Annotated in this window: 44 protein-coding genes, 1 tRNA gene and 1 riboswitch (2 of these 46 only partly in view); of the genes, 16 read left to right on the top strand and 29 right to left on the bottom strand. The window is 73.5% G+C overall.

Annotated features, from left to right (window positions below; translation table 11 throughout):
- On the bottom strand, window positions 1–2,607 hold the 5' portion of the coding sequence (locus VKA29_RS11030; RefSeq protein WP_324785171.1) for a toll/interleukin-1 receptor domain-containing protein. It extends 216 nt beyond the left edge of the window; only the first 2,607 of its 2,823 coding nucleotides appear in the window; the start codon lies at window positions 2,605–2,607; its stop codon lies beyond the left edge, outside the window.
- 256 nt (window positions 2,608–2,863) lie between these two features.
- Between VKA29_RS11030 and VKA29_RS11025 the strand changes: the two genes are divergently transcribed.
- The 4 genes from VKA29_RS11025 to VKA29_RS11010 all read left to right on the top strand — a co-directional run bounded on the left by VKA29_RS11025 (window position 2,864) and on the right by VKA29_RS11010 (window position 8,234).
- Window positions 2,864–3,715, top strand: a complete 852-nt coding sequence (locus VKA29_RS11025; protein ID WP_324785170.1) for a hypothetical protein — start codon at window positions 2,864–2,866, stop codon at window positions 3,713–3,715.
- A 103-nt stretch (window positions 3,716–3,818) separates the two neighbouring features.
- Window positions 3,819–4,574 carry a hypothetical protein gene (locus VKA29_RS11020; RefSeq protein ID WP_324785169.1) on the top strand — a complete coding sequence of 252 codons (756 nt, stop codon included), beginning with the start codon at window positions 3,819–3,821 and terminating at the stop codon, window positions 4,572–4,574.
- A gap of 95 nt (window positions 4,575–4,669) precedes the next feature.
- Window positions 4,670–5,548: a hypothetical protein gene (locus tag VKA29_RS11015; protein ID WP_324785168.1), complete on the top strand. Its 879-nt coding sequence runs from the start codon at window positions 4,670–4,672 to the stop codon at window positions 5,546–5,548.
- Between the two features lie 67 nt (window positions 5,549–5,615).
- On the top strand, window positions 5,616–8,234 hold the full coding sequence (locus VKA29_RS11010) for an NACHT domain-containing protein (protein WP_324785167.1): 2,619 nt from the start codon (window positions 5,616–5,618) through the stop codon (window positions 8,232–8,234).
- Here VKA29_RS11010 and VKA29_RS11005 read toward each other — a convergent pair.
- From VKA29_RS11005 to VKA29_RS10950, 12 genes are all read right to left on the bottom strand, one after another.
- Window positions 8,223–10,481 carry a hypothetical protein gene (locus tag VKA29_RS11005; RefSeq protein WP_324785166.1) on the bottom strand — a complete coding sequence of 753 codons (2,259 nt, stop codon included), beginning with the start codon at window positions 10,479–10,481 and terminating at the stop codon, window positions 8,223–8,225. The two genes, VKA29_RS11010 and VKA29_RS11005, sit on opposite strands and share 12 nt — an antisense overlap.
- Before the next feature lie 3 nt (window positions 10,482–10,484).
- Window positions 10,485–12,002 carry a hypothetical protein gene (locus tag VKA29_RS11000; protein WP_324785165.1) on the bottom strand — a complete coding sequence of 506 codons (1,518 nt, stop codon included), beginning with the start codon at window positions 12,000–12,002 and terminating at the stop codon, window positions 10,485–10,487.
- 5 nt (window positions 12,003–12,007) lie between these two features.
- Window positions 12,008–13,099: a TRAFAC clade GTPase domain-containing protein gene (locus VKA29_RS10995; RefSeq protein WP_324785164.1), complete on the bottom strand. Its 1,092-nt coding sequence runs from the start codon at window positions 13,097–13,099 to the stop codon at window positions 12,008–12,010.
- 12 nt (window positions 13,100–13,111) lie between these two features.
- Window positions 13,112–15,739, bottom strand: coding sequence for a hypothetical protein (locus VKA29_RS10990; RefSeq protein ID WP_324785163.1), 2,628 nt, complete (start codon window positions 15,737–15,739; stop codon window positions 13,112–13,114).
- Window positions 15,740–15,807: 68 nt separating this feature from the next.
- Window positions 15,808–17,382, bottom strand: a complete 1,575-nt coding sequence (locus tag VKA29_RS10985) for an Hsp70 family protein (RefSeq protein WP_324785161.1) — start codon at window positions 17,380–17,382, stop codon at window positions 15,808–15,810.
- A 117-nt stretch (window positions 17,383–17,499) separates the two neighbouring features.
- On the bottom strand, window positions 17,500–17,955 hold the full coding sequence (locus tag VKA29_RS10980) for a nucleotide exchange factor GrpE (protein ID WP_324785160.1): 456 nt from the start codon (window positions 17,953–17,955) through the stop codon (window positions 17,500–17,502).
- A gap of 89 nt (window positions 17,956–18,044) precedes the next feature.
- Complete coding sequence (locus VKA29_RS10975) at window positions 18,045–18,428, bottom strand: hypothetical protein (RefSeq protein WP_324785159.1); 384 nt, start codon at window positions 18,426–18,428, stop codon at window positions 18,045–18,047.
- A gap of 114 nt (window positions 18,429–18,542) precedes the next feature.
- Window positions 18,543–19,730 (bottom strand): DUF2201 family putative metallopeptidase, encoded by a 1,188-nt coding sequence (locus VKA29_RS10970; RefSeq protein ID WP_324785158.1) that lies wholly within the window; start codon window positions 19,728–19,730, stop codon window positions 18,543–18,545.
- Between the two features lie 11 nt (window positions 19,731–19,741).
- Window positions 19,742–20,947, bottom strand: a complete 1,206-nt coding sequence (locus VKA29_RS10965; RefSeq protein WP_324785157.1) for a sigma 54-interacting transcriptional regulator — start codon at window positions 20,945–20,947, stop codon at window positions 19,742–19,744.
- Window positions 20,944–22,740, bottom strand: coding sequence for an ankyrin repeat domain-containing protein (locus VKA29_RS10960; protein ID WP_324785156.1), 1,797 nt, complete (start codon window positions 22,738–22,740; stop codon window positions 20,944–20,946). Before VKA29_RS10960 ends, VKA29_RS10965 begins: the two co-directional genes overlap by 4 nt.
- Window positions 22,737–23,870 carry a gala protein gene (locus VKA29_RS10955; protein WP_324785155.1) on the bottom strand — a complete coding sequence of 378 codons (1,134 nt, stop codon included), beginning with the start codon at window positions 23,868–23,870 and terminating at the stop codon, window positions 22,737–22,739. Before VKA29_RS10955 ends, VKA29_RS10960 begins: the two co-directional genes overlap by 4 nt.
- Before the next feature lie 109 nt (window positions 23,871–23,979).
- Window positions 23,980–24,052 (bottom strand) — tRNA-Arg (locus VKA29_RS10950).
- Between the two features lie 430 nt (window positions 24,053–24,482).
- Between VKA29_RS10950 and VKA29_RS10945 the strand changes: the two genes are divergently transcribed.
- Window positions 24,483–25,628 carry a GH12 family glycosyl hydrolase domain-containing protein gene (locus VKA29_RS10945; protein ID WP_324785154.1) on the top strand — a complete coding sequence of 382 codons (1,146 nt, stop codon included), beginning with the start codon at window positions 24,483–24,485 and terminating at the stop codon, window positions 25,626–25,628.
- 19 nt (window positions 25,629–25,647) lie between these two features.
- Here the strand turns inward: VKA29_RS10945 and VKA29_RS10940 are convergent, their stop codons facing one another.
- The 4 genes from VKA29_RS10940 to VKA29_RS10925 form a co-directional block, all read right to left on the bottom strand.
- Entirely contained in the window at window positions 25,648–26,295 is a 648-nt protein-coding gene (locus VKA29_RS10940; RefSeq protein ID WP_324785153.1) for a thymidine kinase, read from the bottom strand.
- Window positions 26,296–26,347: 52 nt separating this feature from the next.
- Window positions 26,348–27,565, bottom strand: coding sequence for an alkaline phosphatase family protein (locus tag VKA29_RS10935; protein WP_324785152.1), 1,218 nt, complete (start codon window positions 27,563–27,565; stop codon window positions 26,348–26,350).
- On the bottom strand, window positions 27,565–28,152 hold the full coding sequence (locus VKA29_RS10930) for a DUF5998 family protein (RefSeq protein ID WP_324785150.1): 588 nt from the start codon (window positions 28,150–28,152) through the stop codon (window positions 27,565–27,567). The genes VKA29_RS10935 and VKA29_RS10930 overlap by 1 nt, the downstream gene beginning before the upstream one ends.
- Window positions 28,153–28,242: 90 nt before the next feature.
- Window positions 28,243–31,116 carry a GNAT family N-acetyltransferase gene (locus VKA29_RS10925; protein ID WP_324785148.1) on the bottom strand — a complete coding sequence of 958 codons (2,874 nt, stop codon included), beginning with the start codon at window positions 31,114–31,116 and terminating at the stop codon, window positions 28,243–28,245.
- Between the two features lie 188 nt (window positions 31,117–31,304).
- Between VKA29_RS10925 and VKA29_RS10920 the strand changes: the two genes are divergently transcribed.
- On the top strand, window positions 31,305–31,586 hold the full coding sequence (locus tag VKA29_RS10920; RefSeq protein ID WP_324785147.1) for an HPr family phosphocarrier protein: 282 nt from the start codon (window positions 31,305–31,307) through the stop codon (window positions 31,584–31,586).
- Between the two features lie 557 nt (window positions 31,587–32,143).
- On the opposite strand, the gene VKA29_RS10915 is transcribed toward VKA29_RS10920, so the two are convergent.
- From VKA29_RS10915 to VKA29_RS10900, 4 genes are all read right to left on the bottom strand, one after another.
- Entirely contained in the window at window positions 32,144–32,839 is a 696-nt protein-coding gene (locus tag VKA29_RS10915) for a GntR family transcriptional regulator (protein WP_324785146.1), read from the bottom strand.
- 215 nt (window positions 32,840–33,054) lie between these two features.
- Window positions 33,055–33,819: a M23 family metallopeptidase gene (locus VKA29_RS10910; protein ID WP_324785145.1), complete on the bottom strand. Its 765-nt coding sequence runs from the start codon at window positions 33,817–33,819 to the stop codon at window positions 33,055–33,057.
- A gap of 13 nt (window positions 33,820–33,832) precedes the next feature.
- Window positions 33,833–33,992, bottom strand: a riboswitch (cyclic di-AMP (ydaO/yuaA leader).
- A gap of 191 nt (window positions 33,993–34,183) precedes the next feature.
- Window positions 34,184–35,572, bottom strand: a complete 1,389-nt coding sequence (locus tag VKA29_RS10905) for a pitrilysin family protein (protein WP_324785144.1) — start codon at window positions 35,570–35,572, stop codon at window positions 34,184–34,186.
- Window positions 35,569–36,957: a M16 family metallopeptidase gene (locus VKA29_RS10900; RefSeq protein WP_324785337.1), complete on the bottom strand. Its 1,389-nt coding sequence runs from the start codon at window positions 36,955–36,957 to the stop codon at window positions 35,569–35,571. The genes VKA29_RS10905 and VKA29_RS10900 overlap by 4 nt, the downstream gene beginning before the upstream one ends.
- A 330-nt stretch (window positions 36,958–37,287) precedes the next feature.
- Here VKA29_RS10900 and VKA29_RS10895 point away from each other — a divergent pair, with 330 nt between their 5' ends.
- Window positions 37,288–39,744 carry a DNA topoisomerase IV subunit A gene (locus VKA29_RS10895; protein ID WP_324785143.1) on the top strand — a complete coding sequence of 819 codons (2,457 nt, stop codon included), beginning with the start codon at window positions 37,288–37,290 and terminating at the stop codon, window positions 39,742–39,744.
- 114 nt (window positions 39,745–39,858) lie between these two features.
- On the opposite strand, the gene VKA29_RS10890 is transcribed toward VKA29_RS10895, so the two are convergent.
- Entirely contained in the window at window positions 39,859–41,034 is a 1,176-nt protein-coding gene (locus VKA29_RS10890; protein WP_324785142.1) for a GTP-binding protein, read from the bottom strand.
- A gap of 336 nt (window positions 41,035–41,370) precedes the next feature.
- Here VKA29_RS10890 and VKA29_RS10885 point away from each other — a divergent pair, with 336 nt between their 5' ends.
- The 7 genes from VKA29_RS10885 (at window position 41,371) to VKA29_RS10855 (ending at window position 47,741) form a co-directional block, all read left to right on the top strand.
- Entirely contained in the window at window positions 41,371–41,916 is a 546-nt protein-coding gene (locus tag VKA29_RS10885; RefSeq protein WP_324785141.1) for a DUF6082 family protein, read from the top strand.
- Between the two features lie 270 nt (window positions 41,917–42,186).
- A complete protein-coding gene (locus tag VKA29_RS10880) occupies window positions 42,187–42,426 on the top strand; it encodes a hypothetical protein (RefSeq protein ID WP_324785139.1) in 240 nt (79 codons plus the stop codon).
- An 81-nt stretch (window positions 42,427–42,507) separates the two neighbouring features.
- Complete coding sequence (locus VKA29_RS10875; protein WP_324785138.1) at window positions 42,508–42,747, top strand: hypothetical protein; 240 nt, start codon at window positions 42,508–42,510, stop codon at window positions 42,745–42,747.
- Window positions 42,748–42,835: 88 nt separating this feature from the next.
- Window positions 42,836–44,170, top strand: coding sequence for a citrate synthase (locus VKA29_RS10870; protein WP_324785137.1), 1,335 nt, complete (start codon window positions 42,836–42,838; stop codon window positions 44,168–44,170).
- A gap of 21 nt (window positions 44,171–44,191) precedes the next feature.
- On the top strand, window positions 44,192–45,166 hold the full coding sequence (locus VKA29_RS10865; RefSeq protein WP_324785136.1) for a sucrase ferredoxin: 975 nt from the start codon (window positions 44,192–44,194) through the stop codon (window positions 45,164–45,166).
- Window positions 45,167–45,360: 194 nt separating this feature from the next.
- Window positions 45,361–47,064 (top strand): sensor histidine kinase, encoded by a 1,704-nt coding sequence (locus VKA29_RS10860; protein WP_324785135.1) that lies wholly within the window; start codon window positions 45,361–45,363, stop codon window positions 47,062–47,064.
- The gene (locus VKA29_RS10855; RefSeq protein ID WP_324785134.1) at window positions 47,061–47,741 is read left to right on the top strand and encodes a response regulator; all 681 of its coding nucleotides are present in this window, start codon (window positions 47,061–47,063) and stop codon (window positions 47,739–47,741) included. Before VKA29_RS10860 ends, VKA29_RS10855 begins: the two co-directional genes overlap by 4 nt.
- A 53-nt stretch (window positions 47,742–47,794) precedes the next feature.
- On the opposite strand, the gene VKA29_RS10850 is transcribed toward VKA29_RS10855, so the two are convergent.
- The 3 genes from VKA29_RS10850 to VKA29_RS10840 form a co-directional block, all read right to left on the bottom strand.
- Window positions 47,795–48,856, bottom strand: a complete 1,062-nt coding sequence (locus VKA29_RS10850) for an ABC transporter substrate-binding protein (protein WP_324785133.1) — start codon at window positions 48,854–48,856, stop codon at window positions 47,795–47,797.
- Window positions 48,857–48,946: 90 nt separating this feature from the next.
- Window positions 48,947–49,813, bottom strand: coding sequence for an ABC transporter permease (locus VKA29_RS10845; RefSeq protein WP_324785132.1), 867 nt, complete (start codon window positions 49,811–49,813; stop codon window positions 48,947–48,949).
- Window positions 49,803–50,618: an ABC transporter ATP-binding protein gene (locus VKA29_RS10840; protein WP_324785131.1), complete on the bottom strand. Its 816-nt coding sequence runs from the start codon at window positions 50,616–50,618 to the stop codon at window positions 49,803–49,805. Before VKA29_RS10840 ends, VKA29_RS10845 begins: the two co-directional genes overlap by 11 nt.
- A gap of 167 nt (window positions 50,619–50,785) precedes the next feature.
- On the opposite strand from VKA29_RS10840, the gene VKA29_RS10835 reads away from it, so the two are divergent.
- Window positions 50,786–51,481 carry a response regulator gene (locus VKA29_RS10835; protein ID WP_324785130.1) on the top strand — a complete coding sequence of 232 codons (696 nt, stop codon included), beginning with the start codon at window positions 50,786–50,788 and terminating at the stop codon, window positions 51,479–51,481.
- A 162-nt stretch (window positions 51,482–51,643) separates the two neighbouring features.
- Here VKA29_RS10835 and VKA29_RS10830 read toward each other — a convergent pair whose 3' ends face one another.
- The 3 genes from VKA29_RS10830 to VKA29_RS10820 form a co-directional block, all read right to left on the bottom strand.
- Window positions 51,644–53,236 (bottom strand): cation acetate symporter, encoded by a 1,593-nt coding sequence (locus tag VKA29_RS10830; protein ID WP_324785129.1) that lies wholly within the window; start codon window positions 53,234–53,236, stop codon window positions 51,644–51,646.
- Window positions 53,233–53,808 carry a DUF485 domain-containing protein gene (locus VKA29_RS10825; protein ID WP_324785128.1) on the bottom strand — a complete coding sequence of 192 codons (576 nt, stop codon included), beginning with the start codon at window positions 53,806–53,808 and terminating at the stop codon, window positions 53,233–53,235. The genes VKA29_RS10830 and VKA29_RS10825 overlap by 4 nt, the downstream gene beginning before the upstream one ends.
- Before the next feature lie 176 nt (window positions 53,809–53,984).
- On the bottom strand, window positions 53,985–56,111 hold the full coding sequence (locus VKA29_RS10820; RefSeq protein WP_324785127.1) for a DNA gyrase/topoisomerase IV subunit B: 2,127 nt from the start codon (window positions 56,109–56,111) through the stop codon (window positions 53,985–53,987).
- Between the two features lie 462 nt (window positions 56,112–56,573).
- On the opposite strand from VKA29_RS10820, the gene VKA29_RS10815 reads away from it, so the two are divergent.
- Window positions 56,574–56,804, top strand: coding sequence for a DUF7455 domain-containing protein (locus tag VKA29_RS10815; RefSeq protein WP_030790025.1), 231 nt, complete (start codon window positions 56,574–56,576; stop codon window positions 56,802–56,804).
- A 114-nt stretch (window positions 56,805–56,918) separates the two neighbouring features.
- Here the strand turns inward: VKA29_RS10815 and VKA29_RS10810 are convergent, their stop codons facing one another.
- On the bottom strand, window positions 56,919–57,671 hold the 3' portion of the coding sequence (locus tag VKA29_RS10810) for a serine protease (protein ID WP_324785126.1). It continues 153 nt past the right edge of the window; 753 of the gene's 906 nt are visible here — the last part of the coding sequence; the start codon falls outside the window, past its right edge — the gene reads right to left on this strand; its stop codon occupies window positions 56,919–56,921.

Below are 57,671 nucleotides of genomic sequence, written 5' to 3'. Positions count from 1 at the left end.
CACCTCGACCGGGTGAGCCGGGGTGCTGAGGTCCCACAGGCGGATGCGGCCGTCCAGGCCGGCGGTGGCGGCGAGCTTTCCGCCCGGGTGGAGGGCGAGTCCGGTGATGGCACCGGTACGCCAGGCGGAGGCGCCCTTTCGCACCGGTCGGCCGGGATGTGAGACGTCCCACGTGGTGAGCCTCCCGGACTCGTCGCCGACGAGCAGAGTGCGGTGGCTCGGACCGAAGGCCAGCGCGGTGGCCTTCCCCCTTGCCACCGGGATGTCTCCCACAGGCGTGGGCCGGGCGTGCCGCGCGACCCGCCAGAGCCGTACGGCGCCCTCCCGGTTCGGTGCGGCGAGCAGCGCGCCGTCCGGGCTGAACGCCAGGGCCTGGCCCTTGCCGAGGGCATCGCCGAGTGTGCCGAGCAGTAGAGGCCGTTTCCTTGCGCCGATGTCCCACACTTGCACCGTCCCACCGGGTGCGGCCCGGGTGGCCATCAAGGGGAGGACCGGGTTCATGCTGAGAGCCTCCGCGCCGGCCGTGCGGATCGTCCCGGGGGCCAGGTCGCGCGGCTTCGCAGGATCGGTCAGGTCCCATGCCTTCACCGGCAGGCCCGAGACCAGGGTGCGCCCGGCAGCGCCGAAGGCCGCGGCCTGGCCGCCGGCGGCGTAGCTGTCCACAGTCGCCATGAGACGCGGCGGTCGTGTGCCATCGATCCGCCACAGGGTGGTGGGAGCGCCCCCGGCGGCCAGCAGGCGACCGTCCGGGCTGAACGCGGGCGGAAAGATGCCCGTGGTCGGCAGGGTGGCGAACGCGGAGGTCCGCTCGCTCCCCGACACGGCCCACAGCCGCAGGGTGCCGGGGTCGGTCCCGATGTCGGTGCTCTTCGTGACGCCGACAGCGGCCACGGTGCTTCCGTCCGGGCTGAAGGAGAGGCCGCCCACTGCCGTCGGGTGGCCACTCAGCCGGGCGCCGGAACGAGGGCGGAGGGGATCGGACACGTCCCAGAGCCCGACCGTGCCGTCGCTGTCCCCGGCGGCCAGGGTGGTCGCGTCCGGGGAGAAAGCCACGGCGAGTACGCCGAAGCGGGTCTGTGCGTACAGTTCCGGTCTGGCGACGGGACGGTCCGGGTCCGCGATGTCCCACAGACTCACCCTGCTGTCGTCGCCGGCGACGGCGAGGAGCCGGCCGTTCGGGCTGAACGCGATCTGCCGCGGCTCTCCGACGGCGCCACCGGGCAGTGCGGTGAAAGCGGCGACCGGGCGGAGCCGGGCGGAGCGGGAGAGGGTCCACAGACGCAGACGTTCTTCTCCCCGCACCCTGGTGGCGATCAGATCGCCCCTCGGGCTTGCCGCGACCGCGGCAGCAGGCAGGGAGCCGAGGAACTTCGGACGAGCGGGGTCCTGGACGTCGAGGACGAGACCACCCTTGTCCGTCATGGCGACCAGTCGCCCGCCAGAGGTGAGAACGAGGACCAGGACCTGCCCGCGACCGGGCACCGCGGACGGCACCGCCAGAGTCCTGGGACTGCGGGCGTCCGTCACGTCCAGCAGCCGCACCTCGCCGTGGGCGCCGCCGAGAGCCAGCAGCCTGCCGTCCGGGCTGAACGCGACCGCGGTCACCGGGTGCCGCACGGGGTCGACGGAGACCGGCGGTGTCCCGCGGGCGGGGTCGGACAGGCGGACGCCGTCGCCGGCCACGGCCAGCAGTCCCCGGCTGCTGTACGCGGCCGCGCGTACGGCGCCGGGCCCGTGCACGACCCGGGGCATCGCGTAACTGTCGATGAGCGCCCCGGCCGCTTCCGCCGTGGGCGCGAGTCGGTAGGCCTCCACCATCAACTGGCGGGCCAGGTCCGGCTGGGTGTCTCTGATCGACGAGGCCTCGGCGACGAGCTGCCGGGACTGCGCGACCAGGGTCTGGGCGCGGGCGTTGTCGCGCTGGTCGAGGGCGGTGATCCCACCGGCCACGGCGATGAGGAAGAGCATCGTGAGCACGGTGACGGTGGCCTGCACCCAGTGGCGGGTCCTGCGGCGCTGGCGCACATGGTCGCCGATCAGCTCGTCCTTCGACTTGCCGGTCAGGGGCGCGACGAACTCCGCCATGCTCTCGATCAGGCGCGGATCCGCACCGGCCTGCTCCGCACCGCGCAACCAGCGCAGGTCGATCCAGCGGGGCTCCTGGCCGAAGGCGCGGGCCATCTCCTCGTGCGGCAGGGCGTCGGTCCGCGACCAGTCGAACGACGCCCGGTCCGAGTCCCAGACCAGCGTGCCGTCCGTCCACCCGATGAGCAGGGTGTCCGCGGACCGGTGGGTGAGCCACCAGCGGATCTCCTGCCTCACCCACGGCGACGCCGCGGCCGGCGGGCTCGCCATCACCACCAGCCACCGGGACCGGGTCAGTCCCCTCTCGATTTCCCGCCAGAGATGAGGACTTGCCGCGAGATTGGTCTCGTCGCGGAACAGTTTCAGGCTTCTCGGCCGGTACCAGGGGCGGTCGAAGCCCTGCAGTGCGCTCTGGAAGGCCTTCGCGACGTCCTTGTCCCAGGCGTGGCTGTAGGAGACGAAGGCGTCGTAGGCGTACGCGTCTGCCCCGCCTTCCTGTCCCCGGCTTCCCGAACGACTCATCCGCTCGTCCAGACTCCCCCGCGCGTCCGCATCATGCGGCCTTCGGCCGCATGCCGTACGCCTTCCGGCTTGCTCGTCCAGGTCAAAGAACATAGCGCTCACGGTCACCGGGCGGAGCCGAAGCGAAGGAGTGCGCTCGGACGGGGCTGGAAGACGCCGTCGTCGGGGCGTGAACCCGCTGGTGGACGATTGCCTGACGTACGCTCTGCGGAGGCACCGGGGTATGTCCCTGAGGCGCGAGATCGGAGGGACGTACATGTCCGACGCACTGCCGGCCGGCTCCCTGAAGGGCGTGCGGATCGGTGTCTCGGTCGCGGGCAGTGCCGACCTGGACAGGCTGGGCCTGGCCGAGAGCGGGTTCCGCACCGTCCTCGGTGAACTCGCGCGGCTCGTCGTGACGGCGGGTGGCACGCTGGCCTACGGAGGAAACCTCCGCCAGGACGGCTACACCGTCTTCCTGGTCGAGCAGTTGCGGGCGTACGCGCCCTCGTCGCGCCCGTTGCTCAACTGCCTCGCGTGGACCGAGCACCGCAGCCTGTCGCTGTCCGAACTGGCCCTGCGCCGGGAACAGTTCGGCCGCCACGGTGAGATCGTCTGCCTGAGCGTCGACGGCGAACCGGTCGACCCCGCCGCCGGCCGGGGCGAGGACCCCGTGCCCGAGACCGACCCCGAGACCGGACAGCGCGCGCTCACCGGCATGCGTCGCCACCTCATGCGCCACGTCGACGCGCACCTGCTCCTCGGCGGCAGGCGAGGAGGGTTCCTCGGGGCCCTGCCCGGGCTCGTGGAAGAAGCACTGCTGGCCTTGGAAGCCGGGCCGGCCGTCTATCTCGCGGCGGGCTACGGCGGGGTCACCGCCGACATCGTCAGGGCGCTCGGCCTGGAGGGCGCGCCCGAGGTACCGCGTCCCTCGGACGCCACGCCGCCCGATCCCCGCTTCATCGACGGGCTGGAGCGGCTTCGGGCACTGGCCGACGCTCCCGGATGGGCGGGCCTGCGCAACGGCCTGACCGACGAGGAGAACCGGCAACTGGCCGGTTCCCGCCTGCCGCAGGAGATCGCCGCCCTGGCAAGCCGCGGGCTGGGGCGACTGCGCCGGGGCCGCTGACCCGATAGATTCTCCCGGCGGCACGGTGGAGCGTCCGTGCCCTGCGGCATCCGGGGGAAGGGACACTGAGGTGGCGGCACGTCAGCGATCGACCAGGGGATCCGTGTTACGCACGGCGGGGCGGGCGGTGCTGGCCGCGACGGCAGGGGCCGTCGTCGGCGTCGCGGCGTACTCCATCAGCCAGACGGGAGGCCAGTTGCTCTCCGTCACGGTCGGCGGTGTGGCCGGTGTCGCCCTCGTCCTCGGCGCCGATGTCTACCGCAGGTCGGTCCAGTTGACGGAGGTGCGGCTGGTACTCCCGGGCAGCGAGATGACCTTCAAGGCGAACACGGACATGCGGCAGGCCGCGCTGCGCCTGTTCTTCCAGGCCGCGACGCGTGTGGCGACCCGCCCGTTGGACGACGGGAGCGGCAATCTGCGCGAGGCTCTCACGTCCCTGAAGACACTGTTCGACATGTATCGCGAGCCTCTGGAGTCCGGCAGCGCTCCGCCTCCCCCCGCGGACGGCGACTCCGTCCACGAACTGGTCCTGGACATACTCAACTTCGAGCTCGCCCCCTTCCTGGCCACCTGGCATCCCCGGCTGCGCGCCTTCGAGGAGGCCAACCCCGGGCAGGACGAGTCGGCCTGGCCGGACAACGCGGAGTTCCGGCAGGCCCTGCGCGAACTCCAGCACAATCTGCGGCCCTACGTGATCGGTCTGGGTGAGATCGCGGGCATCCGCGACCCGGAGCGTCATCTGCGCAGGTCCGCCTGGCACGCGGCCCGCCACACGGGTGGCGTACCGGGGCAGGACACGCGGCGCTCCGCGCCTGCCTCGGACGGCGGACCCGATCGCGACAGCGGGTCGCGTCCCTGATCCCCCTGCCGGGCCCCGATCCCGTCGGTGCTCCCCCCTGACGGCCGCCGGTCAGCCCGAGGTGACCGGCGGTGCGCGGGGCTATGGTGACTGCCATGTGGTCAGGACGGCCGTACGGTGGCGGGCGGAACCCCGGCTCGGACGGCGGGTACCGGGCGAAGGCCGTCGCGGTCGCCGCGGCGGCGGCCGTGGTCGTGGCCGCGGGCGTCGCCGGCTCGCTGTTCCTGGGCGGCGGCAGGGGTGAGAGGGACGACGTCGGCGGCGGGAACGGGAAGGCGTCGGCGAGTGCGCCGCGCGGCGCGACGGCATCGGTGACGGCATCCGCGTCGGCGTCCGGCGGCGGGGCCGGGAAGCCGACCGTCCCGGGGTGGAAGGTCGTCGTCAACCCGGAGTTCGGCACGGCCTTCGACGTGCCGCCGGACTGGGACGTCGAGTCGCCGAGCCTGGTGATCGGCTTCCACGACAGCAAGGCCGACTACGGCGACCGCAAGAACTGGGGCAAGTTCCTCATCGCCATGAGCGGCACGGTGATCTTCCGGAACGACCTGTGCCTGTCCGACAGCGACCAGGACGGGCGCGTGGAGAGCACCGCGGTGGCGGTGGCGGGCAGCAAAGGCGCCGAGGGGGCCGAGGGCACCGGCGATGCCGCCCTGCGCCAGGCGCGCGCGTGGGTGTACGCCGGTTACACGCAGCCCGACAGGAAGAGCATCGTCTCCGACAGGGCGGCGAAGCCGTACACGACCAGGTCCGGCCTCAAGGGCAGCGTCGCCTGGGCCCGGTCCGTGAACACGCCGCAGAAGGACAGGTGCGCGACCGACGGCAAGGCCGTCGCCTTCGGTTTCAGGAACTCCGCGGGCGGCCTCGCCGCGTGGTGCCTGTTCGGCGCCACGGGTGTGAAGGGCGAGCTGCCGGACTCGACGATCAGGAAGATCCTCGGCACGGTGCGGCTGCACGGGAAGCCGACGGAATCCTGAGCCGGCACCGGTGACGGCTTGGTGACGATGAGTACAGTGGGAAGGGCGACGACGGGGGCGGACGTAGATGTCGAGGCAGACGGGGTCGGGCGGTGAGCGGCCGCAGATCACCAACACCGCGGTCGACTGCACCGCCGAGTACCTGATCCAGATCGGGATCCTCCAGGGCGACCTCAACGTCAGCCTGCGGGTGGACGCTCCCGATGACGACGCCCCGCTGGCGGCGGCCGAGCGGAGACTGGCGCGCAGCCTGCTGTACCGCTGGCGGGCCGAGGCCGACGCCTGGGACATGACCGACCCGCAGCCGCTGCCCGTGCGCTGGACACCCAGTCACCGGGTGGCGTCCGCCGGGGAGTACATCCCGGCGGGCTCCGGTACGGACACCATCGCCGGGGCGTTCCTGCGGCTCGGGCCCCGGCGGCGGCTGGTCGTGCTCGGCACCGCCGGGTCCGGCAAGACCGTCCTGTCCGTGCTGCTCACCCTCGAACTGCTCGCCCGCCGGCTCACCCAGGGCGAACGCGAGGTACCGATCCCGCTCGTGCTGTCGCTGGAGTCCTGGGACACCCGGCGGCAGTCGCTGACCGAGTGGCTGGTGGACCGGCTGCACCGGGACCACCCCGGCCTGCCGCCCGTGGACGGCGTGCACCCGGCCCGCCGGCTGGTCCTGGACCGGCGGGTGCTGCCCGTCCTCGACGGCCTCGACGAACTCCCCGGGCACCGCCGCGCCGAGGTCCTCGACGTCCTCAACTCCGGCCTCGGCGGCGACGGGGACGCCGTGCTCGTCTCCCGCACGGCCGAGTACGCCGACCTCGACGGGCAGGGCAAGGGCCTGCGGCACGCCACCGTCATCGAGTCGCTGCCGCTGCGCCCGGACGAGGTGGCGGACTACCTCCGCAGGGCCCGGCCGCGGGCCCGCGCCGCCGCCTGGGCCGGCCTGCTGGACACCCTCCGGGCGCAGCCCTCCGCACCGGTCTCGTGGGCCCTGACCAGCCCCCTGATGGTGTGGCTGGTGCGCCGCTCCTACGAGCAACCTCCTTCCGCGCCGGGCGAGTTGGCGGACCGGGCGCGCTTCCCCACCCGGGAGGCGGTCGAGGCGCACCTGCTCGACCGGATCGTGCCCGCCGCGTTTCCGGCACGGCCGCCGGAGCCCGGCCGGCTGCACCCGCCCCGCGCCTGGGACGCCGAACGGGCCGACGCCTGGCTGTCGTACCTGGCGCTGCTGCTCAGCCGCCGGGAGGAGTCCGAGCTCGCCTGGTGGCGGCTGTACGCGGCGCCGTTGCCCCGGCTGCTCGCGGTGCCCGCGCTGACGGCGGCCGGCATCCTGCTCTCGTTCGTCATCCGGGCGCCCATGTCCGGTTACGCGCGGACCTCCGGGCTGGGCGACATCAGTGTGACGAACGCCGTGATGTTCGGGGTGGTCCTGGCGGCGCTCGCCCGGTCCGTCACCGCGGGCTGGTTCGGGCAGCGGCTCGCCGAGCCCCGCCGCAGCGCCAACCCGCTGCTGTTCGTCCACGCCCTGCGCTCCGTCGACCGGCACGCGCGGGTCGGCCCGCAGGTCCGCCTCGCGGCGCTCACGGGCGGCCCCGCCCTGGTCGTCGTCCTCCTCGCGCTGTACGTCTTCCGGACGCCGGACCCGGCCCTGGTCATGCTCGCGATCGGTGCCGTGCTGCCGGTCCTGCTGATGATCGTGTACGCGGCACCCGCCGACACCGTGGACGCCGCCGGCCCCGGCGAGCTCCTGCGCGGCGAACAGACCACGCTCGTCACGACGGTGACGCTCGTGGCCCCCCTGATCGGGGCCGGCGCCGGTTCGTTCTTCTGGCTCGACGCGCGCGGATCGGGCAGTTGGTGGCCGGCGTTCGGCGCCTGGGCCGGTGCGTCCGCGATGTTCGTGCTGCTCAGTCCGTGGAGCCGCTGGATCCTCGCCAAGTGCTCGCTGGCGGCGACCGGACGGGTGCCCTGGGCGCTCATGTCCTTCCTCGGGGACGCGCGGACGGCGGGCCTGCTGCAGCTGTCGGGCGGCACCTACCGGTTCCGCAACCGCAGGCTCCAGGAGCACCTGGCGGGGCGGCGCGCCCGGGAGCGCGGCACGGCGGCCGTACCCGGGCCGCCGCGCGTCCCCGCGCTCGCGGCCGCGCGGCACTTCACCGTGCGGAGCACCGGGGACCGTTACCACCTCCGCGGCCGCTCCCGCAGGCTGCCGCTGGCCCACTGGGCGGTGCTGGGCCCGCTGATGGCCTTCGTCCTCGTGCGGTTCACCGTGGCCGGTCAGTGGCGCGAGCTCCCCTCGTGGGCGTCGGTCCTGTTCCTGCCCTTCCTCGGCGCGCTGATCACCGTGATCGGCTTCCTCATGCCGCGTCGGCGGATCGAGCTGGAGGTCACCCGGGACGGCGTCACCTCCGTCACGGGGCGCAGGCGCCGCTCCTACGCCTGGCGGCACGTCGAGGAGATCACCGTGCGCCGGGTGATCTTCCGGGGCCGGGACGCGGGCTTCTACGCGCTCCAGGTGCGGCCGACCGCCGATGCCCCGCGCCCGCCGCGCCGCTCCCGGCTGGGCGACGGCTGGTACCTGGTGCTGCCGCTCGGCCTCACCCCGCGGATCGACGACGGGCTCAGCGGCGCGCTGGCCGGATTCGCCGGGCCGCGCTGGACGCACGGGACCGGGACCCGGCCCTCAGCAGAGTGACTCGGACCCTCCGGCGGCCGTGAGCAGGGCCAGGCAGCGGGACGTCACCGTGTGCCCGTCCTCGGTGGCGTCGACGGCGTAGGCGACCGGGGCGTGACCCGCGGCGCCTTCCGGCGCCGTGATCCGCCAGCGCGCCTCGTACGTGTCCTGGGCCCGCAGCACGCGGGGCGGCCGTCCCACGAGCGTGGCGTGCCAGCCCGCGGGCAGCCGGGGCGGTCGTACGACGACGGCGAGGTCGCGGGCGGTGGTGTTCTCGATGCGGAGCCGGCCACCGTCGGCCGGACGCAGACGCAGGGCGTCGGAGCTGGTCCAGCGGACGTTGAACTCGCGCAGGCGTTGCTCGTTCTTGTCGTCCTTGTCCCACGAGGAGCCGACACCGATGCGGATCGAGTCGACGGTGTGCCGGTAGGGGATGTGGTAGCCGTACGTCTTGGCGATGCCGTACTTGCCGCCTCCCACCGTGCGGGCCTGCCACGCACCGGAGTGGGAAGTCCAGACGGTACGCGCGCCGACCTGGCCCTCCAGGTCGAAGCTCGGCGAGAAGATGCCCTCGACGGTGTCCGGGTCGAAGTCGACCGAGACCTCGCTCAGCGGCAGCGGCATCCCGAAGTCGACGCGCAGCCAGTTGTCGTTCTTCGGAGCGCCGGTGACCGACCAGTATCCGGTGTGGCCGGGCAGCGCCGCCGAGGGCGGGTGTCCAGGGTCCGCGTAACTGACGCCGATGCGGGGCCAGTCGGGAGTAGCGGCGGCCATCAGGTCGACCTGGTGGACGGAACCGGTCAGCGGGTGACGCCACTTGTCGTAGGCGGCGGGCAGACCGAGGAGCGCCCGCGGCGGCAGGACGCCCGCCTGCAGCAGGACCAGCACGAGCGGCACGGCCGCGAACCCGGCGAGGTGGGCGAGCAGCAGTCCGTGGCGGGCCACCCGGTGGCGCGGCAGCCGCACCGGGACGCCTCCGGGACGGCGCGCGGGCGGTGGGGCGAGGGTGCCGCCCGGGCCCGGGGTGCCGGGCGTCCCGGCCAGCCACTGCGGGATCCCGGCGAGAGCGGAGGCCGGGACGCACCGCACCGGGATGCCGGTGCGGTCGAGTGCGCGCAGCAGATGGCCGCCGTCGGCCGCCGCCAGCTCGGCGCGTACGGCGGTGTCGTCGCCGCGGGCGGCCCGGGTGTACAGCAGCGCGAGACGGCGTGGGCGGCGGCGCGCGGGCAGGGCGCTCAGGAGGTGCAGGACGCGGGTGACGGCGTGCACGGCGGCGCTGTGCGCGGCGGGTTCGTCCACCACCAGCAGCAGCCCGTCGGCCCGGCCCAGGATCTCCAGCCGGGCGACCGACTCCTGGCTGCGGTAGGCGTCACCGGGCGGGTCGAACCACAGCAGGGGCGAGCGGCCCGCGCGCACCAGCGGCGGTTCGCTCCCGGGCGGGGCGCCCAGTGCGGTCAGGCCCTGCCGGTGGACGCCGGTGCGCTGCGCGGGCGGGCCGCCGACGAGTACCACCACGCGGGCCCGCTGGTATCCGGCGGGCAGCGGGTCCCGGCAGTGCGGGCAGCAGGCGTCCAGGCGGCGGACGCCGAGGACGGCGGGGAGGCGGGTGCCGCAGCGGCAGCGGTGGTGCAGCGCGCCGTACCGGTTCGGGGTCAGCGCGGCGTGCCGGGCGCCGCAGCGGGGGCACAGGCGCACCGGGCGCACGACGGTGCGCCCGCAGTCGCCGTACGGGCACGGGGCGGGCCCGGGGCTCAGTGCGCGGCCCGCCCGCTCGACCACGGCCCACATCAGCCGCCACAGCGCCCACAGCACGCGGCACAGGGCCCAGCACAGGAGCGAGAACAGCAGCGGGAGGATGCTCAGCGCGGTCGCGGTGAGGATGGCGGCGGTCATCGTGAGCACCAGGACCGGGGCCATGACGGCGGCGAGGAAACGCCGTCCCCAGGTCGGGCCGTGCCGCGACTGGCGGGCGAACCCTCCCACGCAGTGGTCCACGAACCGCTCGGCGTCGCCGACGACCCGGGTGTGCTCGTCGAGACCGTCCCACCAGGCCGCGCGCAGATCCCGCAGCGCGGTGACGCGGAAGTAGGCGGGGACGGCCGGTTCGCCGTCCGGGTCGGCTGCGACGGCCGCGGCCGTCCCGAACGTCCGCCACACGATCCCCAGTTGGCACAGCACGAGACGCGGCAGGGTCACCAGCACGCCGTGGCCGACGGTCAGCGCGGCCAGCAGGACGATCATGATGAGGAGAACGGCGGGGTTGGCCACGGATCACTCCTTCTCCCGGGCCTGCCCGCGCCGCCACGGCCGCCGGGGTCCCCGTTCCGGCCCGGGCTCCGGCTCCGGTCCCGGATCCGGCTCCTCGGCGCGCACCAGGTCGCGCAGCGCCTCGTAGGTCTCCGCCTCCTCCCACAGCCCCCGTCGGTAGAGCCGCAGGATCCGCAGACCGGCCCGGCGCGGCTCTCCGGGTGCCCGGCACAGCGCGTGCAGCGCGGTACGGGGGGCTCGGGCGAGCAGGTCCTGTTCCGCACCCGGTGCTCCGTCGGCGAGGGAGGCGAGGAAGGCGCAGGCCCGGGCGTCCAGGACCTCGGTCCGCGACTCGGGGGCGGCCTCCAGGGCGGCGAGCAGGCCCGCCAGGACGGCACGCCGGTAGGGCTCGGGCAGCGGCCCGAGCGCGGCCCGCACGTCACCCAGCGGTGCCCTCAAGGTCGTGAGACGGCGTTCGGCCGCGTCCCGTACCCGCTCGGGCGGGACACCCGCCGCCTGCGGCCGCAGCTCCGCCACCGCCCGTACGAAGCCCGCGAGGCCGGAGTCCGGCAAGTCCCTCCTGGCGGAGTCCGCCGAGTCCTTCCCGGTCGGTTTCCCTGCCGGCTCCCCGGCCGTGCCGACCGGTGCGAGCAGTGCGCACGCGGCCCGCAGCCGCCGTACGCCCGCCCGGGCGCCCTGGTCCGGAGCCGCGTCCCACAGGTCGGCGACGGCGTCCACCACGTCCAGCCGCCCGCTGCCCCACGCGCGCGCGAGGAAGCGCGCCGTCGCGCACGGCTCCGCGGCTGCGTCCACCCGCGGCCCGTCGAGATCGAACACCGGGGCCGGCGCCCGCCCCGCCGTTTCCGGCCGCGTGCCGGTCAGATGGCGGTGGTCGTCCTCCGGGCGCGCCGTGTACGTCGTGAACGTCAGCCGGGCGGTCAGGCCCGCCGGGAGGGTGTAGGAGACCGCGGCGATCCAGTCGACGACGCGTTCCGGATCCGCGGAGACCAGGCTCGCGCCCGCGCCCTCGCCGGCCAGCGCCCGCAGGGCCGCGGTGAGCAGCCGCTCCAGGAGGCGGACCCCCGTCTCGCCGGTGGCGTCCAGCAGCCGCCGGACGCGGTCGGGTCCGACGGCGTTCCCGGGCAGGAGTTCGGCGAGGTCGGGCAGGGCCCGGCCGTCGTCGGGCGCCGGGGACGGCGCCCACTGCGGGGTGTCCCACAGCTCGACGGGGCGCAGGCCCGCCAGTTCCGCCGGGGCGGCGCAGAGGGCGTGGCAGAAGTGGTTGCCGAGGCGTCCGGTGTAGTCCCGGCCGGTGAAGCGGGTGCGGGTCAGGACGGCCGTGTCGTCGTCGGGGCGGTCGTAGGCGAACGCCACCGGATGGTCGGCGGGCCGGACGGCGCCCGGCGGGGGCGTGTACCCGGTCAGGGGGCCAAGGACGGCGAGCGCGGGGCGGGCCGCCGGGGAGACGGCGGTGAAGCGGAAACCGCCGTGGCGGCCTGTGGCCGACGGCGGGGCGGAGGTGTGGTGAGCCTGTCCGGCCAAGCCGGTCACCCCCGTCCCCGGTCGAGGGCGCCGAAGCGGTGCAGCAGCCACATCAGCGGGTCCTCCACGCGGTGCGGCCGGACGACGCCGCCGTGGCCGAGGCCGCCGCCGCGCTGCGGCGCGGTGCCCAGCATGGAGAGCGCGAACAGTTGGTAGTCGGTGCAGAACCGGCGCAGCCGCGCGTCGAGTTGGTGTTCCTGCCAGCGGCTGAGCAGGGCCTGGAGTTCGGTGTGGACGGCGGCGCGGTCGTCGGCGTCGAAGACGGGGCCCGGGCGGCGGGTGCGGTGCAGGGCGGAGTTGTCCGGCAGGTGGGGCCAGAGCAGGTCGGCCTTGGTGAGGGCGACGGCGACCGGAACGGTCACCTTCCCGCTGCCGCCCAGGTGGCCGAGCACCCGGGCCAGTACCTCGCCCGACCGGTCCGGCACCCCCTGCCCGCCGTGCGGCGGGGCACCGGGCAGGTCCTGCGGGTCGACGAGGACGACGACGGCGTCGGCCGCGGTGAGGTAGCGCAGTCGGGTCTCCATGCGGTCCCGTGAGGTGAAGTGCTCGCCCGCGGTGTCCAGGAACACCAGGGTCAGCACGTGGTCGCGGACGCGTCCGAAGCGGCCCCGCCGGGTGCGGCCGAGGCGGTGCACCAGGGGCCGGCCGCCGTCGTGCTCGGCGGTCTTGGGGACGGTGCGCCGCTGCTCGTACAGGTGCCGCTCGTAGCGTTCGTGGTAGTCGGCCATGGTGTCGTCGTCGCAGGGCAGCAGGGCCGCGTCGAGTTCGGCGCCGAGGCGGTGCAGCAACTCGTGCACGAGGACGGCGATGTAGGTGCTCTTGCCCGAGCCGACGGGGCCCGCGAGCGCGACCAGTTTCCCGGGGGTGCGCAGATAGCCCTCCGGCAGCCGGCCCCCGCAGGCCGTGCAGCGCAGCCGGGTGGCGGTCCGGCCGCAGGTGCGGCACACCGCGGAACCGGCCCGGGGGTCGGCGGACGCCAGGCCCCGGTCCTCGGCGCAGGCGGCGGTACCGCTGACGCAGACGTAACCGATCTGCGCCCTGGTGACGTTCCGGAAGCAGTGCGGGCACACCCAGGTGCGCCGGCGCGTCGGTCTCATGTCCCCTGCCCCCTAGGTGATCCGGAGCGTGTGGTGCGGCGGGTCCCGCAGGACGAGGCCCTCGCCGGCGGCGAAGCAGCGCAGCCAGCCGCCCGGGCCGCGGGGCAGCCGCGCCGACAGCCGCACCTCCCGCCCCGGGCCGAGTTCCGCCCCGGCCAGGTCCGCGAGGACGTCCCCGTCTGCGGGCTCCAGCGGCCAGAGCGGGCCGTGCGAGCGGACCAGCAGCAGCCGCTCGGCCCGTACCGGGGCGGACGCGGTGAACACGGCGGTGACCGTGCGCCGTCCGGGCATGCCGTGCCGCCGGAGCCGGTAACCGGCGTCGGTGCGGGCGGGCAGCGCCGCCGTGCTCGGCGGGCCGTACGTGCGCAGCCCGCCGAGCACGGCCACCGGCCGGACCTCGACCTCCACCCCGGCGCCGTCCGCGACGGGCAGCCGTAGGCCCGCCTGGTGCCGGTAGGCGGCCCGGCCGACGGTGCGCCGCCGCTCGTCCCGCCCGCCGGGGGTCCGCCAGACGACCTCCACCTCGTCGCCGGCGTCGGGCGGCCAGTCGAGGACGACGGCCACGCCCGGGCCGCCGTGCCGGGTGAGGGTGAGGGCGCCGAGCGGCCGCACGGCGACGACCGCGTGCGCTCCGGTGACGGCGCGTTCCCCGGCGACGGTGACCGCCTGCACCACCGTGGGCCGGCCCGGCGGCGGGAACCGCAGCCCCTCCGGGGCGTGCTCGGCCGTGATGGGCCGCCCGGGCAGCTCGGCGGTGCGCAGCCGGGTGCCGGGCGGCCACGGGGGTGTGTCGCCGAGGCCGTACAGGCGCACCTCACCGCCGGCCGGCGGGTCGAAGCAGGCCAGGAGACCGCCCTCCACGCGGCGGACGGCCAGGTCGGTGACCGGCTCGGGCGGACCGAGGGGGGTGGCGGTGAGCGAGACGCCGCCGGTGCGCACGGGCCGCCCGTCGTCGGGGTGGTAGACGACGCGGACGCGGTAGCGGTACGTCGTGTCGTTGGTGAGTCCGCCGTCCGTGAAGCCGTCGCGGCGGGCCGCGACCCGTACCGGCTCGCCGTCCGGCCCGACGCGGACCACCTCGACGGACCCGGCCTGCGCCGGACAGGTCCAGGCGGCGGTGATCGCGCGGTCCTCGGGGCGCAGTCGCACGCCGCTGACGTCGGGCCAGTACGTGACGGGGCCGCACACCGCGAGCGGCGAGGGCGCGCTGTCGGGTTCGGCGGCCCGGCGCACGGCGACCGCGTAGTACAGCGGGACGCAGGCGGGGGCCGAACGGTCCGCGAACGAGGTGGCCCGCGGCGACGGCAGCGGCAGCCCGGTCCCGTCGGCCGGGTCGTGCGGCGGGCGGCCTTCGGTGCGCCGCAGTTCGTACTCGGGCTCGCCCGCCGTGGACGGGCTGGGCCGCCAGGTCAGGGTGACGCCCGTGGAGTGGGTCGTGGCGGTCAGGCCGGAGACCGGGCGGACCGTGAGGGCGCGGCGCACGGCGTCGGCGCCCGGCACGTCGCGGGCGACGGCCTCCGCCTGTTCCAGCAGGCCCCAGGCCAGGTCGGCGTCCCGGGCCGGCAGCCCCCGGGCCCGGTCGACCAGGGCGCGGGCCTCGGCGAGCCGGTCGCGCACGTGGGCGACCAGGGCGCGGGCGTCCTCGGGCAGCGCGTCGGCGGGCAGTCGGTCGGCGACGGCCGTCGCCTCCGCGAGCCGTCCGTCCGCCGCCAGCCGCGCCAGCCGTGCCTGAAGCGGGTTCCCGGCCTCCTCGTGCAGCACCGCGAACACCAGCCGCCGGGCGTCCGGTACGGCGATCGACAGCTCCCCGGTCGCGTGCGCGAGCAGGGTGGCCGGGGTGGCGCGTGCGGCGAGCCTCTCCCGCAGCACCACGGCCACCTCGTACAGCCGCAGCCGCGCGAGGCCCTCGGCGCCCTGGTCGGCCAGCACCCGGCGTACGGCGGCGGCCACGGCCTGGGCGGCCGTGTGCGCGGCACTGTGCGGCAGCCGGCTCCAGCGGCGGGCCGCCGTCTCCACGGCCGCGGCCTCGACCGGCGGCGCGTCGAAGAGGCGTACGGGCTGCGGGGTGCGGCCCCCCGGGGTGCCGGTGGTGAGGAAGTCGTCCAGGTGGCGCAGCCTCAGCACCTCCAGGTGGCGGCCGCAGCGGGCACAGGCGGGGTGGGGCACCTCCCTGGGCAGCGGGTCCGGTTCGGCGACGCGCAGCCCGAGGCCGGGCAGCAGGTCCCGTGCCTGTGCCTCGCCGACCCGGTGTGCCGCTGCGGCTTCCGCGAGGGTGACCCCGGTGAGCAGGCCGAGCCCGGCCGCGGCCTCCCGCAGCGTCGCCCGCAGCGCCTCCTGCCCGGCCCCGGCCTGCCGTTCGTGCTCGGCCACGGCCGCCCGCAGCGGGCCCAGGTCACCGCCTGCCGCGGCCTCGAACAGCGGCCCGTGGACCAGGTGCCCGGCTTCGAGCTCCTCGATCACCGGGCGGTACTTGAGGCGGGCGCGGTTGCGGCGCCAGCAGGCGCGGACCGCGGCGACCGTCTCGGTGACGGCCGGCCCGTCCAGGCGCCCCGGCAACTGGTAGCGGGTGCGCAGGTCGTCGGTCACCGGCAGTCCGGCGTCGAGCACGTCGCGCCGGTAGCGCCGCTCGTCGAACGCCACGGCGTGCCTCCCCCGTCCTTCCCGGTCCTTCCCGGTCCTTTTCGCGCCGATTTCGCGCCGTTTTCGCGTCAGCTGAAGCGCTGGCGGCTCAGGGCGTCCCGCGCGGTGGCGACCGCGTCCGGTGTCATGCCTCCGATCTGCACGGTCAGTTCGAGCTTCTCGCCGGTCTCCTTCTCCACGGCGACGACGCCGAGGAGCCCGGAGGAGTCCAGCGTGTAGACGCACTGGATGGGCCAGTTCTCGGGTTTGCCCGGCGGAATGGCGAGGTTGCCCTCGGCGACACAGGTGTTGTGTGCCAGCTCCTCCGACTCCTCCACGCCCGCCTGCTCCATCACCCGGACGCGCACGCCGCGCTGCCCGGCGTGCGTGGTGTAGAACTCGTCGGTCACCGACACGGGCAGCGGGTCGTTGGCGTGCACCAGGTGAAAGACGTAGTGCCGGTCCGTGCCCCGGTCCACGAGCTGGATGCCGTAGCCGCGCGAGGCCACGGTGGAGATCTGGTACGGGCGGTGCGGCAGCCCCGTCTCCGGCACGTCCGGCATCCGCTCCGCGGGGAGTTCACCGCTGGAGACGATGTACGCGGCCCGGTCCAGGGCGTAGATCGCGGCGCCGCGGGCGACCGCGAGGTCCGGGTTGTGCAGCCTGGGTTCGAAGCCGAACTGGGTGCGCAGGGCCTCGGCCACCGCGGGCATCTTGGTGGCGCCGCCGACCAGCAGCACCTCCTCGAAGTGCGACACACCGCGCTCGGCGGCCAGTTCGACCGTGCGGCGGGTGATGTCGACGGTGCGGTCGAGCAGGTCGGCGGTGAGTTCCCGGAGTTTCTCCCGGGTCAGCTCCACCGCTTCGACCTTGCCCTGGTGCATGACGCGGACGGTGTAGCGCTCCCGGAAGGAGAGCGACTTCTTCGCCTCCTCGGCGTCCTTGCGCAGCTGCGTCTCGGACTGGGGGTCGGACAGCGGGTCGTCGACGTCCGGGAAGCGCTCACGGAACCGCTCCACCAGGTGCATCACGATGCGGTCGTCGAAGTCGCTGCCGCCCAGTTCCTTCGCGCCGTCCGTGCACAGCACCGTCAGTTCGCGCCCGCGCAGGGTGAGCACGGTGGTGTCGAAGGTGCCGCCGCCCAGGTCGTACACGAGGACGGCCCGGTCCTCGCGCGCCTCGTCCCCTTCCAGGGCCCCGTAGTCGAGCGCGGCCGCGATGGGCTCGGCGACCACGTCGAGGACGCGCAGGCCGGCGATCTCACCCGCCTTGCGGGTGGCGTCCCGCTCCGCCAGCCCGAAGTAGGCGGGCACGGTGATCACCACGTCGCGCACCTCCTCGCCGCCGGCGGCTCTGGCGTCCTCGACGAGTTTGCGCAGGATGCGGGCGGAGATCTCCTCGGGGGTGTAGGTGCGGCCGTGGAACTCGCGCGGCACCACGTCGCCCATGTCCCGCTTGATGAGCTGCACGACGTGCTCGGGGTCGAGGACGGTGGCGTCCTTGGCGCTCTGCCCCACCACCACGCTGTCGGCGCTCTCGAAGTAGACGACGGACGGTGTGGTGTCCGTCCCCTCCAGGTTGCGCAGCACGGTGGGTCTGCCCACGTCGTCGATGCGTGCGACGCACGAGTAGGTGGTCCCCAGGTCGATGCCGTATACGGCCACACGGTCTCCCGCCACCGGGACGGCCGCGTGTCACGCCCCGCCCCGTCCGTCGTTCCGCCAGTCGTTGTTGTGAGCGTTGTAAGCGGTGCCCGTCGAGCTCACCGGAGCCGGAGACGTTCACGGGGCGTCCGGTTCCCACCGGGAGACCACGACGTCGGCCTTGCGTACGACCCGCTCCCCCTGCACGAACCCGGCCGCCACGACGCGCGCCACCGTCCGGTCCGCCTCCGGCCCATCGGCGGCGGCCCGGCCCACCGGACGCTGCAACGCCATGTCGAACGCGTCGCCGGGCCGGGGGACGTAACGCTCCACGCCGGTCCTGGCCACGGTGTCCGCCGCCTCGTCGGCCAGCGCGGTCAACAGGGTCCGCAGTTCGTCGACTTCGAGCGGGCCGGTGACGTTCTCGGCCTGGCGCAGGATCTGGTCGTGGAGCCGGATCAGCGAGTGGCGCACGAGGTCGAGCGCCAAGTCGATCTCGCCCCGGCGCAGCCGCTCGACCTCGTCGTGCAGCCTGGTGACGATCTCCTCACGGCGCTCGGCGAGCTGCTGCTGACGAGCGAGCGCCGCGGTCAAGTCGCTTGCCAGCGAACAGGTTTCGACGCATTCCGGCACATCGCCCACAGTAGACCAAGGGCGCACGGCGCGTCACCCGGGGCCGGCCTTCAGCCACCGAAGTTGATGGAACCGTGGACATCCCGTGCCTGCACGACAGTGCCCTGCGTGCCTCCAGAGATCTCGTTGTGCACATCGCCCGCGCCGGTGCCTACGCCCTCCAGTGCCTCGGCTTCCCGGCGCCAGGCCGCGAGCGCCTCGGCGAAGGCGGGGTCCTGCCGGGCACGCAGAGCCAGTGCGTCCGCCAGTTCCGCGGCACGGTCCGCGCTGCCGGGCGCCTCGGCGAGGGCCGTCAACTCGCTCTCGTCGTAGGGCTCTCCGTGCGCCGGCCGCCGTCTGACCAGGTTTCGCAAGGTTGTCCAGATCTGCTCCCCCGCCGCACCCGCCGTGCCCCCGGCGAGGGCCATCAGCAGTTCAGGCGCAATCGGATCCATGACGTCCTCCACCATCTCCGACGCGAGTCGTGGGTCGAGCGTAGAGCACGGCGCCGGGGTTCGTAGGGCGGGCCGCCTCGGAGCGGCGGGGCCGACAGCCGTACCGCACCGAAGTCACCCGGTGGGCACGCGCACCGTCTCCACCCAGGGTGGCGGCTGCGGGGCGTCCGGGCCTATCAGGGCGGCGACGAGGCGGCAGGAGGGGGTCTCGCCCGGCCAGGGGGTGAGGCCGTCGGTGAGGACCACGACGATGCTCGGACGGTCCCGGGCCGCGAGCGCCGCGTCGATCCCCACCCGCATGTCGGTGCCGCCGCCCCCGCCGAGGGTGATCTGCTCGGTGGCCGTCACCCGGGAGACGGCGTGCACGTCGGCGTCGCAGGCGAGGACGGTGACGCGGTTGCCGCGGACGCCGACCTCGCGCAGGACGCCGGTGACTTCGGCGAGGGCCGCGGCGAGTTCCGCCTCGCCCATGGAGCCGGAGGTGTCGACGACCACGGCCACCCGGGGCAGTGGGCGGCGCAGGCTCGGCAGGACGACGCCGCGCAGTGCCGGAGTACGGCGTGACGGGCGGCGGTAGGTGTAGTCGACGGCTCCGCCGGCCCACGCGGCGGCCTCCCGTACCGCGCCGGACAGCGCCTGCCGCCAGTCCACCGTGGGCTCCAGGACCTCCTCGGCCCAGCGCCGCCAGCCCGCGGGCAGCGTGCCGCGGCCGCGCTGGTGGGCGCGCATCGCCTCGGCGGTCTGCCGGCGCAGCGCCTGGGCCTCGACCTCGCCGAGCGGCGCGGGGCCGGCGGCTCCCCCGAGTTCCCAGGGGCCGGGCCGGCCGTGGGCCCCGGAGCCGCAGTCGTGCCGGCGTACGTGGGGCGGCAGTTGCCCCAGGTAGGTCTCGAAGATCTGGCCGTCGGGCAGGCCGAAGAGGCGGGGTTCGACGCGTCCGTCGGGCAGGCGCAGGCCGTCCGCGAGGAGGTCGTCGTTGATCTCGCAGTCCTGTGCCACGTTGACGCGGTACCGGTCGCGCTGGTCGGCGGCGGGGAGCCGGTCGGCGCGGCCGTGGTGGTCGCGCAGCAGGTGCGCCGCCTCGTGCACCCAGACGCCCGCGAGTTCCTCCACGGGTGTCGCGTCGACGAAGCCGGGCGACACGTAGCAGCGCCAGTGCCGGTCCACGGCCATGGTCGGCACGTCGGGGCTGGGCACGACGCTCAGGGCGTACAGGGCCGACGCCAGGTAGGGCCGGTCGCTCGCCGCGCGGTAGCGGGCGGCGAGCAGTTTCGTCATGTTCACGGGTCCGCGGGACGCGGTCATGCCGGTGCGCCTCACCGGCCGCCGGGCAGGGCCCCGGACATCTGCAGCAGTTCCAGGAAGCCGTCGATGCCGGGTGGCACCGGCCAGTCGAGTTCGCGCATCGCCGCGAGGTCGGTGGCGGCCCGCGCGGCGACGTCCGGCACCCCCGCGTCCACCGCCTTGGCCAGCACCGCCCAGCCGGCCTCCCAGCGGGGCCGGCTGGGTTCGCTCTGGATGGCGGCGACCACCGCGATGAGGAAGGCCAGTTGCCGGTCGCCGCGGTCGGGCAGGGCGAACGCGTCGGGATCGGCGAGGACCCGTTCCGGGTCGGGCAGGTCGAGGTGGTCCAGGTACGACAGCAGTTCGATGCCCGCGCCGTCCCCGACGGCGCCGGTGAGCGCGGCGGCCAGCGCCTCGCGGCCGGCGCCGGTCGCGTACCCGGTCGCGAGCAGCCGCAGCGCCATGTCCCAGGTCCGCGGGGACGGCCACGACCGGCCCCGGCTCTCCGCGTCGGCGGGTATGTGGTGGACCAGGCCCGGCCGGGCGGTGAGGAAGCCGGAGACGGCGCCGCGGGCCCGCGCCACGGCACCGGGCACCTTGGCCGGATCGACCGCGGGGACGGCCGCCTCCGGCCAGGTCCCCGCCATGCCGCGCGCGACGGTACGGGGGTCGTGGGTCCAGTCGAGGTGGACGAAGCGGTTGGCGAGCGGGGGGCTCAGGTGCCAGCCGTCCGCCGCGCTGGAGGGCGGGTTGGCGGCGGCGACGACGCGCACCGCGTCGGGCAGCACGAGGCTGCCGACCCTGCGTTCCAGGACGACCCGCAGCAGCGCCGCCTGTACGGCCGGGGGCGCGGAGGAGAGTTCGTCGAAGAAGAGCAGGCCCTGTCCGGCGCGGCTGAGCCGGACCGCCCAGTCGGGCGGGGCCATCGGTACGCCGGTCACGGCCGGGTCGTCGCCGACGATCGGCAGTCCGGCGAAGTCCGACGGCTCGTGCACACTGGCGATGACCGTCTCCAGCGCGAGCCCGAGTCCGGCGGCCAGTTGCTCCAGGCCGGCCGACTTGCCGATGCCGGGTTCGCCCCACAGCAGCACCGGCTGATTGGCCGTCACCGCCAGTGCCAGTGCTTCCAGTTGGGGGTCGGCGGCGGGTTCGGTGCGGTGGGTGCGCAGCCTGCGGACGAGGTCGTCCGCGGCGGCCAGCGGCCCCGGCCGGGTGCGCGGGGTGGGGATGGTGCTCACAGGTCCTCGTCCTCGCCGTCGTCCTGGTGCTCCTGCTCCCGCTCCTTCTCGTCCAGCCACTCGTCCACCCAGTCGGAGCCGATGTCCGGGTGCTCCTCCTCCACGCGCTTGCGCAGGAAGGCGAGGTCGTGGCGTTTGTACCGGCGGACGATCTGGGCCAGCGAGAGCTCCGAGTTGTCGACCACGTCGATACGGGCGCCGGCGGCGAGCAACGCCTCCACGAGGGCCCTGGAACCCCCGTCGTTGACCGCCACGTACAGCGGGGTGCGGTACCGGTGGTCCAGGGCTTCGAGGTCGAGGCCCTCCGCGAGCAGCCGGGGCAGGAGCGCCTCGTGGTCGAGCAGGTGCAGCACATGGAGCAGCGTGCGCCGGGCCGCGTCGCGCACCCGGGGATCCACGCCCGCGTCCAGGAGTTCGAGCACGCCGTCGGTGTCGCCGTGCTGGGCGCGCAGGAACAGGTCCTGCCGCTGGGCGCGCAGCGCCTTCGGCAGTCGGCCGCTGCCCGAGGTCCAGGTCTGCTGGACGGCGAAGCATCCGGAGACGGCGCCGCCGAAGGCGCGCAGGGCCTGTTCGCGTCGCTGTTCCTCGTCGTCGTGCGGCATGTGGAGCAGACGCCCCGGGCGGAAGGCCACCTCGTGCCATTCGCCGCGGCACCTGACCCGGACGGGGGCGGGCGCGGCGGGACCGGGCGGGCCGACGGGGCCGACGGCGGGCGCGAGTGCGGGGAACAGCGCCTCGCGGACCAGCGGGTGCAGGTGGTCCGGCTCGACTCCGCCGACGCGCATCAGGTCGAGGTCGGGCAGTCTGCGCCAGCCGGCCTCGGCCAGGAAGGGCAGGTCGTCGGTATCGTTCCGGCCGACGGCGCTGATGCGCAGCCCGGCGGGAGCCGATGGCGCCGGCTCCAGCAGGAGGTTCGTCCGCCAGTCGACGCCGATGAGGAAGCGGTCTCCGAATCCGTCGTCCGCCAGGCGGCGGATCTCCGGCTCCAGGCGGGTGTGGTCGAGGGGGAGCCTGCCGACGACCTGTTCCGGGTCGACCCGGTACCAGCCGGGGCCGGCCGGGGGTGTCAGGTCGAGTTCGATGCCGACGGCGTCGAAGGCCGCCCTGACGTCGCCCTTCTGGTGCAGGAGGGTGACCCACTCGGACCGTGCCGCCGGGTCGTCCTGGCCGGGATCGGCGGTGGGCAGCTCGTCCGTACCGCGCGGCGTGCCGTCGGGACGGAAGAACGGCGGGCGGTCGGAGCCGCCGCCGGACCGTTCGAGCAGTCCGGCGGTGTGCCGCGCGTCCCACAGGTGGCGGGCGTGACGCCAGTCCTCGACGGTCCCCTCGAAGACGCCGGCGGTCTTCTCGGCCGTGACCGTCCCGAACCGCAGGGTGAGCCGCTGCGGGCCTTCGAGCATCGCGGGCGTGGTGAGGTGGAGGTACGGCGTGGAGCGTCGGCGTTCACCCGCCCGCACCGGGCGGTAGCGGGCGAGGACGACGGTGCGGCTGGTGGCCGACGTGGTCCGGCCGCCCAGCGCCCTGGGCAGGTGCCAGCGCACCAGGTCCGGCACCAGGTGGCGCAGGTCGTCCTCCAGGGCCGCGGCGACGTCGTGGCCGCAGTGCTCGGCGACCTCGGGCAGGTCGACGGCGACGTCCACGCCGGCCGCCGCGCACGCCCCGCGCCAGTCCCCGGCCGCGCGGCGCCCGGTCGCCCGCTCGATCATGCTCCGGGGCACCGCGTAACGGCGGATCCGCCGCCGGCTCGCCGCCTCCTCCGGTGGGAAGCAGGGAAGTTCGGAGCGGGGACTCACCGGTAGACACTTCCTATCGCGCGCAGGTCCGGGTGGGCCCCGGCCGCGGGCCGCAGGCGCCGGGTGAAGGATCGCTTGACCTTGCGGGGCAGGCCCGGTCCGAGACCGACGTACTCCAGCGGTGAGTCGTCCGGTACGGCTGCCAGCAGGGACTTCGCGCCCCGTCCGGTGAGCCCGGTGTGGCAGAGTTCCAGCCGGCGCAGCGGGCTGCCCGGCAGCGCGGCGGCCAGCGCGTGGGCGCCTTCGTCCCCGGTGGCGTTGGCGGGGGCGCCGAGGCTGCGTTCGGACCTCGGCCGGCCGAGGTCGAGCGCCTCGATCCCGGCCAGGGCGTCGGCGAGGGCGCGGGCCCCGGCGGGGCCGATGCCGTTGCCGCCCAGCGCCAGGCGTACGGGGCGGCGGGCGTCGGCCGCGGCCGCGAGGACGGCGGCGCCTTCGTCGCCGAGGTGGTTGGCGGGCAGGTACAGCTCGCGCACGCCGGCGTCCCGGATCAGCGCCGCGAGCAGGCCGGCGCTGTCGGCGGTCAGGCCGTTCCCGCCGAGGAAGAGGCGTTCCACCGGGCGCGGACGGCCGGTGAGGGCGTCGAGCAGGACACGCAGCCCCTCGGCGGTCAGGCCGCTGTTGACGAGGTCGAGGGTGCGCAGCGCGGTGTTGCGGCGCAGCATCGCGGCGAGGGCGGAGGCGCCGTCGTCACCCACCGGGTTGCGCTTGAGCCACAGGGCGCGGACGGTGTCGTCGTCCGCCAGCGCGGCGGCGAGCGCGGTGACGCCTTCCGGACCGATGCGGTTGCAGCCCAGGTACAGGGTGTGCAGGCGGTGGCCGTCGACGAGCGCGCCGGCGACCGTGGACGCCCCTTCGTTCCCGATGGCGTTGGTGCCGAGCAGGACGTGCGCGGCGTGCGGCGAGGAGGCGGCGACCGGCATCAGGCGGGCGGCGCCGGCCGCTCCCAGTCCCTGCTTGCACAGGTCGACCCGCCCGTCCGCGCGCACGGTGCCGACCGGGAAGGTCTCGTCGGCGGTGACCGGTCGCGCCGACCCCAGCCGGGTCAGCAGCGGGTCCAGCCGGGACGGATCGACGATCGGGATGTCCGGATGTTCGATCGCCGGGCAGCGTACGGGCGTCGGCTGCGTCATCACCACTCCACCGGTTCCTCGCCGGTGCCCGGCTCGCCGAGGGCGGCATCGCCCTCCGCCCGCCCAGGACGGACCGACGCCAATCGACTTTCCTCCACGACAAGGGCGGCAAGGCTGGTCGGATTCGAACCGACGTCCTCCAGCTCGATGCTAGGGCGCGACGACCTCTGCGCTACAGCCTTGCCGCGGATGATCATAGCCTGATCCGCTTCTGCGCTGATCGGCTTTCGCCCAACACCCCGGCCCTCGGCGGCGGTTCGGGAGCCGAGCCGCCGAGCGGGCTTCAGGAAGTGAACGCGGGCAAGCCACTTGACACCCCGTCAGGCCCGCTGGCTTCATGTGTTGCGGTGTGAGTGAGCCGGGCAAGCCCCCACGCCGCGTACTGGTTTCCCCTCGAAGGACGGGCACGACAGGCCGTCTCGGCCCCAGAACCCCTCATTTCACTTCCGGAAGACGCCGGCATCGGCGGCAGCAGATGGGAGCGCTCCCAGGCTCTCCGAGTTCGTCCCCCCACCGTCCGGGTGCCGCAGCAGCCACCCGGCGAGCGAAAGGATCCCCATGACCGGATCACGCTTGAAACGGCGCCACGGGACCGCGATTGTCGCGTCAGTCGTGGCTGCCCTGTTCCTGGTCGCCCTCTCCCTGGCAGGCGCTCCGCACGCGTCCGCGAGCACCACCCTCTGCGGCAAGACCGACAGCGTGAAGGTCTCGGGCGGCAAGTACGTCGTCCAGAACAACGAGTGGGGTGACTCGATCCCCCAGTGCATCGACGTGTCGGACAACGGCTTCAAGGTCACCACCGGCTGGCACGACGTGAGCACCAGCGGCGCGCCGGCCGCGTATCCGTCGATCTACGCCGGCTGCCACTACGGCAACTGCTCCAGCGGCAACGGCCTGCCGCTGCAGGTGTCGGCCTTCGGCAACCCGCAGTCCAGCGTCGACTTCTCCACCGCCGACGGGCAGTGGGACGCCGCGTACGACATCTGGTTCGACACCAGCCCCAACCCGTCGGGCCAGAACAACGGCGAAGAGATGATGATCTGGGCCAACCACTCCGGGTCGCCCACGCCGTTCGGCACCAAGGTCGGGACGGCCTGGATCGACGGTGCCAACTGGGATGTCTGGTACGGCCGTCAGAACAACGGGATCGCCTGGAACACCGTCTCCTACGTCCGCCAGCAGCCCACCAATGCCCTCACGGTGAACATCAAGGACTTCACCGACGACTCGGCCGGCCGCGGCTACCTGTCGCCGTCCTGGTACATGACCAGCGTGCAGTTCGGCTTCGAGCCCTGGGTCGGCGGCCCCGGTCTGGCCGTGAACTCCTTCTCCTACGACTCCAACGGCTCCGGTGGCGGTGGCGGTACGTCCGGCACCGTCGTCGGACAGCAGAGCGGTCGCTGCCTTGACCTGAAGGACTGGGGCACCGCCGACGGCACCCCGGTCCAGCTGTGGGACTGCGGAACCGGCTGGAACCAGAAGTGGACGCGGAGCGGCGGCACCCTCGTCAACCCGCAGACCGGCAAGTGCCTGGACGTGGCCTCCGGTTCCACGGCCAACGGCACCAAGGTGCAGCTCTGGTCGTGCAACGGCACCGGCGCCCAGCAGTGGCAGTTCAACGCGGGCGGCACTGTCACGAACCCCCAGTCGGGGAAGTGCCTGGACGCCGCCGGTTCCGGCAACGGCGCGACCCTGCAGATCTGGGACTGCTACGGCGGCGGCGGCACGCAGCCCAACCAGGTCTGGACACTGAGGTAGCGCACCGCCGGTGCCCCTCTCAGGCGGGGGCGACCGGCAGGACGTCGGGCGACAGCGCGCCGGCGCGTGCTGTCGCCGCGGTCATGCGGCGGCGGTGGTGGCGGCGGCACAGGACCTCGTAGCCGACCGCGTCCGACCGGTTGACGTCGCCGACGACCACCTGGGCGCCCTCGACGACCATCTCGCCGCCCACCGTACGGGCGTTGTGCGTGGCGCGGGCGCCGCACCAGCACAGCGCCTCGACCTGGAGGACCTCGATGCGGTCGGCGAGTTCGACCAGCCGCTGCGAGCCGGGGAACAGCTTGGTGCGGAAGTCGGTGGTGATGCCGAAGGCGTAGACGTCGAGGCCGAGGTCGTCGACCACGCGCGCGAGCTGGTCGATCTGCTCGGGCGCCAGGAACTGCGCCTCGTCGGCGATGACGTAGTCCGCGCGGGCGCCCTGCGAGAGGTGGTCGACGAGGTAGGCGTACAGGTCGGTGCCGTCCTCGACCTCCACCGCGTCGGTCACCAGGCCGAGGCGTGAGGACAGCTTGCCCTCGCCCGCGCGGTCGTTGCGGGTGAAGATCATGCCCGCGAGGCCGCGCGCCGAGCGGTTGTGCTCGATCTGCAGAGCCAGCGTCGACTTCCCGCAGTCCATCGTTCCGGAGAAGAACACCAGCTCGGGCATGGGGAGTCGACGCCTTTCGGTGACGTGGGGTGCGAGGGGCGTGTGCGGCGGCTCAGGAGCGTACTTCGAGCAGCGGGACCAGTTGCTCGGCGGGGGTCATCGAGCCGTGGTTGCCGACCATCGCCGACTCCTTCGGCTCCCGTTCGGAGGCGATGATCAGCACGTCGTCGCGGGCCGCGGCGACCACGTCGCCGATGCGCGCGTACACCCGTTCCTCGACGGTCGGGCCGAACCAGCCCGCCGCGATCGCCTCGTCCCGGGAGGCCACCCAGAACTGCTCGCCGAGCACCTCGCGCCAGCAGGTCAGCACGTCGGCGGCGGCACCCGGCACCGCGTAGACGTGCCGGGCGCGGCCCTCGCCGCCCAGCAGGGCGACACCGGCGCGCAGTTCCCAGTCCGCGTCGAAGTCGATGCGGTGCTCGTCGTCGAACGGCACGTCGACCATGCCGTGGTCGGCGGTGACGTACAGCGCGGTGCGCGGCGGCAGTTGCTCGGCCAGGCGCTGGACGAGCCGGTCGACGTGCATGAGCTGGCCGCGCCAGGTGTCGGAGTCGACGCCGTAGCGGTGGCCGGCTCCGTCGAGCTCGGAGTAGTACGTGTAGACCAGGGAGCGGTCGCCGGCGGCCAGTTGCCCGGCGGCGACGTCCATGCGCTCCTCGCCGGTCAGCCGCCCGTGGAAGGCGCCGCCGCTGAGGGCGACCTTGGTGAGCGGGGTGTTCTGGAAGGCGGGCGACGACACCTGCGCGGCGTGCACCCCGGCCTGCTCGGCCAGCTGGAAGACGGTGGGGTACGGCTGCCAGACGCGCGGCGCGGTCCAGGGCTGCCAGCGCAGCTGGTTCATCAGCTCGCCGGTGGCGGGGTCGCGCACGGCGTAGCCGGGCAGGCCGTGCGCGCCGGGCGGCAGGCCGGTGCCGACGGAGGCGAGGGAGGTCGCGGTGGTCGCCGGGTAGCCGGCGGTGATCGGGCGGCCGGTGCCGCCGCGGGAACCGGCCAGCAGGGAGGTCAGGTAGGGCGCGTCCTCCGGGTGGGCCCTGAGCTGCTCCCAGCCCAGGCCGTCGATCAGGAACACGCAGTTCCGGTCGGCGGGGGCCAGTTCGGTGATCGCGGCCGTCATGCCGGGTACGCCCATGCCGGCGGCCAGCGTCGGCAGCAGGTCGGCGAGGGAGCCGCTGCCGTACTCGGGGCACGGCGCGGAGGCGACGGCCAGAGGTTCCGGGTGCTGGTCCCAGGAGGCGGGGCCGGGTGCGGCTTCCGGGGTCGGACGGGACATCAGCGGGTGACGTCCGCGGTGGCCTCGGACAGCGCCTGCGCGAAGGCGAGGGCCTGGCGGACGGTCTCGGGGCCGTCGCCCGCCTCGCTGACCCGGAGGCTGAGGTCGTCCGCCGTGGAGTTGCCGGTGTAGCCGTGGTCGGCCTCGCAGTCGGGGTCGCCGCAGGCGGCCGGCTCCAGGTCGATGCGGGAGACGGCGCCCCAGCCGATGGTCAGGACGACCTCGCGCGGCAGGGTGCCCGGCGTGTACTGCTCCGGGTTGGCGACCACGCGGCTGACCACGACGGACGAGATCCTGCCGAGCTTCACGGACTCCGTGGAGGTGGTGGCGTACGGCGTCGGCGAGGTGCTGTCGGCCGCCTGCTCGTCGGTGTGGCTGACGACGAAGCGGTTGCCGGTGAGGACGAGCACGGTCACGTGCCGCCGCACCTCGTTCTGGTCGAACGTCGTCTCCTGGTGGACCAGGTACGACCGGATGGGCTCGCCGCCCACGGCGGCCTCCACCGCCTCGGCCACGAGGGCCGGGTAGTAGCCGCTGCGCTCGATCGCCGCACGCAGCCCCTGGGTCGTCGTACTGGTCTTGGCCATGCGTCCATCCTACGGGGGCGCACTGACTGCGAGGCACCGCTCACAGGTGTCTCGTCACCGGGAACCGGTAGCGGGGATCAGCACCGGGGATCAGTACCGGGGGAGGGTGCGCGGGCCGAGGTCGTCGCGGGCGGGCGGCGGGGCCAGCCGGACGGAGGCGCCGAGGACGGTCAGGCCGTGCGGCGCGACGACGACCGGTTCCAGGGTCACCGCGACCACTTCCGGGTGGTCGTCGACCAGCCGCGACACCCGCAGCAGCAGTTCCTCCAGCGCCGGGGTGTCGACCGGTGTCGAGCCGCGCCAGCCGAACAGCAGGGGCGCCGTCCGGATCGAGCGGACCAGCGAGGTCGCCTCCCGGTCGGTGACCGGGATCAGCCGGTGCGCCATGTCCCCGAGCAGCTGGGAGGCGGGCCCGGCCAGTCCGAACGACAGCACCGCTCCGGCCGCCGGGTCGATGACGGCCCGGACGATCGTGTCGACCCCGCGCGGCGCCATCGCCTGCACCACCGGCCGCAGTTCCTCCGGCTCGCCGAACAGCCCGGACAGTTCGGCGTACGCGCGCCGCAGTTGCTCCTCGTCCGCCAGGTCCAGGCGCACCCCGCCGAGGTCGGCGCGGTGCCGCAGGTGCGGGGCGGTGGCCTTCAGGGCCACCGGGTAGCCGAGGCCTTCCGCCGCCCGCACGGCGTCGTCCGGGGTGAAGGCGGGGACGGCGCGGCGCACGGCGATGCCGTAGCACTCGAGCAGTTCGGCCGTCTCCTCGGTCCCGAGGGTGAGCCCCTGACCGCGGCTGAGCATGCGGTCGATGATCCTGGCGGCGCCCTTCTCGTCGACGCCGTCGAAGTCGGGGACCTTGCCGGGCTGCGCGGCCTCGCGCCGCCACTGCGCGTACTTCACGGCCTCGCTCAGGGCCCGCACGGCACGCTCGGCGGCGGGGTAGGCGGGGATGAGGCGGGCGGCGGTGTCGGGGACGGCGGTATCGGGGGCGGTGTCGGGGGCGGCGGTGTCGGGGGCGGTCTGCTGGGCGGACGCCGGGGCGGGCAGCGGCTGCGAGGGGCGCGGGCGGCGGGCGGCGGGCGCCTCGGGGGACGTGCGCGGCGCGGTGCTCGCGGCCGCGGACAGGGCCTCGGCGAGTCCGCCGAGCTCCACGTGCACGACGAGCACCGGCTTGCCGGGGACCTGCCGCGCCGCGGAGCTGAGCGCCAGCGCCAGCTCGGCGTCGGCGTCGGCGGCCGACGCCTCGCCGATGGCGGGTATCGCGGTGACGACGACCGCGTCGCACGCGTCGTCCCCCAGCACCTTCAGCAGCGCCGCGTGGAAGTCCGCCGCCGAGGCCTGGGTGGTCAGGTCCAGCGGGCGCAGCGGGCGCAGCCCCTCGGAGAGGCAGGCGTCGTAGGTCAGCAGACCGAGCGACTCGGAGTTGCCGAGGATGGCCACCCGGGGACCGGCGGGCAGCGGCTGCCGGGCGAGCAGCAGGCCCGCGTCGACCAGCTCGGTGATCGTGTCGACCCGGATCACGCCCGCCTGCCGCAGCAGCGCGGACACCGTCGCGTGCGGCAGGCGCGTGGCGCGGACGGCGTGCCCCTGCGGCGCGCTGCCCGCGCCCTGCACGACGACCAGCGGCTTCACGGCCGCGGTGCGCCGGGCCAGGCGCGTGAACTTGCGCGGGTTGCCGATGGACTCCAGGTACATCAGGGCGACATCGGTGTCGGGGTCGTCGTACCAGTACTGGAGCACGTCGTTGCCGGAGACGTCCGCGCGGTTGCCGGACGAGACGAAGGTCGACACGCCGGTCACGCCGGTGACGCCGCCGCCGCGTCGTTGCAGCCGGGACAGCAGGGCGATGCCGATGGCGCCGGACTGGGCGAACAGGCCGATCCGGCCCGGGCGGGGCATCTCGGGGGCGAGCGAGGCGTTGAGCCGTACGTCCGGGGAGGTGTTGATGATCCCGAAGGCGTTCGGGCCGATGATCCGCATGCCGTACGCGCGCGCCTGGCGGACGAGTTCGCGCTGGCGCTCGCGCCCCTCCGGACCGCTCTCGGCGTACCCGGCGGAGACCACGACCAGCCCCTGCACGCCGTGCTCGCCGCACTCGGCGACGACGTCGGGGACGTGCTCGGCGGGCACGGCGACGACCGCCAGGTCGACCGGCCCCTCGATCTCCCGCACCGAGCGGTGGGCGGGGATCCCGTCGAACTCCTTCTGGTCCGCGGCGAAGGCCCTGTTCACGGCGTGCAGCGCGCCCGTGTACCCGGCGTCCCGGATGTTGTCGAGGATGCCGCGTCCGACGCCTCCCGGGGTGCGGCCGACACCGACGACGGCGACCGCGCCGGGCACCAGCAGCCGCCGCACCGACCGCGCCTCGGCGCGCTGCTCACGGGCGCGCTGCACGGCCAGGGAGCGGTCGGTGGGCTCGATGTCGAACTCCAGGTGCACGACGCCGTCCTCGAAGCTGCGCTGCTGCGTGTACCCGGCGTCCGTGAACACCTTGATCATCTTGGTGTTGGCGGGCAGCACCTCGGCGACGAACCGGCGGATGCCGCGCTCGCGGGCGACGGCGGCGACGTGCTCGAGCAGGGCGGAGGCGACGCCGCGCCCGTGGTGGGCGTCCTGGACCAGGAAGGCGACCTCGGCCTCGTCCGCGGGGGAGGTGGCGGGCGCGCCGTCGGCGCCGATGCGGTCGTAGCGTACGGTGGCGATGAACTCGCCGCCGACAGTGGCCGCGAGTCCCACCCGGTCCACAAAGTCGTGGTGCGTGAAGCGGTGGACGTCCTTGGCGGACAGTCGCGGGTAGGGCGCGAAGAAGCGGTAGTACTTCGACTCGTCCGACACGTGCTCGTAGAAGCTGACCAGGCGATCCGCGTCGTCCGCGGTGATGGGGCGGATGCGCGCGGTGCCGCCGTCGCGCAGCACGACGTCGGCCTCCCAGTGGTCGGGGTATTCGTGCCGGTCCGGCGAGGTCTGCATGGGCCCCAGAGTACGGCTCGCTTCCGACGACGGCGCGAGGCACTCTGTGGTGAACCGCCGAGGAGGACGGTCGGGCCGAGGCCGCGGTCCGAAGGTCACTCCGGGAAGGGTCGGACGCCCCCTCCTGGCACGCTCCCCGGTGTGGGAAACTGGTCTAGACAACCCTGAGAATCGAAGGGCAGCATCACATGGCTGAGCGCCGCGTCAACATCGGCTGGGCAGAGGGCCTCCACGCCCGCCCCGCCTCCATCTTCGTCCGAGCCGCCGCGGCCACCGGCGTCCCGGTCACGATCGCCAAGGCCGACGGCGACCCCGTCAACGCGGCGTCCATGCTGGCCGTCCTGAGTCTGGGCGCCGAGGGCGGCCAGGAGGTCGTCCTCGCCTCCGACGCCGACGGGGCCGACGTCGCCCTCGACCGGCTGGCGAAGCTGGTCTCCGAGGGCCTCGAGGAACTCCCCGAGACCGTCTGACCCCCGCCAGGACCACACGGAGCCGCGTCACCCCGCAGGGGGCGGCGCGGCTTCGTCGTGGGGCGGGGGCCGATTCGCCGTAGCGCGGGGCGGGAGCGGCTTCGTCGTGGGACGGGGCGGGTACGGGCGGCGCCGCCGTGGCACAGGACGGGCCGGGGCGGTTCCACCATCCCCCGCCGGTGTGCGGCTGTGCCGCCCTCTCCCCCGAGCCGGGTGCGTGCGACTCGCCGGCTCGCGGACCGAGCGCGGGCGGTCCCGGGCAGTCCCGGGCGTGGTGCGAGCGTGGTGCGGGCCGGATCCGGGCGGCTTCGCCGCGGAACGGGCGGGTGCCCCTGGCGTGGGGCGGGCGCGCGTGAAGTCGGCGGGTCCGTGGAATTGTCGTTCACGGGCCGGAGGCCGGACGCAATGGCGGGTGATCGGATGGCGGCTGATCGGATGGCGGTATTCGTCACGCGGACATGCGGAAGGCGCGCGGGCGGGAATTCACGGCGCGCACGGAAAAGGGCAGCAGAAATAGAGCCCGGCTGAATATCTGCTCTTTGTATACGGCGCGCATGTTAATACCGCAGGCCAGACATGTTTACGGGATGTTGCGAGTTCCTCACACGGTCGGCGCGGTCCGCCCCGCCGCCGAAGCGCAGCCGGTGCGCGGTGGTGGAGCGCTCGGTGTGCAGCGCCGTGACCGCCCGCGCGCGCTCACCGTCGCCGCGTGCCACCGCGTCGACGATCGCCCCGTGCTCCGCCCAGGACTCCATCGGGTCGGCCGGCGCGTCCACGGCGTACATCCAGGAGATCTTCTGGCGCAGCTGGGTCAGCATCGAGGTCAGCGCGGGGCTGCGGGAGGCCTGGGCGAGCGTCTCGTGGAACCAGCCGCCCAGCGAGCGCAGGTCGTCGCTGTTGCCCCTCCTGGCGCGCTCCTGACCCAGCCTGACCAGGCCGCGCAGCACCTTCAGGTGGGCCTCGGTGCGCCGCTGGGCGGCCCGCGCGGCGCCCAGCGGCTCCAGCAGCACGCGCATCTCCAGCAGGTCGGCGGCCTCCTGCTCGGTCGGCTCGGCGACGCACGCGCCCGCGTGCCGCCGGGTCACCACGAAGCCCTCCGCCTCCAGCGTGCGCAGGGCCTCGCGGACGGGGACGCGGGAGACGCCGTAGCGGCGGGCGAGGACTTCCTCGGTGAGCCGGCCGCCGCGCTCGTGGACACCCGCGACGATGTCGTCCCGAATGGCCGTGCACACCGAGTGCGCGGGAATGCGCATGACCGACCTCCGCATTAATCCCCGTGAAACGTCGACGATTGACGTGTGTTCAGTGACTCTAATGCAATGGGCCGGAATTTCCGACGGCGGGCCGGAATCCAGGGATATTTTTTGGTCAACGGGCCGGACGGCCGGGGAGACGGAACGCCGAAAGCCCCGGCCGGTGGGCCGGGGCTCGGGTCGGAGCGGAGTTGCGGCGGACCGGTGATCCGTCCTCAGAGGTTCACGCCGTGCCTGCGCAGGTAGGCGAGCGGGTCGACGTCCGAGCCGTACTCGGGGGTGGTGCGGACCTCGAAGTGCAGGTGGGGTCCGGTCACGTTGCCGGTGGCGCCGGACAGGCCGATCCGCTGTCCCGGGGCCACCGTCTGGCCCACCGAGACGGCGATGGACGACAGGTGGCCGTACTGGGTGTACATGCCGTCGGCCATCCTGATCACGACCTGGTTGCCGTACGCCCCGCCCCAGCCGGCCTCGACGACCGTGCCGGCTCCGGCGGCGTGCACCGCCGTGCCGCTCGCGGCGTGGAAGTCGATTCCCGTGTGGCTGCCGGAGGACCACACGGAGCCGCCGGTGCGGTAGCCGGTGGAGACGTACGAGTGCGCGATCGGCGACGTGAACGCGTTGAGGCGCTCGCGCTCGGCCTCGCGGGCGGCGCGCGCCTTGGCCTCGCGCTCCTGCGCGGCCAGCGCGGCGGCCTTCTCGCGCGCGGCCCGCTCGGCGGCCTTCTCGATCGCGGCGTCCTCGGCGGCCTGCTGCTGGGCCTCCGCCTGGGCGTCGATCTTCTCGGCGACCGCGTCGCCGAGGCTGACGACGGGGAGCAGGCCGGTCCGCTCGACCGTGTTGTCGGCGGCGAGCGCCGGGGCGGCCAGAGCGCCGACGACACCGGTGGTCGCGAGGGTCGCCATGCCCGCCGCGCGCGCGGTGGTGCTCCTGAGACGGCTGGGGCGGCGGTGCTTGCCGGTGGCGCAGGTGAACGCCATGTGTGTGGCTGGTCCTTTCCTTCCCTCTCGCCTGCCGGGTTAGCTGACGGGTTCGGAGCAGGAAGGTCTCCTACGGGCCCCCTCGCCGCGGCGCGGGCGTCCGATTCACCCCAGGGACGTGGGTCCCCGGCTCCCCTGGCTCGCGCCGTACGGGGACTCGGCGATGGCTGTCCGGTGCCGCGGGTGCGGCGCACTGCCTGACGAACAGCCCGGAAGACGCTAAACGGGCCGCCTCTCCATCCCCAAACGGAAGACCGCTTTTGTAGCGCATGCCACAGGGCAGACGGGCAGCCTCCGCCTCAATTCGGGCACAAGAGCGCCCCGGTGACCCGTCGGTCACCGGGGCCCCCGCCCGCGGGTGCGGCTACTCGGCGGGCACGACGGTCACTTCGCCGATGCCGAGGGCCTCGACGGGCTCCTTGATCCGGGACGCGTCACCGACGAGGACGGTCACCAGGCGGTCCACCGGGAACGCGCTCACGGCCGCCGCCGTGGCCTCCACGGTGCCGGTCTCGGCGAGCCGCCGGTACAGCGTCGCCTGGAAGTCGTCCGGCAGGTGCTGCTCGACCTGGTCGGCCAGCGTGCTCGCCACGGCGGCCGCGGTCTCGTACTTCAGCGGCGCGACGCCGACGAGGTTCTGCACGGCGACGTCACGCTCCGCGTCGGTCAGGCCCTCCGCCGCCAGGGTGCGCAGCACCGTCCACAGGTCGTGCAGCGCGGGGCCGGTGTTCGGGGTGTCCACGGAGCCGCTGATGGCGAGCATCGCGGCGCCCGAACCGTCCGGCGCGGACCGCAGCACCTGGGCGAAGGCGCGCACGCCGTAGGTGTAGCCCTTCTCCTCCCGCAGCACGCGGTCCAGGCGGGAGGTGAGGGTGCCGCCCAGGCAGTAGGTGCCGAGCACCTGCGCGGGCCACACACGGTCGTGCCGGTCGGGTCCGACCCGGCCGATGAGCAGCTGGGTCTGGACGGCGCCGGGACGGTCGACGATGACGACGCGGCCGGTGTCGTCGGCGATCACCGGCGGCACCGGGCGCGGCTCGGCCGCCGGGCCGGTCCAGGAGCCGAGGGTGTCGCCGAGCAGGGCGTCGAGGTCGATGCCGGTGAGGTCGCCGACGACCACGGCGGTGGCGGTCACGGGGCGGACGTGCTTCTCGTAGAAGGCGCGTACGGCCGCGGAGTCGATGTCGGAGACGGTGTCCTCGGTGCCCTGGCGCGGGCGCGACATCCGCGAGTCCGCCGCGAAGAGTTCCTTCGACAGTTCCTTGGCGGCGCGCCGGGCGGGGCTGGCCAGCTCGTGCGGGATCTCGTCGAGGCGGTTGCGCACCAGCCGCTCGACCTCGCTGTCGGCGAAGGCGGGCGCCCGCAGGGCGTCGGCCACCAGACCGAGCGCCTTGGCCAGGCGGGAGACCGGCACCTCCAGGCTCAGGCGGACGCCGGGGTGGTCGGCGTGCGCGTCGAGGGTGGCGCCGCAGCGCTCCAGCTCGGCGGCGAACTCCTCGGCGGAGTGCTTGTCGGTGCCCTCGGAGAAGGCGCGGGCCATGATCGTGGCGACGCCGTCGAAGCCGGCCGGCTCGGCGTCCAGGGGGGCGTCCAGGAGCACCTCCACGGCGACGACCTGCTGGCCGGGGCGGTGGCAGTGCAGCACCGTCAGCCCGTTGTCGAGCGTGCCGCGCTCGGGGGCCGGGAACGCCCAGGGCCTGGCCTCGCCCGCGCGGGGCCGGGGGTGGAACTCCATCGTGGCGAGCTCGGTCACTTGGCCGCCTCCTCGTTGACGTCGGTGCCTTCCACGGTGGCCTCGGCCTCCGGGTCCTCGGGCGGGTCCGCGGCCTCCGCGACCTCGGCGGCGACGGGCTCGTAGACGAGCACCGCGCGGTTGTCGGGGCGCAGGCGCGCCCTGGCGGCGTCCCGCACCTCCTCGGCCGTCACGTCGAGCACGCGCCGCACGGCGGTCAGGGCGAGCTGCGGGTCGCCGAAGAGGACGGCGTACCGGCACAGTTCGTCGGCGCGGCCGGCGACCGTGCCGAGCCGGTCCAGCCACTCGCGCTCCAACTGGGCCTGGGCGCGCTCCATCTCCTCGGCCGTAGGGCCCTCCTCGGCGAACCGGGCGAGCTCCTCGTCGATGGCGGCCTCGATGACCGGCACCTCGACGTCGCCGGAGGTCTTCACGTCGAGCCAGCCCAGGGAGGGCGCCCCGGCGAGCCGCAGCAGGCCGAAGCCGGCCGCGACGGCCGTACGGTCGCGCCGGACGAGGCGGTTGTACAGGCGGGAGGACTCGCCGCCGCCGAGGACGGTGAGCGCCAGGTCGGCGGCGTCGCACTCGCGCGTGCCGTCGTGCGGCAGCCGGTAGGCCGCCATCAGGGCGCGGGCCGGCACCTCCTCCTCGACGACCTCGCGCAGCTGCTCGCCGATGACGTCGGGCAGCGTGCCGTCGCGGGGCGCGGGCTTGCCGTCGTGTGCCGGGATGGATCCGAAGTACTTCTCGATCCAGGCGAGCGTCTGCTCGGGGTCGATGTCGCCGACGACCGACAGGACGGCGTTGTTCGGCGCGTAGTAGGTGCGGAAGAACGCGCGCGCGTCCTCCAGGGTCGCCGCGTCCAGGTCGGCCATCGAGCCGATCGGGGTGTGGTGGTAGGGGTGGCCGTCCGGGTAGGCCATGCCGGTCAGCTTCTCGAAGGCGGTGCCGTAGGGCACGTTGTCGTAGCGCTGGCGGCGCTCGTTCTTGACGACGTCCCGCTGGTTCTCCATGGACTCCTCGTCCAGGGCGGCGAGCAGGGAGCCCATGCGGTCGGCCTCCAGCCAGAGGGCGAGCTCCAGCTGGTGGGCGGGCATGGTCTCGAAGTAGTTGGTGCGCTCGAAGCTCGTGGTGCCGTTGAGCGAGCCGCCGGCGCCCTGCACCAGCTCGAAGTGGCCGTTGCCCCGCACCTGCGCCGAGCCCTGGAACATCAGGTGCTCGAAGAGGTGAGCCAGGCCGGTACGGCCCTTGACCTCGTGGCGCGAGCCGACGTCGTACCAGAGGCACACCGCCGCGACCGGGGTCAGGTGGTCCTCGGAGAGCACCACGCGCAGCCCGTTGGCCAGGCGGTGCTCGGTCGCTGTCAGGCCCCCGGAGCCTGCCTGGTCTGTGGCCGTGTGACCCATGGGCATGTACGTCCCTTCGATCGCGGATGCGGTGCCTGCATCGCGGTTTTCCTGCCGGTCCTGCCACTGTATGCAAGCGGGCGGAGCCGGGGCGAAGTTCCCGGACGGCGTACGCCCACAGCGGATCGCGTTAGCCTGCGGGCAGCCGCGTCGGCGCGGCACGGGGTGTCGGCCGGACCGCCGGCACCGGGTCCCGGCGCAGGCTGTCAGTGCCGCGGTCCACAATGGTCCGCGTCAGATCCCGTCAAACGCTCCAGCACGAGTGAGCCGCAGGGGCGGCTACGCGCAGCCCCGCAAGCGAGCGACAGATACCAGGAGGAGCCGGCAGCGATGGCCCGCCGCAGCACGAAGACCCCGCCGCCCGACGACGCGTTCGAGGAGCGGATCCTCGACATCGACGTTGTCGACGAGATGCAGGGCTCCTTCCTCGAGTACGCGTACTCGGTCATCTATTCCCGGGCCCTGCCGGACGCCCGGGACGGCCTGAAGCCGGTGCACCGCCGCATCGTCTACCAGATGAACGAGATGGGCCTGCGCCCCGACCGCGGCTATGTGAAGTGCGCCCGCGTGGTGGGCGAGGTCATGGGCAAGCTGCACCCGCACGGCGACGCGTCGATCTACGACGCGCTGGTGCGCATGGCCCAGCCCTTCTCCATGCGCGTTCCGCTGGTCGACGGCCACGGCAACTTCGGCTCGCTGGGCAACGACGACCCGCCGGCCGCCATGCGGTACACGGAGTGCCGTCAGGCCGCGGCGACCAGCCTGATGACCGAGTCGATCGACGAGGACACCGTCGACTTCGCGCCCAACTACGACGGCCAGGAGCAGGAACCGGTCGCACTCCCGGCCGCCTTCCCGAACCTGCTGGTCAACGGCTCCTCGGGCATCGCGGTCGGCATGGCGACGAACATGCCGCCGCACAACCTGTCCGAGGTCGTCGCGGCCGCCCGCCACCTGATCCGCTATCCGAACGCGGATCTGGACACCCTGATGAAGCACGTCCCCGGCCCCGACCTGCCCACCGGCGGGCGCATCGTCGGCCTCTCCGGCATCCGGGACGCCTACGAGACGGGCCGCGGCACGTTCAAGATCCGGGCGACGGTGTCCATCGAGACCGTCACCGCGCGCCGCAAGGGCCTGGTCGTCACCGAACTGCCCTTCACGGTCGGCCCGGAGAAGGTGATCGCCAAGATCAAGGACCTGGTCGGCTCGAAGAAGATCCAGGGCATCGCCGACGTCAAGGACCTCACCGACCGTGAGCACGGCCTGCGCCTGGTCATCGAGATCAAGAACGGCTTCGTGCCGGAGGCCGTCCTGGAGCAGCTGTACAAGCTGACGCCGATGGAGGAGTCCTTCGGCATCAACAACGTGGCCCTGGTGGACGGACAGCCGCTGACCCTGGGCCTCAAGGAACTGCTGGAGGTCTACCTCGACCACCGCTTCGAGGTCGTGCGGCGCCGCAGCGAGTTCCGGCGCAGCAAGCGGCGCGACCGCCTGCACCTGGTGGAGGGCCTGCTGACGGCGCTCGTCGACATCGACGAGGTCATCCGCCTGATCCGCTCCAGCGAGAACAGCGCGCAGGCGAAGGAGCGCCTGATGGAGCGCTTCTCCCTGTCGGACGTCCAGACCCAGTACATCCTGGACACCCCGCTGCGCCGCCTGACCAAGTACGACCGCATCGAGCTGGAGGCCGAGAAGGACCGGCTGAACGCGGAGATCGCGGAGCTGACCCGGATCCTGGAGTCGGACGCGGAGCTGCGCAAGCTGGTCTCCTCCGAACTGGCGCAGGTGGCGAAGAAGTTCGGCACCGAGCGGCGTACGGTCCTGCTGGAGTCCGCGGGCAGCACGGCGGCCACGGTGCCGCTGCAGGTCGCCGACGACCCGTGCCGGGTCCTGCTCTCCTCGACGGGCCTGCTGGCCCGCACGGCGAACGGCGAGCCCGTCGAGCAGGACGCCGACGCCCGGCGGGCCAAGCACGACGTGATCGTCTCGGCGGTCCCGGCGACGGCGCGCGGCGAGGTCGGCGCGGTGACCTCGGCGGGCCGTCTGCTGCGCGTCAGCGTCGTCGACCTGCCGCAGCTGCCGGAGACGGCGTCGGCGCCGAACCTCTCCGGAGGGGCGCCGCTGGCCGAGTTCGTCTCCCTGGAGGACGGCGAGACGGTGGTGTGCCTGACCACGCTCGACGAGTCCTCCCCCGGTCTGGCGCTCGGCACGGAACAGGGTGTCGTCAAGCGCGTGGTGCCGGACTACCCGGGCAACAAGGACGAGCTGGAGGTCATCACGCTCAAGGACGGCGACCGGATCGTCGGCGCGGTCGAGCTGCGCACCGGCGAGGAGGACCTGGTCTTCATCACGGACGACGCCCAGCTGCTGCGCTTCCAGGCCTCGCAGGTGCGTCCGCAGGGCCGGCCGGCCGGCGGCGTGGCGGGCATCAAGCTCACCGAGGGCGCGAAGGTCATCTCCTTCACGGCGGTGGACCCGGCGGCGGACGCGGTCGTGTTCACGGTGGCGGGATCGCGCGGCACGCTCGACGACTCCGTCCAGACGACGGCCAAGCTGACCCCGTTCGACCAGTACCCGCGCAAGGGCCGCGCCACGGGCGGTGTGCGCTGCCAGCGGTTCCTGAAGGGCGAGGACTGCCTGTCCCTGGCGTGGGCGGGTCCCGCGCCGGCCATGGCCGCGCAGAAGAACGGCTCCCCGGCCGAGCTGCCGGACGTCGACCCGCGCCGCGACGGCTCGGGCGTGTCGCTGCCGAAGACGGTGGCGGTGGTGGCGGGACCGGTCTAGGCAGCGGTCCAGCCGCGCGGGCGGCCGTCGCCGTCGCTTCACCTCGCTTCGGTGAGGTCGCCCGTGAGGTCGCCCGCGACCGGCGGGGAAGCCGGCCCGGGCCCCGGAGGGGCCCTACGCCGACGGCTCCGCGAGGTCGTCGTCGGGATCCTGAACGTGCTCGTCGGGGCCTTGGACGTCCTCACCGGGACCCTGGACGTCGGCGTCGGGATCCTGGACGTCGGCCTCGGCATCCTTGACGTCGGCGTCGGGATCCTGGACGTAGCGCAGGACGCCCCACATGCCGTGCTCGTCGGCGGTGTGCGGGGCGTCGCTCCCGCAGGCCTCGAGTTCCTTGCCGAGGGCGGGGGCGTCGATGCCGGAGCCGATGAGCACGAGCTGGGTCAGCCGCGGCTCGCCGGCGGGCCAGGGCTCCGGGTAGAAGCGCAGGAAGCGGCCCACGGCGTGCACGGCGTACCGGTTCCTGACGTCGTGCGCGCCGAAGTCGACGTAGCCCTTGATCCGGTACAGCCCGTCGGGCCGGCTGTCGAGGAACGCCATCAGCCGACGGGGGTCCAGGGGGGTGCCGGAGGTGAAGGACAGGCTGTCGTAGGCGGTGTGCGGATGGCCGGAGTGCCCGGCGCCGGGATCGCCGTGGTCGTGCAGGTCGTCGAAGGACAGCTGCCCGATGCGTTCCTCGCCGGGCCGGCAGTCGAAGAGGAACTCGGGGTCGACGCGGCCGTAGGTGGCGGGGACGACGGCGGCGCGGTCGACGAGGGAGTGCACCAGGGCGAGGACGCGCTCGCCGTCGGGTGCCCGGTCGAGCTTGTTGACGACGACGAGGTCGGCGAGGGCGAGATGCCGGTCGATCTCCGGGTGTGCCGCGCGGGTGCCGTCGAACTCGGCGGCGTCGACGACCTCGACGAGACCGCCGTACACGATCTGCGGCAGTTCGCTGGCGAGCAGCATGCGGACGAGTTCCTGCGGCTCGGCGAGGCCGCTGGCCTCGATCACGACGACGTCGATGCCCGCGGAGGGCGCGGCGAGCCGTTCCAGGTACGCGTCGAGCTCACCGGGGTCGACCGCGCAGCACAGGCACCCGTTGCCGAGGGAGACGGTGGAGTCGCCGAGCGCGCCGGCGACTGCCATGGCGTCGATCTCGATCGAGCCGAAGTCGTTGACGACGGCCCCGATACGGCTGCCGCCGCTGCGGTGCAGGAGGTGGTTGAGCAGCGTGGTCTTTCCCGAGCCGAGGAATCCGGCGAGCACGACGACCGGGATCTGCCGGGGACTGCGGCTCGGCTGACTCACTCTGCGACCTCTCTGACGCCGACGCGTGCACCGGAGCGCGGCTCCGGCGCACGCGGGGGGACGGAATGCCGCACCAGGATACGAGCCGACGGAATCTCCACGGAGTGAACGATTCCTGACGGCGCTCGCCGGGCAGACGTTGGGCAAGGCGCCGGAGTGTGCGACCCTCGCTTCCCTCCGTGCGCCTCCTCTCCGCCTCCCCGCCGATCAGAGCCGCTCGGCACTCTGGGAGACGGCAAGCGCCGCCCACCGCTCGCCGGTCCCCGTCAGCCGATCCGTATCCCGACGACCGGCGGACGGCCGCCTGAATCGGGGGTATACATGGCCAGAGGAAGCATGGGATCGCGGCTGTGGGCCGCCGCCGCGGCAGGGATCGGCCTGGTCGCGGGAACCGCCGTCACCATGGCCGTCCAGCGCCCCGCGGTGAACGCGCTGCGCACCCGGGTGGAACTCCTCGAGCAGGCCGCGCAGATCCAGCGCCAGGCCAACCTCGCCCTGCAGCAGCGCCAGCACTGGGAGCTGCTGAGCAAGGCCATGGACGACCCGGAGCTGGCCGAGGTGCTGGACGCCTACGGCGGGCACGTCCCGCCCGGGAAACAGCGCCAGTTCCTCTTCGCGAACGCGCTCTACACCAATGCGCTCTGCTACTACCGCATGGGCAACATCACCCGCGAGGAGTTCTTCGGCTTCGCCCGCGGAATGCTGCAACACCCCATATTCCGCGAGTACTGGTACGCGACCCGCCCGCACCGGGCCACCCTCATCGGCACCTCCGACGAAGCCGAGATCGGACGCATGGTCGACGACCTTCTCACCCAGCTGGAGGAGACGGACATTGACGAGTGGTGGGTGGTCGGCGAACCGCCCGTGGAACAGGAGTGAGCCCGGCCGGGGCGCCTTCGCCCGGCAATTGCGGGCGCCTACCCCGCTCCCGCGCGGATCACACAGTTGGGCGGTAACGAAGCAATAAACCGCCGCGTTTCCTCAGATACCAACAAGGTTGACTACTACGCGACCACGAACGGGTCGATCCCCGCCAAGTGCCGCTCCGTGTCGCCCGGTTGTCGAGGCCATCGCCCCACAGGGCCGCATCGCACCGCGCAACGACGGTGCGAATCATCCAGCCTCGACGAAATTAAGGAAGTCCCACCAGTGAGTCAGATCATCCGTCGGCTCGGCACCCCTCCCACCGCGCGGGGAAGCGTCACCGGGGCCAACTGCCCCGACATTTTCGAACTGTCCGACGGAAGGTTCGCCGTCATCGGCACGGACGTGACGGAAGAACTCGAATCCGAACTTCCCGCCGACGCCTCCCGGGCCGCATACGAGCGGATCGTCGTCGTCAGCCGCGAGACCCTCATCCACGCGAAGGCGGACATCCCCCACACGTAGCCGTAACCGGCTCATACGCTTGCAAGCGCGACACCGTCAGGTTGTGTGGTCCTCAACGGCACCGTATGAAAGGCCGAGACATTGGTCGCAATCGTACGCCGGATCGGCGCCCCTCCCAGCGCGCGAGGCAGTCTGTCGGGACAGTCCTGTCCCGACATCTTCGAACTCAGCGACGGCAACTACGCCGTGATCGGCCGGGAGGCCACCGCGGAACTCGAGGGCCAACTGCCCGAGGACGCCGCTCGCGCGGACGATGAACGCATCGTGGTCATCAGCCGCGAGACGCTCGTCCGTGCCCGAGAGGACATCCCCCACGCCTGACACCCACAGCCCAGCGCTGTGACCACGGCGAGGGTCCGGCACCGGCAGCGGAGCCGGGCCCTTCCGTCCACTCGATACCGTGACCCCCATGCGCGATCGAGAGCCCCCCGCCGGTCACCCCGAGCACCCCGAGCGGCGCCTGACCACCAAGGAAGCCGCCGAGCTGCTGGGGGTGAAACCCGAGACCGTGTACGCGTACGTCAGCCGCGGGCAGCTCAGCAGCCGGCGCGTGCCCGGCGGGCGGGGCAGCAGCTTCGACGCGGGCGAGGTGGAGGCCCTCGCGCGGCGCAACCGGCGGGAGAGCGCGGTGGGTCCGGGCCCCGGCGGCGAGCTGTCGGTGCGGACCCGGATCACGCTCATCGAGTCGGACCGGTACTACTTCCGGGGCGTCAACGCGACCCGGCTGGCGACCCGCCACTCCTACGAAGAGGTCGCCGAGTGGCTGTGGACGGGCCGGCTGCGTCCCGGTGTCACCTTCCGCGCGCCCGGCGCCTCCGTCGCCGCCGCCCGCCGCGCCGTCGACGCGCTGCCCGAACACGCCGGCCCCACCGACCGGTTGCGGGTGGCCGCCATCGCCGCCGCGGTCGCCGACCCCTTGCGGTTCGACCTCTCCGAGGAGACCGTGCTCGGCACGGCCCGCACGCTCATCCCGACGCTCGTCGCCGCTCTGCCGCCGGTGCACGGCGGGCACCGCGACGAAGCCCCGCTCGCCCACCGCCTGTGGACGCGGCTGAGCGGCCGGGACGCCGACGAGGCGTCGCTGCGCGCCCTGGACACCGCGCTCGCCCTCCTCGTCGACCACGACCTCGCCGCCTCGACGCTGGCGGTACGCGTCGCCGCGTCGGCCCGCGCCCACGCCTACGCCGCCGTCTCCGCCGGGCTCGGCGTGCTGGAAGGCCCGCTGCACGGCGCGGCCAGTGGGAGCGCCCACCGGCTGCTGCTGGAGGTGCTGGAGCAGGGCGACGCGGGCCGGGTGATCGCCGACGAACTGCGGGCCGGACGCCGCATCCCGGGACTGGGCCACCGGCTGTACCCGGGCGAGGACCCACGCGCGCGTGTCCTGTTCGACCTCCTGGAGGACGTCCCGCACGCCGCGCCCGCGCTCGCCGCCGCCCACGACGTCGTGGCCACCACCGCCCGCCACGCCCCGCTGCACGCCAACGTCGACCTGGCCCTCGCCGTCCTCACCGCTTCCTGCGGCATGCCCGCCACGGCGGGCGAGACGATCTTCGCCGTGGCCCGCACCGCGGGCTGGATCGCGCACGCCCTGGAGGAGTACGGCGAACGTCCCCTGCGGATGCGCCCGAGCGGCCACTACGTCGGTCCGCGACCACCCCAGCCACTGCCGGAGCCGCTGCCCGAGCAGGACACGGGCCCGGGCACGGAGGCCGGCACCGGCACGGCCGGAAGCCGTCGGGGATGAAGTCAGGTTAGGCTCACCTGTGTGAGTATCTGTTCCTCCGCCTCCCGCGAGCTCGACGAGCCCGTCGCGGGCACCGCGGCCACCGCGAGGACCTGGCTGCTGCTCGAACAGCCCGGCCCGTGGGGCGCCGAGGCGCTCACTTCCAGCCACCTCGATCCCGCGGTGGGCCGCGCCCTGAAAGCGGCCGCGCTGGGCACGGGCGTACGCGTGGCGCTCATCCGCCGCCCCGGACGGCACGCCGACCGCGGCGCCGCCGTCGCCCGCCGGGTGTACGCGGCCCACACCGTCCCGGGCAGGACGTGGCTGCACTCCGCCACCACCAGCGATCCGCGGGACCTGCTCGGCCTCGACCTGGCCGCGCTCGGCAGGGGAGAGCACCGCACCTTCGACTCGGTGCTCGGCGCGCGGCCCCACACCGGCGCCCCGCTCGCGCTCGTCTGCACCAACGGCAGGCGCGACCGCTGCTGCGCGCTGCTCGGCCGCCCCCTCGCCGCCGAGCTCGCCGCTTCGGGGACGGAGGGTGTCTGGGAGGTCACGCACCTGGGGGGCCACCGCTTCTCGCCCACGCTGCTGGTGCTGCCGTACGGATACGCCTACGGCCGCGCTCGGGCCGGTGACGTCGAGGAGGTCCTGCGGGGCGTCCAGGAGGGGCGGATCGTCGTCGAGGGGTGCCGCGGGAGCTCCGCGTGGGAGCGGCCCGGTCAGGCGGCCGAACTGGCCGTGCGCGCGGCCGCGCGCGAAGACGCGGCGGACGCCCTGACGGTCGTGGGCACGGAGAGCGTCGTGGGCACGGAGAGCGTCGTGGGCACGGACGGCTCCGCGCCGCGCTGGGAGGTGACCGTCGCCCACACCGACGGGCGGCACTGGCGCGTCGTGGTGGCCCAGGGCGCGGCGCTGCCGCCCCGCCCGGAGAGCTGCGGGGCCCCGGTTCTGGGCTCGCCCGCGCGCATGGACGTGCTGGCGGTGCGCGAGCTGACACCGGCGCTGACGGGCTGACCTCGCGGCTCGACCCGTGGGCCGGCGCGGTCCACGGGGATCCGGAAAGTGCCCCGGGGCGGATCGCGGGCTTGCTCGGGAAAACGGCCGGGAGAGGGATCGGGAGAGGGATCGGGAGAGGGATCGGGAGAGGGTCGGGAAATCCCCGCCGCACCCCTACGACGGCCGGCGCGGGCCCACGTACCGTCGTCGCCATGAGCCCCAGCCCCACTCCTCCCCCACGCCGGCGTCTCGGCCTTCCCAGGCGGATGTTCTCCCAGGTGCTGCTGATGCAGGTGGCGATCGCCGCGGGGGTGGCGGTGCTCGCGACCGGGTTGTTCCTGGCTCCGCTGAGCAGGCAGCTGGACGACCAGGCGATGCGCCGCGCGCTGTCGATCGCGGAGACCACCGCGCAGGAACCGCGGATCGTCAGGGACCTGCAGACCACGCCGCCGTCGCCGGAGGGGCCCGTGCAGCGGGAGGCCGAACGGATCCGGAAGGCCACCCGGGCCCGGTACGTCGTGGTGATGGACTGGCGGGGCGTGCGCTGGTCCCACACCGACCCCGGGCAGATCGGCGGCATCGTCTCCACCGACCCCAGCGAGGCCCTGGCGGGCGAGGAGGTCATGGCGATCGACGTCGGCACCCTCGGCCGCACGGCCCGCGGCAAGGTGCCGCTGTACGACGACGCGGGCCACGTCGTCGGGGCCGTGTCGGTCGGCATCAGGTACGACAGCGTCCGCGCCCGGCTCCTCGGCGCGATACCCGAGCTGCTCGCCTACGCCGGAGCGGCGCTCGCCGTCGGCGCGCTGGCCGCCTGGCTGGTCTCCCGCCGGGTCCAGCGGCAGACCCACGACCTGGCCTTCTCCGACATCTCCGGACTCCTCGCGGAACGCGAGGCGATGCTGCACGGCATCCGGGAGGGCGTCGTCGCGCTGGACCGCACGGGCCGGGTGCGCCTCCTCAACGACGAGGCGCACCGCCTGCTGGGCATCGGCGACGAGGCCGTGGGCAGGTCTCCCGACGAGGTGCTCGGCGAGGGGCGGACGGCCGACATCCTGGCGGGCCGGGTGACGGGCACCGATCTGCTCACCGTGCGCGGCCGTCGCGTCCTGGTCGCCAACCGCATGCCCACCGACGACGGCGGCGCGGTCGCCACCCTGCGCGACCGGACCGAACTGGAACGGCTCGGCCGGGAGCTCGACTCCACGCGCGGTCTGATCGACGCGCTGCGCGCCCAGGACCACGAGCACGCCAACCGCATGCACACCCTGCTGGGGCTGCTCGAACTGGAGATGTACGACGAGGCCGTGGAGTTCGTCGGAGAGGTGGTCGGCGACCACCGTGCCACCTCCGAGCAGGTCACCGAGAAGATCCGGGATCCCCTGCTCGCGGCCCTGCTGGTCGGCAAGGCGACCGTCGCCGCCGAGCGGGGGGTGGCCCTGTGGATCTCGGACCGGACACGGCTGCCGGACCGGCTGATCGACCCCGGGGGACTCGTCACCGTCGTCGGCAACCTGGTCGACAACGCGCTCGACGCCGTCGCGGGCACGCCCCACGCGCGCGTGGAGGTCGAGCTGCGCTGCGAGGGCCGTACGGCCGTGCTCAGGGTGCGCGACACCGGGCCGGGAATTCCCGCGGAACAACGCGAGTTGATCTTCACCGAGGGCTGGTCCACGAAGGAGCCGCCCGCGCACCGGGAGCGCGGCATCGGGCTCTCCCTCGTGCGCAGGCTGGCCGAGCGCCAGGGTGGCAGCGCGACGGTGACCGAGGCCGAGGGCGGCGGCGCGGAGTTCACCGTGGTGCTGCCCGAGGCGCTGGCCGAACCGGAGCCCGCGCCGACCGCGACCGGGGCCCGCCCCGTCGAGGAGCGGTACCCCGTCAGGACGGACCAGCCCGTCGAGGAGGAGTCACGATGATCGAGGTCCTGGTCGTGGACGACGACGTCAGGGTCGCCCGGGTCAACGCCGCCTACGTGGAGCGGGTCCCGGGCTTCCACGTGGCCGGAGAGGCGCACAGCGCGGGCGAGGCGCTGCGTCGGCTGGAGGCGCTGCCCGGCCTCGACCTGGTCCTGATGGACCACTGCCTGCCCGACGAGACGGGCCTGGCGGTCGTCCGGGAGATGCGCCGCCGCGGCCACCGGGCGGACGTGATCATGGTGACGGCGACCCGGGACGTGTCGACCGTGCAGGCGGCGATGCGGCAGGGCGCGCTGCACTACCTGGTCAAGCCGTTCTCCTTCGCGGGCCTGCGCACCAAACTGGAGGCGTACGCGCGGCTGCGCCGCACGCTCGACGGCGGGGGCGAGGCGGAGCAGGCCGATGTCGACCGCATCTTCGGCGCGCTGTCGGCCCCCTCGGAGCCCGGGCTGCCCAAGGGGCACTCCCCCGCCACCGCCGACCTGGTGCGCCGCTGCCTGATGAACGCCGAAGTCCCGCTGTCGGCGCAGGAGATCGCCGAGCGGACCGGGGTGAGCCGGCAGACCGCCCAGCGGTACCTGAAGCTGCTGGAGCGCACCGGGCGGGCCCGGCTCACCCTCAGGTACGGCGACGCGGGCCGCCCGGAACACCGTTACGTGTGGGCGGCCCGCGTCTGAGAGCGCGGCCGGACGGGGGCGGGCAAGGGACCGTGCCCCCGGTGCGTACGGATTCAGTCCGCGGCCTTCTCCACGAACTCGGTGGTGTACGTCTTGTCGAGGTCCACCTTGGCGTTCTTGATGTTGGGGTTGAACGCCTTGAGCACCTTCTCCACCGTTGCGGGACCGTCGGCGGGCATCACGCCGTCCCTGGTGAACATCGGCAGCGTGCTCTCGATGGCGGCGGCGTAGAGGACCCTGTTGCCCTGCGAGTAGTCGGCGGGCATCTTGTCCGCGATCTCGGACGAGCTGTGGGTGGACATCCACCTGAGCGTCTTGACGAAGGCGTTGGCCAGCTTCTGGACCGTGTCCTTGTGGCTGTTCACCCAGTCCGTCTGCATGTACAGGCTCGACGACGGGTACGGGCCGCCGAGCGCCTCCTGGGATCCCTCCGGCGTCCGCATGTCGAGGAGCACCTTGCCGGCCTTCTTGTCCAGGATCGTGGCGACGGTCGGGTCGGTCGTCATGCCGCCGTCGATGGCGCCCTTCTGGAGGGCCGAGATGAAGGTCGGTCCCGCGCCGACGGCGACCGGCGTGAACTGGTCGACCCGCACGCCGTTCTTGACCGCGAGGTACTTGGTGAGGAAGTCGGTCGAGGAGCCGAGGCCGGTGACGCCGAGCTTGCGGCCCTTGAAGTCCTTGGGCGAGGTGATGTCGCCCGCCCGCTTCTGGGAGACGATCTCCACCTCGCCGGGCGCGTGCGAGAACTGCACGACGGACTCCACGGACTTGCCCTTGGTCTGCAGGTCGAGCGTGTGGTCGTAGAAGCCGACGGCGCCCTGGACCTGGCCGGAGACGAGCGCGGTCTCCGCCTGGACGCCGGCCGGCTCGCTCAGCAGTTCCACGTCGAGTCCCTCGGCGTCGAAGTAGCCGAGCCGCTGGGTCAGCATCGCGGGCAGGTAGATGACCTTGTCCAGGCCACCGACCATGATCTTGACCTTGGTGCCCTTGCCGTCGCCCTTTCCGCCGGAGCCGGCGGAGGCGCTGCCCGCCGCGTCATTGGCGCAGGCGGTGAGGGAGGACAGGGCGAGCAGGCCGGCCGCGGCCAGGGAGACGTATCTGACGCTGGTACGCATGGTGGTTCACGTCCTTGTGAGAGAGCGGTGCGCGGAGGAAGCAGGAGGAGCAGAAGGAGAGGGGGGTTCGAGGTGCGCGTCGGAGGGCGTTCAGCCGTCGGAACCCGACGCCTTCCAGCGGAAGATGCGGCGTTCGGCGAAGGTGAGCAGCCCCTCGGCGAGGAGCGCGACGACGGCGAGGATGACCATCGCGGCGTACACCCCGGCCGCGTTGAAGGTGCCCTGGGACTGCGCGACGAGCAGGCCGATGCCCTTGGTGGCGCCGATGTACTCGCCGACGATGGCGCCGATGAGGGCGAAGCCGAAGCTGACGTGGAGGCTGGTGAAGATCCAGGAGGTGGCGGACGGGATGACGACCTGAAGCGTCACCCTGCGGTCGCTCGCACCGAGGATGCGGGCGTTGGCGACCAGGTTGCGGTCGACCTCCCGGGCGCCCTGGAAGGCGTTGAAGAAGACCGGGAAGAACACCAGGACGACGGCGGAGGCGACCTTGGAGGCCGGTCCGAGCCCGAACCAGATCACGAAGATCGGCGCGAGGACGATCCTGGGGATCGAGTTGAGCACCTTGATGTAGGGACCGAGGATGTCGGCGAGGAAGGCGATCCGCCCCAGCGCGATGCCGAAGACCACGCCGGCGACGACACCGATGACCCACCCCAGCAGCGCCTCGTGCAGGGTGAACCAGATCTGCTCGCCCAGGGAGCCGAGCGCCGTCCCGTGGGTCAGCCAGGTGTGGATCTGGTCCCAGATCTTCGACGGCATCGAGAAGTTGAACGGATCGATGACCTCGGCCCGGGAGAGCGCCTCCCACACGCCGAGGAAGGCGATCAGGAGCAGCACGCGGGACGCCGTGACGACGATCTTGCGTCTGCGGGCGGCACGCGCGCGTGAGTGCGCGCGGCCCGGGGCGGCCTTGACCGTGTCGACGACCGGTGTGGTGAGGACCTCAGGCGACATGCGCGGCACCCCTCTCGCGGGTGATGCGGACCTCTTCGCCCAGCGACTCCCAGATCTCGCGGTAGATCTCGATGAACCGAGGCTCCAGGCGCACCGACTCGACCTTGCGGGGCCGCGGCAGGTCGATGTCGAAGACGTGCTTGACGGTCGCGGGCCCGGCCGTCATCACGACGACCCTGTCGGCCAGCGCGATCGACTCCTCCAGGTCGTGGGTGACGAAGACGACGGAGGCGCCGGTGCCCTCCCACAGCTCCAGCAGTTCGTCCGACATCAGCGCCCTGGTCTGCACGTCGAGCGCCGAGAACGGCTCGTCCATCAGCAGGATCTCGGGGTCGTTGACGAAGGTGGCGGCGAGCGCGACGCGCTTGCGCTGGCCGCCGGAGAGCTGGTGCGGATAGCGGTCCTCGAAGGCCGCGAGACCGACCCGGGCCAGCCACTCGCGCGCCTTCCGCTTCGCCTCGGCCTTGGGCACGCCACGGAAACGCGGCCCCGCCATGACGTTGGACAGGACGGTGCGCCAGGGGAAGGTGGCGTCCTGCTGGAAGACGAAACCGACCTTGTCGCCGACGCCGTGGACCGGCTCCCCGGCGACCAGGACCTCACCCTCGGTGGGCTCTTCCAGCCCGCTGACCAGGGTCAGCGTGGTCGACTTGCCGCAGCCGGTGGGTCCGACGACCGCCACGAACTCCCCCCGCCCGACGGTGAGGTCGAGGTCTCGGACAGCCGTGTGCAGACCCCCCGACGGGGTCTTGAAGATCTTGCTGGCGCCCCGCAGATGAATGGCGGGGCTGTTGTCTGGGCTCATGGCCGGGGACGGTAGAGGTGGCCCGGGTCACAGCAGGAGCCTTCTGTGCGCATGCCGTTCTTTTGCCTGCAACAGCCTGTTGTGCTCTTTTTGCTCGCGTTACAACAGCGGAGCCGAAACACGGGCTTGACACGATGCCCGCCTGGCCTTGAACGGAGAGAGGCCCGATGATTGACGTCCTGGTCGTGGACGACGACTTCCGCGTCGCCGAGATCAACGCGAGGTACGTGGCCAAGGTTCCCGGCTTCCGGGTGGCCGCCCGCGCGCACAGCGCCGCCCAGGCCCTGGCGACCGTGCAGCGAGGGCCCATCGACCTGGTCCTGCTCGACCACTACCTGCCCGACCAGACCGGCCTCGAACTCGCCCACCGCATGCGGGAGCAGGGCCACGGCACCGACGTCATCATGATCACCGCGGCCGGCGACGTGGCGACCGTGCAGGCCGCCATGCGTCTGGGCGCCCTGCACTATCTGGTCAAGCCGTTCACCTTCGCCGCCCTGCGCACCCGCCTCGACTCGTACGCCGCCCTGCGCCGGACGGTAGACCGGGTCGGCGGCCGCGGGATCGCCGGGCAGGAACAGGTCGACCGGATCTTCGGCGCACTGCGGACCGCGCCGGCGCCGTCGTCGTCGCCCGGGCTGCCCAGCGGCCACTCGGAGCCGACGGCCGACCTGATCTGCCGCGTCCTGCACGGCGCCGGGCACCCGCTCTCGGCCCACGAGGTGGCCGCCGAGACGGGCCTGAGCCGCTCCACCGCCCAGCGCTACCTCCGCCACCTCGAACAGGCCGGCCGCCTCCGGCTGTCCCTCAGGTACGGCGACACGGGCCGCCCGGAACACCTCTACGCCTGGGTGGCTCCGTAGCCGGGCGCGCGACGCTCCGCGACAGCCGCGCACGCCACCGACGCCCCGCGACAGCCGCGGGCGCCGCCGCCGGCCGGCGGTGGCGCCAGGAACCGGCGCCCGGCGTGCGGCCGGCGCCGGCGAGGAACCGGCGCCCGCCGCACGCCGGGCCGAGGCCCCGCGTCAGACGGCTCCCGCCCCCGTGAGCGACCGCACCTCGGTCTCCGCGTGCCTGGCCTCGTCCGGGACCTCCGCGGAGGTGACCGTGCCCAGCCAGCCCGCCAGGAAGCCCAGCGGGATCGAGATCAGGCCGGGGTTCTGCAGCGGGAAGTACTGGAAGTCGACGCCCGGGAAGAACGACTCCGGGCTGCCCGACACCACCGGCGAGAGGGTGACGAACACGAGCGCGGGCACCAGCCCGCCGTATACCGACCACACGGCGCCCCGGGTGGTGAATCCGGCCCAGAACAGCGAGTAGAGCAGCACCGGGAGGTTCGCCGACGCGGCGACGGCGAAGGCGACGCCCACCAGGTAGGCGACGTTCAGATCGCGGGCGAGCAGTCCGAGGGCGATCGCGAGGACGCCGATGCCGACCGCGGCGACCCGTGCCACGGCGACCTCACTGCGCGGCTTGCCGCCGCGGCGGCGCAGGGACGCGTACAGGTCATGGGCCACCGACGCCGACGAGGCGAGGGTGATCCCGGCGACCACGGCGAGGATCGTGGCGAAGGCGACGGCGGCCACCACGGCGAAGAGCACCGTTCCGCCGGTGGAGTCGGCGCCGCCTCCGAGATCGAGGGCGAGCAGCGGCACCGCGGTGTTGCCCGCCGCGTTCGAGCCGCGTACCGCGTCCGGGCCCACGATCGCCGCCGCGCCGAAGCCGAGGACGATCGTCATCAGGTAGAAGCCGCCGATGAGCCCGATCGCCCAGAGCACCGAACGGCGGGCCGCGCGGGCGGTCGGCACGGTGTAGAAGCGGGAGAGGATGTGCGGCAGCCCGGCGGTGCCCAGGACCAGCGCGAGTCCCAGGCTGATGAAGTCGAGGCGGGCGGTCCAGTCCCCGCCGTACTTCAGCCCCGGCGCGAGGAACGCCTCGCCGTGTCCGCTGCGCGCGGCCGCGGTCAGCAGGAGCCGGTCGAAGTCGCCGTGGAAGCGCGCCAGGACCAGCGCGGTCAGCACGAGCGTCCCGCCGAGCAGCAGTACCGCCTTGACGATCTGGATCCAGGTGGTGGCCCGCATCCCGCCCAACGACACGTAGACGATCATGAGCGCGCCGACTCCGATCACGGTCCAGGACCGCGCGGCCCCGCTCGTGCCCCCGAGCAGCAGCGCGACCAGGCTGCCCGCGCCCACCATCTGCGCCACCAGGTACAGAACGGACACGGTGACCGAGGAGGTGCCCGCCGCGATCCGCACCGGCCGCTCGCTCATCCGTGCCGCCACCACGTCGGCGAGCGTGAACCGCCCGCAGTTGCGCACCAGTTCGGCGACGAGGAACAGCACCACCAGCCAGGCCACGAGGAAGCCGACCGCGTACAGCAGCCCGTCGTAGCCGAACAGCGCGATGAGACCGGAGATGCCCAGGAAGGACGCGGCGGACATGTAGTCGCCCGCGATGGCAAAACCATTCTCCATCGGCGAGAAGAGGCGCCCTCCGGCGTAGAACTCCTCCGCCGAGCCGTGGCGGTGGCGGCTCACCCACGTGGTGATGCCCAGGGTGACCGCGACGAACGCGCTGAACAGCGACAGCGCGAGCGTCTGGTGATGGTCCGTCACCGCGCACCCCCTCGGGCGCCGCGCGTCAGCTCCTGCGTGTCCCAGCGCAGTTCGAGTGCCGGCCGGTCCCTGCGCAGCCGGGCGTGCCGGGCGTAGGCCCAGGCGAGCAGGAAGGTGCTGAGGAACTGCCCGAGTCCCGCGGCCATCCCCACGTTCACGGATCCCGCCACCGGCCGCGCCATCAGCGCCGGGGCGGTCGTCGCCGTCACGACGTAGCCCACGTACCAGGCGAGGAAGACGACGACGCCCGGCACCACGAACCTGCGGTACCGGCGCCGCACTTCCTGGAAGGCCGCGCCGCGCTGGACCTGGAGGTAGACGTCGGCCTGAGCGGCCGCCTCCGGCGCTCCCGCCACGCCCGTGCGGCCCGGCGCCCCGGCAGCCCGCGCGGGAACGGGTACGCCGCCTCCGGCCGACTCGCCCCAGCCGGAGGGGAGTGCGTCGTACCACGGGTCGTCGTACCGCACCCCCGCGGGCGCCGCTGCCGCCGGCGGGGCGTGGTCGTCGTCGTGTGCGGCCGGACTTCCGGCGATGTCCCCGCCTGCGCGGGTGGGACCGTTGCTTGACTGCATGCCCCAGCATGGACAGACCGGGAACCTCCCCGAACCTGCTTTACCGGACCCTTCACCCCATCAGGTGACCAACCCGACGGTGGCCGGACAATTCCCTTGGCGGCACACCGTCCCGGTGGCGGCGTGCGCGGCCCGCCACCGGGTTTCGCGGGGGAGTCCGGCGCCCGGCGCGGCCATCACGCGTCGATGCGCGAGCGGTCCAGGGTCGCCGCCGAGCTGGAGATGAACTCCTTGCGCGGGGCCACGTCGTTGCCCATCAGCAGATCGAAGACCTGCTCGGCCGCGTCCAGGTCCGAGAGGTTGATCCGGCGCAGGGTGCGGTGGCGCGGGTCCATGGTGGTCTCGGCCAGCTGGTCGGCGTCCATCTCACCGAGACCCTTGTAGCGCTGGATGGAGTCCTTGTACCGGACGCCCTTGCTCTGCAGTTCGAGGAGCTTGTCGCGCAGCTCGCGGTCCGAGTACGTGTACACGTACTTGTCCTGGCCCTTCTTGGGCTGGACGATCTCGATCCGGTGCAGCGGCGGCACCGCGGCGAACACCCGGCCGGCCTCCACCATGGGCCGCATGTAGCGGTGGAACAGCGTCAGCAGCAGGGTGCGGATGTGGGAGCCGTCGACATCGGCGTCGGTCATCATGATGATCTTGCCGTAGCGGGCGGCGTCGATGTCGAAGGTGCGGCCGGAACCGGCCCCTATGACCTGGATGATCGCGCCGCACTCGGCGTTCTTGAGCATGTCCGTGACGGACGACTTCTGCACGTTGAGGATCTTGCCGCGGATCGGCAGCAGCGCCTGGAACTCGGAGTTCCGGGCGAGCTTGGCGGTGCCGAGCGCGGAGTCTCCCTCGACGATGAACAGCTCGCTGCGGTCCACGTCGTCGCTGCGGCAGTCGGCGAGCTTGGCGGGGAGCGAGGAGGACTCCAGGGCCGTCTTGCGGCGCTGCGCGTCCTTGTGCTGGCGGGCCGCGATGCGCGTACGGGCGGCGGCGACGACCTTCTCCATGACCACCCGGGCCTGCGCGGCGGCGTCGCGCTTGGCGGAGGTCAGGAAGGCCTTGAGCTCCTTGGTGATCACGGTGTTCACGATCCGGCGGGCCGCCGAGGTGCCGAGGACCTCCTTCGTCTGGCCCTCGAACTGGGGCTCGGCCAGCCGGACCGTGACGACCGCGGTGAGCCCCTCCAGGGCGTCGTCCTTGACGACGTCGTCCTCGGCGACGCGCAGCAGCTTCTTGGCGCGCAGCACCTCGTTCATCGTCTTGGCGACGGCCTGCTCGAAGCCGGCGACGTGGGTGCCGCCCTTGGGGGTGGCGATGATGTTGACGAAGGACCTGACGGTCGTGTCGTAGCCCGTCCCCCAGCGCAGCGCCACGTCGACGCCGAGCTCGCGGGTGACCTCGGTGGGCGTCATCTGGCCGTGCTCGTCCAGAACCGGGACGGTCTCCTTGAAGGTGCCCTGGCCGGAGAAGCGGAGGACGTCGCAGATCGGCTTGTCGCTCGCCAGGTACTCGCAGAACTCGCTGATGCCGCCGTCGAAGCGGAAGGACTCCTCGCCCTTGCTGCCGCCCTCGCCGAGGCCGAACTCGTCACGGACGACGATGGTCAGACCGGGCACCAGGAACGCGGTCTGCCGGGCCCGCTGGTGCAGGTTCTCCAGGGAGAGCTTGGCGTCCTTGAGGAAGATCTGGCGGTCGGCCCAGTAGCGCACGCGCGTGCCGCTGCGGGTCTTGGGGATCCGCTTGGCCTTGCGCAGGCCGCTCTCGGCCGTGAACTTCGCGTCCGGGCCGTTCGCCGCGAAGGCGCCGGGCACGCCGCGCCGGAAGCTGATGGCGTGGGTGTGGCCGCCGCGGTCCACCTCGACGTCGAGGCGGGCGGACAGGGCGTTCACGACGGAGGCGCCGACGCCGTGCAGGCCGCCGGAGGCGGCGTACGAGCCGCCGCCGAACTTGCCGCCGGCGTGCAGCTTGGTCATCACGACCTCGACGCCGGACAGGCCGGTCTTCGGCTCCACGTCGACCGGGATGCCGCGGCCGTTGTCGCGGACCTCCACCGAACCGTCGTCGTGGAGGATCACCTCGATGTGGTCGCAGTAGCCCCCGAGGGCCTCGTCGACGGAGTTGTCGATGATCTCCCACAGGCAGTGCATGAGCCCGCGGCTGTCGGTGGATCCGATGTACATACCCGGGCGCTTGCGTACGGCCTCGAGCCCCTCGAGGACGAGCAGGTGCCGCGCGGTGTAGTTGGAACCGTCCCGGTCTGCTCCTGCCAGCAGCGCTGTGGACGACGGCACGGACGTCTCGGCGGTCACGCGGTTCGCTCCTCGCTGAATTTCAGATGGGGCCCCAGTGGGTAAGGGCGCGGCTCGGTCTGCCGCCATGAGGGTACCGAGGCCTGGTAGAGCCGTTGTAACGCCACCCTCGCCCGGAAGACAGACTAGTCCAGTGTCGTATGCGTGTTCGATCCCTCGTTGGGGTGAAGTACACATCACGTTCCCTTGGAGGCATGAACCATTTAGGCTCCGGGCACGTCCTCATGAACAACCGGCAAGCCGGCCGGGAGGGCGAGAACGACGAGAACGACGAGAACACCGACCCGCAGCGCCAAACCGCACACCCTACAGACACGCAAAACGGCACATTCGCCGCCAACCGGCAGCAGACAGCCGGACTCGAAAGAGATTTTTCGAGGGCAAGCCCCGAGCGGGAACATTTTCGGGCTGGTTGGATGTTGACCCTGGTACGACAGCTCGTCGAGCTAGAGAAGAGGCGACGTGACTACTGTTCTGACCCCCGCGAGCCCGCTGACGGCCGCTGACCGCTGCGACCGTTGCGGCGCCCAGGCGTACGTGCGCGTCGTCCTGCTCAGCGGCGGAGAACTGCTCTTCTGCGCCCACCACGGCCGCAAGTTCGAGCCGGAACTCAAGAAGATCGCCGCTGAGATACAGGACGAGACGGAGCGGCTCACGACCGTTCCCGCATCCGCCTCCGAAGAAGAGCGCTGACGCCTCGCACCCACGACGAGCCAGCTCCGGCACAGGCCGGCAGACGGGCGGCGCCGCCCCTGTCCGCAGGGACGGCGCCGCCCGTCGTCGTGGTGCGAAGCCGCCCGGCCCACCTCAGTGGGCCCCAGCGCCCCTGTGCGGCGTCCACTGGGCTCCAGTGCCCCTGTGCGGCGTCCGTGGCGCCCGCGGCGCCCCCGATGACCCCAGCGCCCGCACGACGTAGGAAACGCGCGTGTAGACCCCCGGGCTGCCCGCACGGCCGCAGCCGCTCCCCCAGGACACCAGCCCGATCAGCCTGCCCCGGGACACCAGCGGGCCCCCGCTGTCCCCTTGGCAGGCGTCCCGGCCGCCCCGCGTCTCACCGGCGCACAGCATGCTGTCGGCCCGGTAGGCGCCGTCACCGCTTCCAGGGTACGCCTCCTGGCACTGGGCGTCCGGCAGTACGCGTACGTGCGCCGCACGCAGCCTGTGCGTGTAGTCGCCGGCGCCCGTGACGTCGCCCCACCCGTAGACGACGGCGTCCGTTCCCGGGGCGTAGGCGGGGTCACCGGCGGCCGCCGGTCCGATGACGGATCCCTCGGGCAGCGGGTGCGCGAGCGTGAGCACGGCGAAGTCGCCGGCGTTGGTCCTGCTGTCGTATCCCGGGTTGACCCAGACGCCGCGCACCGCGACCTCCTGACCGGTGCCGGCCGTCAGGTCCGTGCGGCCGGCGATGACCTTCAGGTCGCGTACCCGCTCGGGGGAGGCTCCCAGAGCCTCTTTGCCCAGACAGTGGGCCGCGGTGAGCACGGTGGTCCGGCCGATCGCCGCGCCACCGCAGAACTGCCCCGCGCGCGTACCCCCGAACCGGTCACGGCTGGAGAGCGC

Origin of the sequence: Streptomyces sp. H51, assembly GCF_035656535.1 — a bacterium.
Classification (GTDB): Bacteria; Actinomycetota; Actinomycetes; order Streptomycetales; family Streptomycetaceae; genus Streptomyces.
Note: the sequence above shows the minus strand (reverse complement) of the source record. Positions and strands in the feature narration are given on the sequence as shown.

Excerpts from the sequence above, each read along its gene's own strand:
- VKA29_RS10955 (WP_324785155.1), bottom strand. The coding sequence starts at position 23,870 with ATGACGCAGCCGACGCCCGTACGCTGCCCGGCGATCGAACATCCGGAC.
- VKA29_RS10895 (WP_324785143.1), top strand. The coding sequence starts at position 37,288 with ATGGCCCGCCGCAGCACGAAGACCCCGCCGCCCGACGACGCGTTCGAG.
- VKA29_RS11010 (WP_324785167.1), top strand. The coding sequence starts at position 5,616 with ATGTCGAGGCAGACGGGGTCGGGCGGTGAGCGGCCGCAGATCACCAAC.
- VKA29_RS10935 (WP_324785152.1), bottom strand. The coding sequence starts at position 27,565 with ATGTCCCGTCCGACCCCGGAAGCCGCACCCGGCCCCGCCTCCTGGGAC.
- VKA29_RS10850 (WP_324785133.1), bottom strand. The coding sequence starts at position 48,856 with ATGCGTACCAGCGTCAGATACGTCTCCCTGGCCGCGGCCGGCCTGCTC.
- VKA29_RS10915 (WP_324785146.1), bottom strand. The coding sequence starts at position 32,839 with ATGCGCATTCCCGCGCACTCGGTGTGCACGGCCATTCGGGACGACATC.
- VKA29_RS10970 (WP_324785158.1), bottom strand. The coding sequence starts at position 19,730 with ATGACCGCGTCCCGCGGACCCGTGAACATGACGAAACTGCTCGCCGCC.
- VKA29_RS10940 (WP_324785153.1), bottom strand. The coding sequence starts at position 26,295 with ATGCCCGAGCTGGTGTTCTTCTCCGGAACGATGGACTGCGGGAAGTCG.
- VKA29_RS10825 (WP_324785128.1), bottom strand. The coding sequence starts at position 53,808 with ATGCAGTCAAGCAACGGTCCCACCCGCGCAGGCGGGGACATCGCCGGA.
- VKA29_RS10870 (WP_324785137.1), top strand. The coding sequence starts at position 42,836 with ATGCGCGATCGAGAGCCCCCCGCCGGTCACCCCGAGCACCCCGAGCGG.
- VKA29_RS10930 (WP_324785150.1), bottom strand. The coding sequence starts at position 28,152 with ATGGCCAAGACCAGTACGACGACCCAGGGGCTGCGTGCGGCGATCGAG.
- VKA29_RS10925 (WP_324785148.1), bottom strand. The coding sequence starts at position 31,116 with ATGCAGACCTCGCCGGACCGGCACGAATACCCCGACCACTGGGAGGCC.
- VKA29_RS10910 (WP_324785145.1), bottom strand. The coding sequence starts at position 33,819 with ATGGCGTTCACCTGCGCCACCGGCAAGCACCGCCGCCCCAGCCGTCTC.
- VKA29_RS10885 (WP_324785141.1), top strand. The coding sequence starts at position 41,371 with ATGGGATCGCGGCTGTGGGCCGCCGCCGCGGCAGGGATCGGCCTGGTC.
- VKA29_RS11025 (WP_324785170.1), top strand. The coding sequence starts at position 2,864 with ATGTCCGACGCACTGCCGGCCGGCTCCCTGAAGGGCGTGCGGATCGGT.
- VKA29_RS10900 (WP_324785337.1), bottom strand. The coding sequence starts at position 36,957 with ATGGGTCACACGGCCACAGACCAGGCAGGCTCCGGGGGCCTGACAGCG.
- VKA29_RS10835 (WP_324785130.1), top strand. The coding sequence starts at position 50,786 with ATGATTGACGTCCTGGTCGTGGACGACGACTTCCGCGTCGCCGAGATC.
- VKA29_RS10840 (WP_324785131.1), bottom strand. The coding sequence starts at position 50,618 with ATGAGCCCAGACAACAGCCCCGCCATTCATCTGCGGGGCGCCAGCAAG.
- VKA29_RS10860 (WP_324785135.1), top strand. The coding sequence starts at position 45,361 with ATGAGCCCCAGCCCCACTCCTCCCCCACGCCGGCGTCTCGGCCTTCCC.
- VKA29_RS10855 (WP_324785134.1), top strand. The coding sequence starts at position 47,061 with ATGATCGAGGTCCTGGTCGTGGACGACGACGTCAGGGTCGCCCGGGTC.
- VKA29_RS10995 (WP_324785164.1), bottom strand. The coding sequence starts at position 13,099 with ATGAGACCGACGCGCCGGCGCACCTGGGTGTGCCCGCACTGCTTCCGG.
- VKA29_RS11015 (WP_324785168.1), top strand. The coding sequence starts at position 4,670 with ATGTGGTCAGGACGGCCGTACGGTGGCGGGCGGAACCCCGGCTCGGAC.
- VKA29_RS10845 (WP_324785132.1), bottom strand. The coding sequence starts at position 49,813 with ATGTCGCCTGAGGTCCTCACCACACCGGTCGTCGACACGGTCAAGGCC.
- VKA29_RS10975 (WP_324785159.1), bottom strand. The coding sequence starts at position 18,428 with ATGGATCCGATTGCGCCTGAACTGCTGATGGCCCTCGCCGGGGGCACG.
- VKA29_RS10920 (WP_324785147.1), top strand. The coding sequence starts at position 31,305 with ATGGCTGAGCGCCGCGTCAACATCGGCTGGGCAGAGGGCCTCCACGCC.